This is a genomic window from Bradyrhizobium sp. dw_78, from assembly GCF_018449525.1.
Taxonomy (GTDB): Bacteria; Pseudomonadota; Alphaproteobacteria; order Rhizobiales; family Xanthobacteraceae; genus Bradyrhizobium.
Genome location: NZ_JAAVUS010000008.1, coordinates 228,979 through 286,393, shown reverse-complemented (window position 1 = coordinate 286,393; position 57,415 = coordinate 228,979). Strand labels below are relative to the sequence as shown.

51 protein-coding genes (1 of these 51 cut by a window edge) are annotated in these 57,415 nt (G+C 62.7%); 23 read left to right on the top strand and 28 right to left on the bottom strand.

All coding sequences use genetic code 11. From position 1 onward, the window contains the following. Nucleotides 1-170: 170 nt before the first annotated feature. Complete coding sequence (locus HB630_RS21235; protein WP_213774334.1) at nt 171-1,025, top strand: DUF1499 domain-containing protein; 855 nt, start codon at nt 171-173, stop codon at nt 1,023-1,025. A gap of 100 nt (nt 1,026-1,125) precedes the next feature. Here the strand turns inward: HB630_RS21235 and HB630_RS21230 are convergent, their stop codons facing one another. The 3 genes from HB630_RS21230 to ribB all read right to left on the bottom strand — a co-directional run bounded on the left by HB630_RS21230 (nt 1,126) and on the right by ribB (nt 4,665). Next, the gene (locus HB630_RS21230) at nt 1,126-2,049 is read right to left on the bottom strand and encodes an MBL fold metallo-hydrolase (RefSeq protein WP_213774333.1); all 924 of its coding nucleotides are present in this window, start codon (nt 2,047-2,049) and stop codon (nt 1,126-1,128) included. Between the two features lie 190 nt (nt 2,050-2,239). Continuing rightward, complete coding sequence (locus HB630_RS21225; RefSeq protein WP_213774331.1) at nt 2,240-3,454, bottom strand: acyl-CoA dehydrogenase; 1,215 nt, start codon at nt 3,452-3,454, stop codon at nt 2,240-2,242. Nucleotides 3,455-3,588: 134 nt separating this feature from the next. Further along, a complete protein-coding gene (gene ribB / locus HB630_RS21220) occupies nt 3,589-4,665 on the bottom strand; it encodes a 3,4-dihydroxy-2-butanone-4-phosphate synthase (protein WP_213774329.1) in 1,077 nt (358 codons plus the stop codon). A 215-nt stretch (nt 4,666-4,880) separates the two neighbouring features. On the opposite strand from ribB, the gene HB630_RS21215 reads away from it, so the two are divergent. The 3 genes from HB630_RS21215 to HB630_RS21205 all read left to right on the top strand — a co-directional run bounded on the left by HB630_RS21215 (nt 4,881) and on the right by HB630_RS21205 (nt 7,938). Continuing rightward, nucleotides 4,881-6,116, top strand: a complete 1,236-nt coding sequence (locus HB630_RS21215; RefSeq protein ID WP_213774328.1) for a PLP-dependent aminotransferase family protein — start codon at nt 4,881-4,883, stop codon at nt 6,114-6,116. A gap of 150 nt (nt 6,117-6,266) precedes the next feature. After that, nucleotides 6,267-7,541, top strand: coding sequence for a serine hydrolase domain-containing protein (locus tag HB630_RS21210; RefSeq protein WP_213774326.1), 1,275 nt, complete (start codon nt 6,267-6,269; stop codon nt 7,539-7,541). 238 nt (nt 7,542-7,779) lie between these two features. Further along, a complete protein-coding gene (locus tag HB630_RS21205) occupies nt 7,780-7,938 on the top strand; it encodes a hypothetical protein (RefSeq protein WP_213774324.1) in 159 nt (52 codons plus the stop codon). 79 nt (nt 7,939-8,017) lie between these two features. Here the strand turns inward: HB630_RS21205 and HB630_RS21200 are convergent, their stop codons facing one another. From HB630_RS21200 to HB630_RS21185, 4 genes are all read right to left on the bottom strand, one after another. After that, entirely contained in the window at nt 8,018-8,836 is an 819-nt protein-coding gene (locus tag HB630_RS21200) for an aldo/keto reductase (RefSeq protein ID WP_213774322.1), read from the bottom strand. Nucleotides 8,837-8,993: 157 nt separating this feature from the next. After that, on the bottom strand, nt 8,994-9,410 hold the full coding sequence (locus HB630_RS21195) for a hypothetical protein (RefSeq protein ID WP_213774320.1): 417 nt from the start codon (nt 9,408-9,410) through the stop codon (nt 8,994-8,996). 107 nt (nt 9,411-9,517) lie between these two features. Then, complete coding sequence (locus tag HB630_RS21190; RefSeq protein WP_213774317.1) at nt 9,518-10,372, bottom strand: SDR family oxidoreductase; 855 nt, start codon at nt 10,370-10,372, stop codon at nt 9,518-9,520. 147 nt (nt 10,373-10,519) lie between these two features. Further along, on the bottom strand, nt 10,520-12,058 hold the full coding sequence (locus tag HB630_RS21185) for a Do family serine endopeptidase (RefSeq protein WP_213774315.1): 1,539 nt from the start codon (nt 12,056-12,058) through the stop codon (nt 10,520-10,522). 267 nt (nt 12,059-12,325) lie between these two features. Between HB630_RS21185 and HB630_RS21180 the strand changes: the two genes are divergently transcribed. After that, the gene (locus HB630_RS21180; RefSeq protein WP_213774314.1) at nt 12,326-13,795 is read left to right on the top strand and encodes a GH1 family beta-glucosidase; all 1,470 of its coding nucleotides are present in this window, start codon (nt 12,326-12,328) and stop codon (nt 13,793-13,795) included. 50 nt (nt 13,796-13,845) lie between these two features. Here HB630_RS21180 and HB630_RS21175 read toward each other — a convergent pair whose 3' ends face one another. Further along, nucleotides 13,846-15,090, bottom strand: coding sequence for an allantoate amidohydrolase (locus HB630_RS21175; RefSeq protein ID WP_249780952.1), 1,245 nt, complete (start codon nt 15,088-15,090; stop codon nt 13,846-13,848). Between the two features lie 430 nt (nt 15,091-15,520). On the opposite strand from HB630_RS21175, the gene HB630_RS21170 reads away from it, so the two are divergent. From HB630_RS21170 to HB630_RS21145, 6 genes are read left to right on the top strand one after another with little or no spacing between them, the layout of a single operon-like run. Continuing rightward, complete coding sequence (locus tag HB630_RS21170) at nt 15,521-16,630, top strand: BMP family ABC transporter substrate-binding protein (RefSeq protein ID WP_213774311.1); 1,110 nt, start codon at nt 15,521-15,523, stop codon at nt 16,628-16,630. Continuing rightward, nucleotides 16,627-17,736, top strand: coding sequence for an ABC transporter permease (locus HB630_RS21165; protein WP_213774310.1), 1,110 nt, complete (start codon nt 16,627-16,629; stop codon nt 17,734-17,736). The genes HB630_RS21170 and HB630_RS21165 overlap by 4 nt, the downstream gene beginning before the upstream one ends. A gap of 1 nt (nt 17,737) precedes the next feature. Next, the gene (locus HB630_RS21160) at nt 17,738-18,664 is read left to right on the top strand and encodes an ABC transporter permease (RefSeq protein ID WP_213774308.1); all 927 of its coding nucleotides are present in this window, start codon (nt 17,738-17,740) and stop codon (nt 18,662-18,664) included. 30 nt (nt 18,665-18,694) lie between these two features. Continuing rightward, on the top strand, nt 18,695-19,378 hold the full coding sequence (locus HB630_RS21155) for an isochorismatase family cysteine hydrolase (RefSeq protein WP_213774307.1): 684 nt from the start codon (nt 18,695-18,697) through the stop codon (nt 19,376-19,378). Continuing rightward, nucleotides 19,375-20,907, top strand: coding sequence for an ABC transporter ATP-binding protein (locus HB630_RS21150; RefSeq protein ID WP_213774305.1), 1,533 nt, complete (start codon nt 19,375-19,377; stop codon nt 20,905-20,907). Before HB630_RS21155 ends, HB630_RS21150 begins: the two co-directional genes overlap by 4 nt. Further along, the gene (locus HB630_RS21145; protein WP_213774304.1) at nt 20,907-21,407 is read left to right on the top strand and encodes a nucleoside deaminase; all 501 of its coding nucleotides are present in this window, start codon (nt 20,907-20,909) and stop codon (nt 21,405-21,407) included. Before HB630_RS21150 ends, HB630_RS21145 begins: the two co-directional genes overlap by 1 nt. Before the next feature lie 206 nt (nt 21,408-21,613). On the opposite strand, the gene HB630_RS21140 is transcribed toward HB630_RS21145, so the two are convergent. After that, complete coding sequence (locus HB630_RS21140) at nt 21,614-22,732, bottom strand: hypothetical protein (protein WP_213774303.1); 1,119 nt, start codon at nt 22,730-22,732, stop codon at nt 21,614-21,616. A gap of 591 nt (nt 22,733-23,323) precedes the next feature. Here HB630_RS21140 and HB630_RS21135 point away from each other — a divergent pair. The 4 genes from HB630_RS21135 to HB630_RS21120 all read left to right on the top strand — a co-directional run bounded on the left by HB630_RS21135 (nt 23,324) and on the right by HB630_RS21120 (nt 28,050). Next, nucleotides 23,324-24,895 (top strand): ABC transporter ATP-binding protein, encoded by a 1,572-nt coding sequence (locus tag HB630_RS21135; protein ID WP_213774301.1) that lies wholly within the window; start codon nt 23,324-23,326, stop codon nt 24,893-24,895. Between the two features lie 2 nt (nt 24,896-24,897). Beyond that, nucleotides 24,898-25,989: an ABC transporter permease gene (locus HB630_RS21130; RefSeq protein ID WP_213774300.1), complete on the top strand. Its 1,092-nt coding sequence runs from the start codon at nt 24,898-24,900 to the stop codon at nt 25,987-25,989. After that, nucleotides 25,976-26,893, top strand: a complete 918-nt coding sequence (locus HB630_RS21125) for an ABC transporter permease (protein WP_213774298.1) — start codon at nt 25,976-25,978, stop codon at nt 26,891-26,893. The genes HB630_RS21130 and HB630_RS21125 overlap by 14 nt, the downstream gene beginning before the upstream one ends. A 74-nt stretch (nt 26,894-26,967) precedes the next feature. Then, the gene (locus HB630_RS21120; protein WP_213774297.1) at nt 26,968-28,050 is read left to right on the top strand and encodes a BMP family ABC transporter substrate-binding protein; all 1,083 of its coding nucleotides are present in this window, start codon (nt 26,968-26,970) and stop codon (nt 28,048-28,050) included. A 69-nt stretch (nt 28,051-28,119) separates the two neighbouring features. On the opposite strand, the gene HB630_RS21115 is transcribed toward HB630_RS21120, so the two are convergent. Further along, nucleotides 28,120-29,466: an 8-oxoguanine deaminase gene (locus HB630_RS21115; protein ID WP_213774295.1), complete on the bottom strand. Its 1,347-nt coding sequence runs from the start codon at nt 29,464-29,466 to the stop codon at nt 28,120-28,122. Nucleotides 29,467-29,630: 164 nt separating this feature from the next. On the opposite strand from HB630_RS21115, the gene HB630_RS21110 reads away from it, so the two are divergent. Further along, on the top strand, nt 29,631-30,458 hold the full coding sequence (locus HB630_RS21110; protein WP_213774294.1) for an FAD binding domain-containing protein: 828 nt from the start codon (nt 29,631-29,633) through the stop codon (nt 30,456-30,458). Then, nucleotides 30,455-33,184, top strand: a complete 2,730-nt coding sequence (locus HB630_RS21105) for a molybdopterin-dependent oxidoreductase (RefSeq protein ID WP_213774293.1) — start codon at nt 30,455-30,457, stop codon at nt 33,182-33,184. Before HB630_RS21110 ends, HB630_RS21105 begins: the two co-directional genes overlap by 4 nt. 95 nt (nt 33,185-33,279) lie before the next feature. Here the strand turns inward: HB630_RS21105 and pucL are convergent, their stop codons facing one another. The 5 genes from pucL to HB630_RS21080 form a co-directional block, all read right to left on the bottom strand. After that, complete coding sequence (pucL, locus tag HB630_RS21100; RefSeq protein WP_213774291.1) at nt 33,280-34,119, bottom strand: factor-independent urate hydroxylase; 840 nt, start codon at nt 34,117-34,119, stop codon at nt 33,280-33,282. Nucleotides 34,120-34,371: 252 nt separating this feature from the next. Continuing rightward, nucleotides 34,372-35,259, bottom strand: coding sequence for a 2-oxo-4-hydroxy-4-carboxy-5-ureidoimidazoline decarboxylase (gene uraD / locus HB630_RS21095; protein WP_213774289.1), 888 nt, complete (start codon nt 35,257-35,259; stop codon nt 34,372-34,374). A 12-nt stretch (nt 35,260-35,271) separates the two neighbouring features. Beyond that, complete coding sequence (gene puuE / locus HB630_RS21090; protein WP_213774288.1) at nt 35,272-36,207, bottom strand: allantoinase PuuE; 936 nt, start codon at nt 36,205-36,207, stop codon at nt 35,272-35,274. A 1-nt stretch (nt 36,208) separates the two neighbouring features. Then, nucleotides 36,209-36,622 (bottom strand): DUF3830 family protein, encoded by a 414-nt coding sequence (locus HB630_RS21085; RefSeq protein WP_213774286.1) that lies wholly within the window; start codon nt 36,620-36,622, stop codon nt 36,209-36,211. Nucleotides 36,623-36,737: 115 nt separating this feature from the next. Further along, complete coding sequence (locus HB630_RS21080) at nt 36,738-37,040, bottom strand: hypothetical protein (RefSeq protein ID WP_213774284.1); 303 nt, start codon at nt 37,038-37,040, stop codon at nt 36,738-36,740. Between the two features lie 219 nt (nt 37,041-37,259). Here HB630_RS21080 and HB630_RS21075 point away from each other — a divergent pair, with 219 nt between their 5' ends. Both HB630_RS21075 and upp read left to right on the top strand, forming a co-directional pair. After that, nucleotides 37,260-37,487: a hypothetical protein gene (locus HB630_RS21075; protein WP_213774282.1), complete on the top strand. Its 228-nt coding sequence runs from the start codon at nt 37,260-37,262 to the stop codon at nt 37,485-37,487. A gap of 148 nt (nt 37,488-37,635) precedes the next feature. Further along, nucleotides 37,636-38,271, top strand: a complete 636-nt coding sequence (gene upp / locus HB630_RS21070) for a uracil phosphoribosyltransferase (RefSeq protein ID WP_213774279.1) — start codon at nt 37,636-37,638, stop codon at nt 38,269-38,271. A gap of 1 nt (nt 38,272) precedes the next feature. Here upp and HB630_RS21065 read toward each other — a convergent pair whose 3' ends face one another. The 7 genes from HB630_RS21065 to HB630_RS21035 are packed head-to-tail and all read right to left on the bottom strand — an operon-like array spanning nt 38,273 to nt 46,237. Continuing rightward, on the bottom strand, nt 38,273-39,667 hold the full coding sequence (locus HB630_RS21065) for an amidase (protein WP_213774277.1): 1,395 nt from the start codon (nt 39,665-39,667) through the stop codon (nt 38,273-38,275). A 4-nt stretch (nt 39,668-39,671) separates the two neighbouring features. Then, complete coding sequence (locus HB630_RS21060; RefSeq protein ID WP_213774275.1) at nt 39,672-40,193, bottom strand: VOC family protein; 522 nt, start codon at nt 40,191-40,193, stop codon at nt 39,672-39,674. A 13-nt stretch (nt 40,194-40,206) separates the two neighbouring features. Next, nucleotides 40,207-41,373, bottom strand: coding sequence for an FAD-dependent monooxygenase (locus HB630_RS21055; RefSeq protein ID WP_213774273.1), 1,167 nt, complete (start codon nt 41,371-41,373; stop codon nt 40,207-40,209). Between the two features lie 41 nt (nt 41,374-41,414). Beyond that, the gene (locus HB630_RS21050; protein WP_213774271.1) at nt 41,415-42,533 is read right to left on the bottom strand and encodes a ring-opening amidohydrolase; all 1,119 of its coding nucleotides are present in this window, start codon (nt 42,531-42,533) and stop codon (nt 41,415-41,417) included. Continuing rightward, nucleotides 42,530-44,881 carry a xanthine dehydrogenase family protein molybdopterin-binding subunit gene (locus HB630_RS21045; protein ID WP_213774269.1) on the bottom strand — a complete coding sequence of 784 codons (2,352 nt, stop codon included), beginning with the start codon at nt 44,879-44,881 and terminating at the stop codon, nt 42,530-42,532. Before HB630_RS21045 ends, HB630_RS21050 begins: the two co-directional genes overlap by 4 nt. Further along, on the bottom strand, nt 44,878-45,369 hold the full coding sequence (locus HB630_RS21040; protein WP_213774267.1) for a (2Fe-2S)-binding protein: 492 nt from the start codon (nt 45,367-45,369) through the stop codon (nt 44,878-44,880). Before HB630_RS21040 ends, HB630_RS21045 begins: the two co-directional genes overlap by 4 nt. Further along, nucleotides 45,359-46,237, bottom strand: a complete 879-nt coding sequence (locus HB630_RS21035; RefSeq protein ID WP_213774265.1) for a xanthine dehydrogenase family protein subunit M — start codon at nt 46,235-46,237, stop codon at nt 45,359-45,361. Before HB630_RS21035 ends, HB630_RS21040 begins: the two co-directional genes overlap by 11 nt. 395 nt (nt 46,238-46,632) lie before the next feature. On the opposite strand from HB630_RS21035, the gene HB630_RS21030 reads away from it, so the two are divergent. From HB630_RS21030 to HB630_RS21020, 3 genes are all read left to right on the top strand, one after another. Then, nucleotides 46,633-46,977: a beta/gamma crystallin-related protein gene (locus tag HB630_RS21030; protein ID WP_213774264.1), complete on the top strand. Its 345-nt coding sequence runs from the start codon at nt 46,633-46,635 to the stop codon at nt 46,975-46,977. A gap of 182 nt (nt 46,978-47,159) precedes the next feature. After that, the gene (locus HB630_RS21025; RefSeq protein ID WP_213774262.1) at nt 47,160-47,480 is read left to right on the top strand and encodes a hypothetical protein; all 321 of its coding nucleotides are present in this window, start codon (nt 47,160-47,162) and stop codon (nt 47,478-47,480) included. Nucleotides 47,481-47,701: 221 nt separating this feature from the next. Continuing rightward, nucleotides 47,702-49,183 (top strand): amidohydrolase, encoded by a 1,482-nt coding sequence (locus tag HB630_RS21020; protein WP_213774261.1) that lies wholly within the window; start codon nt 47,702-47,704, stop codon nt 49,181-49,183. Between the two features lie 205 nt (nt 49,184-49,388). Here the strand turns inward: HB630_RS21020 and HB630_RS21015 are convergent, their stop codons facing one another. The 4 genes from HB630_RS21015 to HB630_RS21000 are packed head-to-tail and all read right to left on the bottom strand — an operon-like array spanning nt 49,389 to nt 53,778. Next, entirely contained in the window at nt 49,389-50,330 is a 942-nt protein-coding gene (locus HB630_RS21015) for a substrate-binding domain-containing protein (RefSeq protein WP_213774259.1), read from the bottom strand. Between the two features lie 45 nt (nt 50,331-50,375). Further along, nucleotides 50,376-51,380 (bottom strand): ABC transporter permease, encoded by a 1,005-nt coding sequence (locus HB630_RS21010; RefSeq protein WP_213774257.1) that lies wholly within the window; start codon nt 51,378-51,380, stop codon nt 50,376-50,378. Beyond that, nucleotides 51,377-52,951, bottom strand: a complete 1,575-nt coding sequence (locus HB630_RS21005) for a sugar ABC transporter ATP-binding protein (RefSeq protein WP_213774255.1) — start codon at nt 52,949-52,951, stop codon at nt 51,377-51,379. Before HB630_RS21005 ends, HB630_RS21010 begins: the two co-directional genes overlap by 4 nt. Then, a complete protein-coding gene (locus tag HB630_RS21000) occupies nt 52,948-53,778 on the bottom strand; it encodes an alpha/beta hydrolase (RefSeq protein ID WP_276571619.1) in 831 nt (276 codons plus the stop codon). The genes HB630_RS21005 and HB630_RS21000 overlap by 4 nt, the downstream gene beginning before the upstream one ends. 278 nt (nt 53,779-54,056) lie before the next feature. On the opposite strand from HB630_RS21000, the gene HB630_RS20995 reads away from it, so the two are divergent. Continuing rightward, the gene (locus HB630_RS20995; protein WP_213774251.1) at nt 54,057-54,782 is read left to right on the top strand and encodes a GntR family transcriptional regulator; all 726 of its coding nucleotides are present in this window, start codon (nt 54,057-54,059) and stop codon (nt 54,780-54,782) included. A gap of 307 nt (nt 54,783-55,089) precedes the next feature. On the opposite strand, the gene HB630_RS20990 is transcribed toward HB630_RS20995, so the two are convergent. Then, a complete protein-coding gene (locus HB630_RS20990; protein ID WP_213774249.1) occupies nt 55,090-57,135 on the bottom strand; it encodes a hydantoinase/oxoprolinase family protein in 2,046 nt (681 codons plus the stop codon). Nucleotides 57,136-57,137: 2 nt separating this feature from the next. Further along, nucleotides 57,138-57,415, bottom strand: partial view of a hydantoinase B/oxoprolinase family protein gene (locus HB630_RS20985; protein WP_213774247.1) — the 3' portion only. It continues 1,393 nt past the right edge of the window; only the last 278 of its 1,671 coding nucleotides appear in the window; its start codon lies off the right edge, out of view; the stop codon is at nt 57,138-57,140.

Sequence of the window (57,415 nt, the reverse complement as noted above, 5' to 3'; positions counted from 1 at the left end):
GGGAAACGAAAGGGCAAGCTCCGGCGTTCATCCTTTTTCCGCTATTCGCCACTCGCTATTCAGCCTCCCGCCCCTTGAATTCGCCGTGGGTCCGTGGTCTCAAGCGAACTCATTTTGCACCCGGCGCATATTTCGCCGGGCAAGGTTCCAACCCCGGCAGAACTGACGCGATGGCCCGCAGGTTTTTCGCTCCCTATCAGAAGGAGCCCGTGTCCGGCCTCGCCTCCTCGGCGCGCAATCTCGCGGTATTTTCGGCGGTCGCGGTGCTGGTCTCGGTCCTCATCGTCCGCTTCGGCTTCCTCGAAGTGAAGCCGGCGCTGGCGACGTTTTTTGGCGCGCTGGCCTGCGCCGGTCTTTCCATCCTGGTCGGCTTCGCCGCCTTTGCCGCGATCTGGCAGAACGGTTCGCGCGGTATGGGCCGCATCCTGCTGGCGTTCCTGATCGACGCCATGGTGCTCGCCTACCCGGCCTATCTTCTGTACCAATATCGCAGGCTGCCGCCGATCCACGACATCACCACCGATCCGATCGATCCGCCAAGCTTCGACGCTCTGGCGCGTTTGCGTACCGGCGACGGCACCAATCCCGCCGTCTATGCCGGGCTTTATTCCGCCGAACAGCAGCAGAAAGCCTATCCCGATATCGAGCCGGTGGATCTCGAGGCCTCGGCGCAGCGCGCCTACGAGGTCACGCTGCAACTGGTGAAGCGGCGCAAATGGCTGATTATCGACGAACGGCCTCCACAGCCGCCGCGCATGATCGGGCATATCGAGGCGGTGGCGCGAACCCCGATCATGGGATTCCGTGAGGATGTCGCGATCCGCGTCACGCCCGACGGCGAGGATTCCCGGGTCGATATCCGCTCCTCGTCGCGTTATTTCGAAAGCGATCTCGGCAGCAACGCCGCGAGGATCAGCAAGCTGATCGACGACCTCAACACCGCGGTCGATGCCGATAATCTCAGGCCCGCCAGGAAGCCGCCGGCGGTGCCGGTCAAGCCTCCGGCCAAGACGGGGAAGAAGTGACGGTTGTCATTCCGGGGCGCGCATCAGCGCGAACCCGGAATCTCGTGCCACAATTCTCCAGATTCCAGGCTCGATGCTCCGCATCGCCCCGGAATGACAACTAGGGGCTCGCCAGCCGATAGACTCCACCAATCACCGGATCGCCGTCGGTCGCCACCACACCGCGCGCGACCAGGTCTTCCAGATGCGCCAGCACGGAATAGCCCGCGGCTCCGGTCAGGCGAGGGTCGATGCCGATATAGATCGCGCGCACCATGGTCGGAATATCGGCCTCGCCCTTCGCCAGCCGATGCAGGATCGAGGCTTCGCGCGCGCGCCGGTGCCGGGTCAGGAAGCGCACATAGCGCGGCCCTTCCGGAATTTCCGGACCGTGGCCCGAGAAATACAAATCCTCTTCACGCTGCGCCAGCCGGTCCAGCGAGGCCATGTAATCGATCATCGATCCGTCCGGCGGCGCCACGATCGTCGTCGACCAGCCCATCACGTGATCGCCGACGAAATTGATCTTCCGTTCCGGCCACGCGAACGCCAGATGGTTGGCGGTGTGGCCCGGCGTCTCCACCGCCTGCAACGCCCAGCCATCGCCTTCGATGGTCTCGCCGCCGCGCACCCTGATGTCGGGACTGAACTCACGGTCGACGCCGGATTCCGGATTGTGCTTCTCGCTCTCGTAACGCGGCCGCGACGCCCGGTGCGGGCCCTCGGCATAGACGGTGGCGCCGGTCGCAGCCTTGATCCGCGCCGTGTTCGGCGAATGGTCGCGATGGGTGTGGGTGACCAGGATATGCGTCACGGTCTCGCCGCGCACCGCGTCCAGCAGCGCTCTGGCGTGCGCCTCATCGTCGGGTCCGGGATCGATGATCGCGACCTTGCCCTTGCCGACGATGTAGCTCAGCGTGCCGGTGAAGGTGAAGGGGCTCGGATTGTTGCAGAGAATCCGCCGCACGCCGGGGCGGACCTCGTCGACCACACCGGGCTTCAGGGGAAAGTCGCGGTTGAACGGAACATCGTCGTTATCGGCCATGAGCGATCTTGACTCCACGTCATTCCGGGATGGCCTGAAAGGCCAGACCCGGAATCTTAGAAAGAGCGAATGATACGGCTCGGGATTCCGGGTCCGCGATTCAGGTCGGCTGCTGCCGACCTGAAAAATAACATCGTCGAACTCGGGTAAACCCGAGTTCGATGCGCGCCCCGGAATGACGATGCGATCCTCACGAAAACGCCTGGATGCCCGTGATGGCGCGGCCGAGGATCAGGGCGTGAACGTCGTGGGCGCCCTCATAGGTGTTCACGGTTTCCAGATTCGCGGCGTGGCGCATGACATGGTATTCGATCTGGATGCCGTTGCCGCCATGCATGTCGCGGGCCATGCGCGCGATGTCGAGCGCCTTGCCACAATTGTTGCGCTTGACGATCGAGATCATCTCCGGCGCCATCTTGCCTTCGTCCATCAGCCGGCCGACGCGCAGGCTTGCCTGCAGGCCGAGCGCGATCTCGGTCTCCATGTCCGCAAGCTTTTTCTGCACCAGCTGGGTCGCCGCCAGGGGCCGGCCGAACTGCTTGCGGTCGAGCGTGTATTGCCGCGCGCGGTGCATGCAGTCTTCCGCGGCTCCCAGCGCGCCCCAGGAAATGCCGTAGCGGGCGCGGTTGAGGCAGCCGAACGGCCCCTTCAGGCCGGACACATTGGGCAACAGCGCGCTTTCCGGCACTTCGACGCCGTCCATCACGATCTCGCCGGTCACCGAGGCGCGCAGCGAAAGCTTGCCCTCGATCTTGGGCGCCGAAAGGCCCTTCATGCCCTTTTCGAGGATGAAGCCGCGAATCTGGTTGTCATGCGCGGCCGACTTCGCCCAGACCACGAACACGTCGGCGATCGGCGCGTTGGAAATCCACATCTTGGAACCGCTCAGCCGGTAGCCGTCGGAGATCTTCTCGGCACGGGTCTTCATGCCGCCGGGATCGGAGCCGGCGTCCGGCTCGGTCAGGCCGAAACAGCCGACCCATTCTCCGGTGGCAAGCTTCGGCAGATATTTCTTGCGCTGGTCCTCGTCGCCATAGGCGTAGATCGGGTGCATGACCAGCGACGACTGCACCGAATTCATCGAACGATAGCCGGAATCGACGCGCTCGATCTCGCGCGCGACCAGGCCATAAGCGACATAGCTGGCGCTGGCGCAGCCATATTCTTCCGGCAAGGTGATACCGATCAGGCCGAGCTCGCCCATTTCGTTAAAAATTTCGCGGTCGGTCTTTTCTTCGAGATAGGCCTTGGTGACGCGCGGCAGCAGCTTGTCCTGCGCATAGGCGCGGGCGGTGTCCCGGATCATGCGCTCGTCTTCGGTGAGCTGCTCGTCGAGCAGGAACGGATCGTCCCACTGGAAAGTCGCCGCTGCCGGCTTGTCCTTGGTCTGAGGGCGCACGCTCATGACAATTCCTTTCGCATCATCCTCACGGAGCTGGTTTCTAAATTAAAGCGCCATCGGCAGAAGCGCAATTGGCTTGGACAGATACTTCATCGATGCCATTCCGGGACACGCAAGAACGCCTGTCCCGGAACGCGCTAGCCGTCGAGACGTTCATTGGCGACGATTTCGATGCCGAATCCGGACAATCCCTTGTAGTCATGCACCGACGAGGTCAGATTGACGATCGAGGTGACACCGAGATCGCGCAGGATCTGCGCGCCGACGCCGACCTCGCGCCATTGCCGGTTGCGATCGGCTTCGGCCGATTGCGATTGACCGACCGGCTCGACGGGAACACCGGCGGCGCCGTCGCGCAGATACACCAGCACGCCGCGGCCGGCCTTCTTGAAATGCTGCAGAATAACCTGCATGCGCGCCTGGCCGGTGAAGAGATCCTTGACCATGTTCGGCTTGTGCAGCCGGGTCAGGACATTCCTGCCGTCACCGATGCCGTTATAGACAAAAGCGGCATGCGCGATCTCGTCGAACGGCGAGCGATAGGCGTAGCCTTGCAGCGGGCCGATCGGGCTCTCCGTCGTAAAGGTCGCGACCCGCTCGATCAGCTTCTCGCGCGCCTGGCGATAGGCGATCATGTCGGCGATGGTGACATGCTTGAGCTTGTGGGCAGCGGCGAACCGCGCCACCTGCTCGCCCTTCATCACGGTGCCGTCATCGTTCATCAATTCGCTGATGACGCCGACCGGCGGCAGGCCGCTGAGCTTGCAGAGGTCGACCGCGGCCTCGGTATGGCCGGAGCGCAGCAGCACGCCGCCGTCGCGGGCGATCAGCGGAAAGATATGTCCGGGACGGGCGAAGTCGTTGGCCCCCGCATTGGGGTTGGCTAGCGCGCGGCAGCAGGATGCGCGCTCCTCCGCCGAAATCCCGGTGCCGCCGTCAGGCTTGTAATCGATCGAGACGGTGAAGGCGGTGGTGTGGTTGGATTCATTGTGCGCGACCATCGGATCGAGCCGCAGCCGCCGCGCATCGTCGGTGGTGATCGGGGCGCAGACGATGCCCGAGGTATGTCGGATGATGAACGCCATCTTATCGGCGCTGCACAGCGACGCGGCGACGATCAAATCGCCCTCGCCTTCGCGATCGTCGTCGTCGGTCACGACGACGATCTCGCCGCGGGCAAAGGCGTTCAGAACTTCCTGGATCGGATCGGCCATTGAATATCTCGCGTGATCGGAAGGCATGATCTCCGGGCAAACACGTCGCGCCTGCCCCGAGGGAAAACCGCCTCCCACTTTTCCGGACCATGCTCTAGCCGGACTTGCCAGCCCGCACCAGCATGTTTACGCAAGGCAGCATGGCCAGGATGACGCGACAAGCCTCAAAGACTTGTCTAAGATCGCCGCCAACAAAAACAAGGGAGACGCCATTCATGGCCTCGGCACCATTCGACTTCGCGCCCCTGCTTCCGGCAGGACTGCCTGCCCCCGCAGCCAAATGGACGGGACTGGCCAAATACAGCTTCGTCGGCGGCAACAACGATCCCGATCAGGTCCCGGTTGACGGCCTGGTCGACGCGGTCAACGCCGTGCTCAAGCGCGAGGGCCAGGCGCTCGCCACCTACGGGCTCGCCAGCGGCCCACAGGGCTACCGGCCGCTGCGCGACTTCATCGCGGCCAAATTGAAGCGCGACGCCGGTATCCGTTGCACGGCCGACGACATCCTGATCGTCTCCGGCTCGCTACAGGCGCTCGATCTCGTTAACCAGTCGCTGCTGGCGCGCGGCGACACCGTCATCATCGAGCAGGAGACCTATCAGGGCTCGCTGAACCGGCTGACACGGCTCGGCGTCAACGTGATCGGTATCCCGCTGGACCAGGACGGCATGCGGATGGATGCGCTGGCTGCGGCGCTGGCCGACCTCAAGCGCCGCGGCATCACGCCGAAATACATCTACACCATCCCGACCGTGCAGAACCCGACCGGCACCATCCTGCCCGAGGCACGCCGCGCCGAGCTTCTCGAACTGTCACAAGCCTACGGCGTGCCGGTGTTCGAGGACGATTGCTACGCCGACCTGATCTGGGACGGCAAGCGGCCGCCGGCAATCCATGCGATGAGCCAGATCAGCAACGTGATCCATATCGGCTCGTTCTCGAAGTCGATCGCGCCGGCGCTGCGGGTCGGTTACATCGTCGCGCCCTGGGAAATGCTGTCGCGGATGCTGGCGCTGAAAACCGATGCCGGCTCCGGCGCGCTGGAGCAGATGGTGCTGGCGGAATATTGCGCGCCGCATTTTGCGACCCATGTGCCGAAACTGACGCGCGGGTTGCGCGCCAAGCTCGATACGCTGATGGAAGCGCTCAACGAGCAATTCGGCACCGCGGCCGAATTCGAAGACCCCAAGGGCGGCATCTTCCTGTGGGTAAAACTGCCCGACCATGTCGATACGCTGAAGCTCTACCAGGCCGCGCTCGCTGCCGGCGTCGCGATCAATCCGGGGCCGGAATGGTCCACCGACAAGACCTATGCCGGCAGCCGGTTGCGGCTCTGTTTTGCCAGCCCCACTCACGAACAGATCCGCGAAGGCGTCGCGGTGCTGGCCGAGGTGTGCCGCCGCGAATTCGGCGTGCCGACGCGAAGCGCCAATGTGGAGAAGAGCGCCTGACTCCGGCGCGGCTTTAACGGCGACGTGACTTTACTTCGACGTGACTTGCCGTCGGCTGCAATGACATATAGGCGTCGCGGACTGCCACGAAAATCCTCCCTTCATTGCTGATGTCAATGGGGCCGGAAGAGCCCGAACCGGAGATAATCCATGACTTCCTTACGAACCGTTGTTGCCGCGCTTTGCCTGCTGGCGTCGAGCGCCGCCTTCGCCAAAGATCCCCTGCCCCGCGCAAAGCCCGAAGACGTCGGCATGTCCTCGGAGCGGCTGGCGCGGATCGGCACGACGCTAAAGGCCGATATCGAGGCCGGGCGTATTCCCGGCGCGGTCATCGCCGTCGCCCGGCACGGCAAGCTGGTGATGCTCGACGCCTATGGCTGGCGCGACAAGGCCGCCAATGTCCCGATGACCACCGACACCATCTTCAACATCGCCTCGATGACCAAGCCGATGACGACGGTGGGCGCCCTGATGCTCTACGAGCGGGGCAAGATCCTGATCGACGATCCCCTGAGCCAGTATTTTCCGAAATTCGCCAATATGCGCGTCGCCACCCGCGACGCGAGCGGCGAACCGACCACCGACACCGTGCCGGCCAATCGCCCGATCACGATCCAGGATTTGCTGCGCCACACCTCCGGCCTGATTTATGGCGGTCGCGGCGCCACACCGGTACACAGGATGTATCCAGCCAGCAGCGCCGAGGCTTCGCGCAATTACGACGGCCCAGCCTTCCTCGATAAATTGTCATCGGCGACGCTGCTCTATCAACCGGCGACGGTGTGGGACTATGGCTTCGGTCTCGACATCACCGGCCTTATCATCGAGAAGATCAGCAACCAGACGCTGGGCCAATATCTGCAGGCCAATCTGTTCGCGCCGCTCGGCATGACCGATACCGGGTTCTCGATTTCCGCGGACAAGGCGGCGCGCTACGCCAGGCCGTTGCCGGTCGATCCCGACACCGGCAAGCCGCAGGTACGCAGCCCTGAACTGACGCAGCCGCTCAAATTCGAATGCGGCGGCGGCTGCGCGGCCACGACCGCGACGGATTATCTGCGCTTTGCCCAGATGCTGATGAATCATGGTCGTTCCGGCAAAGCGCAACTGCTGGGCCGCAAGACCGTCGACTACATGCTGTCCGACCAGCTCGGCCCGAACATCAAGAATCTCATCGGCAATACCGATCCCACCCGCGCCGATTACGGCTTCGGTCTCGGGCTTGCCGTGCGTAACACGCCCGGCGTGGTGCGGATGATGGGATCGGTCGGACAATTCTCCTGGCCCGGCGTCAGCGGCACCGACTGGTGGGTCGATCCGAAGGAAGAACTCGCGGTGGTCTATCTCTCCGCAGTGCCGGGGCCTGCGCGCTGGCACTACCGTCAGCTGATCAATGCGCTGGTGTATCAGTCGATCATCGAGTGATGCATCACAGCGGGAATGAACGAGCACTCTCGAGCGCGGCGACCGCCAGAGCTTCGGTTCTGATTGAATCAGAACCGAAGCTCTGGATTGTAGTTTTGACGCGTTTTCTTCACGCGAACCGGTTTCCACTTCGATCGAAAACGCTTTAGCTGAACAACCATTCAGAATTCTCTCCGGATTCTGCGGGAACGTAGCGTCCGATATGACGTTAGCTCCCCGTTCAACGGAGGAGAACAGCATGAAGAAGTTTGCTTACATGATTGCCGCACTGGCTGCGATCGCCGTCGCTGCGCCCTCGATTGCAAGCGCCGAGACGCTCGTCGTCAAGCACGGCCACGGATGGCATCCCCATCACCACGACAAGGTGCTGGTCGTCAAACATCGCCATCACGACTAAGAATAGACGCCGGGCGGATACCGCGGCCGGCGCAAATAACACGAATAAAATGGCCCCTTGCGGGGCCATTTTTCTTGCATCAATCCCACGCCGGCGCAAAGCCGGGATTCACAAAACGCTGATCCTTCGGCAGCGCCGCGATCGCCTTCCGATCCTCATCGTCGAGCTTGACGTTGAGCGCGCCGAGATTGGCCTGCTGGCTTTCCGCGCGCGAGGCCTTGGGGATCGCGGCGACGCCGTCCTGGTCGAGCAACCATTTCAGCGCCACTTGCGCCGCGCTGGCATCGTGCTTGCGGCCGATCGCGGCCAGCGTTTCGTTGCTCGCGGCGCGGCCCTGCGCCAGCGGACAATAGGCCACCAGCGGGATCGATTTCGCCGCAAGATAGCTGGCGACCTTGGTCTGATCGAGCAGCACGTGATATTCGATCTGGTTGCAGGCGATCGGCGCCTTGATCTCCTCGACCACGGTCTTGAGCAGCGCCACGTTGAAATTGGCGACGCCAATGGCGCGGGTGCGGCCCTCCTGCTTCAGCTTCATCAGCGCCTCGAACACCGTCGGCAGGTTCATGTTTTTCGACGGCCAATGCACCAGATAGAGATCGACGTGATCGAGCTTCAGCTTGTTGAGGCTGGTGTCGAATGCCTTGCGGATCGCATCTGGCGCCAGGTTTTCATGCCAGACTTTGGTGGTGACGTGCAGATCCTTGCGCGCGATGCCCGATGCGGCGATCGCCGGACCGATGGCCTCCTCATTGCCGTACATCTCGGCGGTGTCGATGTGCCGATAACCGAGGCCGAGCGCACTCTCCACGGCCGCGCGGCAGACATCGCCCTGCATGCGAAACGTGCCGAGCCCGAGCCGCGGCATCTCGATGCCCTGCGTGTGCAGATAATCCATGATCGCTCCTGAAGACTGAGAACTCCCGGACCAAAAGCCGGCAGCGCGCGCGAACGGCGCTTTATTGAGGGAATGAAAGACCGGCCGCTTGATAGCCTGCCCCGCGCCTCAAGTCCAAATCAAGACAGCGTTGGCCGGTCATTCGCGCCTGATCGCTTCATTGGCGCTGCCAGTTGCAGATGCCGCCCGACTTGCACGGCCAGACCTGGATGCGGGTATCGAACGCCTCGGCATCGAGCGGATTGCCGCGATGCCGGCGCGCCAGCCTGATTCGAACCGCGCCCCGCTTGCCGGGCTGCGATCTCGCGGAGCGCATAGGTGCCGTTCCGGTTTTGGCAACGGCGATCTGGGCAGCGGGCTTCGCAGGTGCCTGCGCGGCGGGCGGGCCGGAATTGGCTTCGACGCGCACCGGCGCGAATTGGGTCCGGGGTCCGAGCGGCGTGGGCGAGAGCAGCGCCGTGGAAAGATCGAGGCCGAAATATTCGCCGGGCCGATACGGGTCCGCGATCGCCGGGCCGATCCCTGCCAACAACGCCGCGCCAGCCAAAATATTCAAAACATTTTTCGGGCCCATGCGAGGCCTCCTGAAACGCAATCATCCAACAGGCCCTATCTATGCGGCAGCCGGCGCGATTCCAGCCGATCCCACCCATAAGGTTACCGCGCATTTTAGCGAAGGCCTTAACCGCCGGTGGCGAAGCCCGGATAGAGCGTCATGCCGCCGTCGACGAACAGCGTGGTGCCGACGACATAGTCGGAATGATCCGAGGCCAGCCAGACCGCCGCGCGCGCGATGTCTTCGGGCTCGCCGATCCGCCCGTAAGGAATCAGCGTCATCAGCGCGGCATAGGCTTCCTTGGTTTGCCAGGCCGAAGTGTTGATCGGCGTCCGGATCGCGCCAGGCGCGATGGCGTTGACGCGGATGCGTTGCGGCGCGAGTTCCTGCGCCATGCTCTCCATCAAGAGCTTAATGCCGCCCTTGGACGCGGCGTAGTTGACATGCCCGCCCCACGGAATCTGCTGATGCACCGAGCTCATGCAGATGATCTTGCCGGCGGCGCTCGATACCGAGGGCACTACGCCGCGGCGCAGGAATTCGCGTACCGCCTCGCGGGCGCACAGGAACTGTCCGGTCAGATTGACGCTCAGCACCTTGTTCCATTGCGCCAGCGTCATGTCAGGAAAAGCCGAGTCCTGCTGCAGGCCGGCATTGCTGACGAGGATGTCGATAGTGCCGAAATCCTGCATCATCTTCGTGAACATCGCCGCGACCTCTTCTTCCGAGGAGACGTCGGCCTGATGCGCATAGGCCTTGGCGCCGGACTTCCTGATGTCCTCGACCACGGCGTCCGCGGCAGCAGCGTTACCGACGTAATTGACCACGACATCGGCGCCGGCCTGCCCCAGTGCGGTCGCCACCGCCTTGCCGATCCCGGAGCTGGCGCCGGTCACCAGCGCCTTCTGGCCGCTGAGTAGTTTTGGGAGCGTGACCGGCGGCGCGGCCGATTCAATTGCCGAAATGGTCGTTGCAGTCATCGGAAACCTCCGGTTTCAAGGGACGCCGCCGGAAGCTGGCACCGGCTTCGGCGAGGCTGGGAAGAAAGAAGCCTGTCGAGAATACAGAAAGGCCGGGCTTTGGGCCCGGCCTTTCCAACCGGCATCGATCAAGACAAGTTCACCCGATCATCCCTCCTTGGTGAAGGGAACCGCAACGAACCTGGTCGCATCCGCTGTTTTCACCCGCATCAGGACGCTGTGCTTGCCGCTTTCCTTGGCTGCGTTCAGCGCCGCCCGCACGTCGGCGGCGTTGGAAACGATATTGCCGCCGACATTGAGGATGACGTCGCCGGTCCGGAAGCCATGCTCCGCCGCGGGGCCTGCCGGATCGACCGACGTCACCACGACGCCCTTGTCGCCGGAACCCGCGACCTCACCGGCGGGCGCAAGTTGCAAGCCGAGATGCGGCGTGCCGGCCAGATCCGCCGCATGATCGCCGCCGGCATTGGCCTGATGGTCATCCGGCATTTCGCCGAGCGCCACCGACACCGTCCTGGCGGTACCCTTGTGCAGGATGTCGAGCTTCACCGAAGCGCCGGGCGCCATCGTGCTGATGTTGCGGGCAAGGTCGCGCGCGTCCTTGACGTCCGCGCCGTTGACCGCGGTGATGACGTCGCCGGCTTCGATGCCGGCCTTGGCCGCCGGACTGCCGTCCTGCGGATTATCGACCATCGCCCCCCTCGCCTGCTTCATGCCGAGGCTGTCGGCGATGTCGGCCGTGACCGGCTGCACCTGGACGCCGAGCCAGCCGCGGGTGACATAGCCCTTGTCCTTGAGTTCGGCGACGACGAGCTTCGCGGTCGCGGCAGGAATGTCGAAGCCGATCCCGACCGAGCCGCCCGACGGCGAGAAGATCGCGGTGTTGACGCCGATGACGTTGCCGCTGGTGTCGAACGCCGGACCGCCGGAATTGCCCTTGTTGATCGGCGCATCGATCTGGACGTAGTCGTCATACGGTCCGGCCCCGATGTCGCGTCCGCGCGCCGAGACAATGCCGGCCGTCACCGTGCCGCCGAGACCGAAGGGATTACCGACCGCGACCACCCAGTCGCCGACCCGCGGCTGCGCGTCCGAGAATTTGACGTAAGTGAAGTCCTTCTTGCCTTCGACCTTGATCAGCGCCAGATCGGTCTTCTTGTCGGTGCCGATGACCTTGGCGGTGTAGATCGTGCCGTCATCCGTGGTCACCTGAACCGACTGGGCGTGATCGACCACGTGGTTGTTGGTCACGGCATAGCCGTCCGGCGAAATGAAGAAGCCCGAGCCTTCGCCGGTGATGACCTGGTGACGCTGCGGCATGCCGTCGGGAGCGCGGAAGCCGAATTGCCTTGAAAACTGGTCCAACGGATTATCGGACTGGTCCGAATTCATCCCTTCGTTCTGGACCATTGCGCCATGTTCGGCATCGCCGTCGATCTTGACGCGCACTGAGATGACCGCGGGTTTGACCTTGGCGACAAGGTCGGCGAAGCCCGCCGTGTTCTGCGCGGGTTCGGCCGCCTGCGCCGGCGACGTCAGCGCCGCAATGCCGAACGGCAGATAACCGCCGGGACCGGTGGCGAGAACCGCCATGCTGAGGCCTGCGACGGACGCCAGCAGCGCCAGCCGGCGCGGCTTCAATATCTTTCGTGGTGTCGAATGGGAGGTATTCGATTGATCGTTCATCTTGGCAGCTCCAATGTTGGACGGGACAGATCGTTGGCAGGACAAATCCTGGCTCCCAACATGGCGAGGCCACATTACGTGGTCCTGTTCGGACGATTAATCTTTCGCAAGAACTATGCGGCGAACCACCGCACGCTTTGGTCTCAGGCATCGCGCCCGATCGCCCGCGCCAATCGCGCCCCGCTGAATTGAAGCCGGCACTATTCAATTCAATAATGCGCAGGCGTCGGCTATCCTCGCGGTCGACAATTCATATCAGGAGCCATGGTGTTCAGCAGATTTTCCCGGCGGCATTTTGCAAAGATGGCCGGCCTTTCCACGCTCGGGATCGCGGCAGCCACCGCGAGGACGGCGAGCAAGCCAAAACCCGTCACCGACCGGCACGCCCCCGCCCGTTTTCCCGATGACTTTCTCTGGGGCACGGCCACTTCCGCCTATCAGATCGAAGGCGCCGTCAACGAAGACGGCCGCGGGCCGTCGATCTGGGATCGTTTCAGCCACACGCCGGGCAAGATCGCCGATCACAGCACCGCGGACCGCGCCAACGACCATTACCACCGCTACAAGGAAGATGTTGGGCTCATCAGGGATCTCGGCGCGAAAGCCTATCGATTCTCGATCGCCTGGCCACGGGTGTTTCCGGAAGGAACCGGCGCACCGAACCCCAGGGGGCTCGATTTCTACGACCGGCTGCTGGACGAGCTTCTCGCCAACGGCATCGAGCCGTTCGCGACGCTCTATCACTGGGACCTGCCGCAATCGCTGCAGGACCGTTTTGGCGGATGGCAATCCGCCGACACCGCGAAAGCCTTCGCGGATTACGCGGGCCATGTCGCCGGGCGCTTGAGCGATCGCATCAGGAACTTCTTCACCATCAACGAAACCGGACGCTTCGTCTATTTCGGCTACGGCTCCGGCATCGACGCGCCCGGCCTGCAATTGCCCCAGGGGGCGCTGAATCAGGTGCATCACAACGTCGCGCTGGCGCACGGTCTTGCGGTGCAGACGATCCGCGCCAAGGGGCGAGCAGGCACCCGGGTCGGCCCCGCCGAAAACATCGCGGCCTGCCTGCCGGCGATCGATACGCCCGACAACATCCGCGCCGCCGAAATCGCGACCCGCGAATTGAACGCCGGATTTTTGAACGTGATCCTGGAAGGAAAATACACCGAGGCGTTTCTCGCCTATGCCGGCAAGGACGCGCCGAAATACACCGCCGAGGAATTGAAGATCATCGGCTCCCCGATCGATTTCCTCGGCCTGAACATTTATGCGCCGCAATCTTACGTGGTGGCGTCAGACCGCGCGCCGGGTTTCGAGGTGCTGCCGATCCCCGCCTCGTTTCCCCATATGAGTTCCGAATGGCTCCGGATCGGCCCGGAGGCGGCTTACTGGGTGCCGCGGCTCGCCGCCAAGGTCTGGAACGTCGATACGATCTACATCAGCGAGAACGGCACGTCGTCGATCGATCAATTGACCCCCGACGGCAAGGTGTACGATCTCGACCGCATCATGTACCTGCGCAACTACCTTGCGCAGCTGCAGCGCGCCACCGCCGAGGGCGTGCCGGTGCGCGGCTATTTCCTGTGGAGCCTGATGGATAATTTCGAATGGATCTTCGGTTTCGAAAAGCGCTTCGGGCTGTATCACGTCGATTTCGACACGCAGGTCCGGACCGCGAAGCTCAGCGCCTCATTCTATCGTGATGTCGTGGCCCGGAACGCGATCGGCGCCTGAGCGAGAGCCTTATCGAACCGGAACCTTGGCGCGGGCCTGGCTCGAAACCGCTACAGCGGGCGAAAATTCTCGATCATCCGCAGCAGCACGCGCGCGCCGGCATCGGCGTCGGCCGCATCGACATGCTCGTCGGGATGATGGCTGATGCCGCCGCGGCAGCGCACGAAGATCATGGCGACGTCGGCGATGTCGATCATCGCCATGCCGTCATGCCCGGCGCCGCTCGGTAATTCGTACACACGATAGCCCCCGGCGGCGATGGCTTCCGACACCTGCGCCTTCAGCCACGGCGCACAGGGCACCGTGCGGTTTTCGTGCGTCACGTCGATCTGCAACGCCAATTGCCGCTCTCTTGCGATCGCCTCGATGCGCCGGACGATATCGGCGACCGCGAGCTTGCGATGCGGATCGGTCGGCGCGCGGATATCGATGGTGAAGGAGACTTGCCCCGGAATCACATTGGTGGCGCCGGGCATGGCGTGGATGTAGCCGACGGTCCCGACCAATCCGTCAGGATCGGTCCGGCAGAATTCCTCGATCGCGGTGATGCACGCCGCCGCTCCCGTCAGCGCGTCGCGGCGCAACGCCATCGGCACCGTTCCGGCATGGCCAGCCATGCCGGTCAGCCGAACCGCAAGCCGCGTCGCGCCGGCGATCGCCGTCACCGCGCCGACCGCGAGATGTTCGGCTTCCAGCACCGGCCCCTGCTCGATGTGAAGCTCGACATAGGCAAGCAGCTCGCGGCGGACGCGCGCCGCGGCGCCGATGTGCTGCGGATCGAGACCGAATTTCACCAGCGCGTCGCGCATCGATAGGCCGTTGCGGTCTTTTGCGCCGAGCACGCTTTCGTCGAAAGTCCCGGCTACCGCGCGGCTGCCGAGCAGGGTCGAGGCAAAGCGAACGCCTTCCTCATCGGCAAAACCGACGACTTCGACAGCGAAAGGCAGACGACGTCCCCGCCGGTGCAGATCGGCGACGCAGCAGATCGCGGTGATCAGTCCGAGCGGGCCGTCCCATTTTCCGGCGTCGCGCACCGTGTCGAAATGCGATCCCAGCATCAGGCAAGGCAAGCCGGGACGATCGCCTTCATAGCGGCCGCAGACATTTCCGATGGCATCGAGATGGGCGCTCATCCCGGCCTCGCGCATCCAGGCCAGCAGAAGGTCGGCGGCCGCGCGATGTTCGGGCGTCAGGAAAATCCGCGCCAGATGCTCCGGCGTCTCGGAAATTTCCGCCAGCCGGTCGATGCGCGCGACGATCCCGTCGCCGAGCGAAGATGTTCCAGACCCGGCCATTCCCACGCCCATTGCGCCCAACGCTTCCAGTAACGATGCAGGCTAGAGCATGATCCGGAAAAGTGGAAATGCCGGTCTGGATAATGCAAGCTGGACGCCAGCGCGGCCGACCGAAGCATGCATGGCGCCCGCTCCTTCTGGTCTTGGCGATTCACGTCCCCAAGGATCGTCCACTCACCCCTCAAAAGGTAAATCTTGCTTAACTCTATTGCATACAATAGTTATATAATGCCTATTTTATGGACAAAAAACCGTCTGCACAAATTTAGAACAGCGCCATTTTTCTGGAATATATAAATTATATCATCCTCTTATTTGATTTTGAATAAGATCTAGGCGTTGGCATGAAGATTGCGATTCTGGTTCCGGCTTCGCCGAACCGGACGAAGCCGCGACATAAGCGGCGGACCGTCCGCCAGAGGAGCAACCTATGGATTTCGGCAGAATTTCACGACGGCATCTCTTGCAAGGAAGCGCCGCGCTGACGCTTGGTTCGGCTTTGGGCGTCCGGTCGGCAGCGGCGGCTGACATGACCATCGGCTTTATCTATGTCGGATCGCGCGACGACTACGGCTACAACCAGGCTCACGCGCAGGGCGCTGCGGTGCTCAAGAAATTGCCGGGCATCAAGGTGGTCGAGGAAGAAAAGGTACCCGAGACTGACGCCGTCGAAAAAACGATGGAGTCGATGATCAATCTCGACGGCGCGACGCTGCTGTTCCCGACCTCTTTCGGCTATTACAATCCGCACATGGTCAAGGTGGCGGCCAAATATCCCAAGCTGCATTTCGAGCACTGCGGCGGGTTGTGGAGCGACAAGGACCCGAAGAACGCCGGCAGCTATTTCGGCTATATCGACGAAGCGCAATATATCTCGGGCATCGTGGCCGGCTACTCGACCAAGTCCGGCAAGCTCGGCTTTGTCGCGGCCAAGCCGATCCCGCAGGTGCTGCGCAACATCAACGCCTTCACGCTCGGCGCCAAGCTCGCCAATCCGAAAGCCACCACGCAGGTCATCTTTACCGGTGACTGGTCGATGCCGGTGAAGGAAGCCGAGGCAACCAACAGCCTGATCGACCAGGGCGTCGATGTCCTGACCTGTCACGTCGACGGACCGAAGACGATGGTCGAGAACGCCGCGCGCCGCGGCGCGATGGTTTGCGGCTATCACGTCGACCAGTCGCCGCTGGCGCCGAAGGCCTATCTGACCGGCGCCGAATGGAATTGGGAAGCGCTCTATCCGAAGTTCGTGAAGATGATCCAGGCCGGCGAATCAATTCCGAATTTCTATCGCGGCGGCCTGAAGGAAGAGATCGTCAAATGCTCGCCCTATGGCGAGGCGGTGTCGGCGGAGGCGCGCAAACATGCCGACGATATCAAGGCCCAGCTGATCGCCGGCACCTACACCATCTTCAAAGGCCCGATCATGGACAACAAGGGCAAGACCGTGATCGCCGCCGGCACCGAGCGCGGCCAGAAGGATCCCGAACTGGAAAAGATGGACTATCTGGTTGAAGGCGTGATCGGAGCGACTTCATGACGACCGACGTGGCGGAGCCGGTTGAGGCGGTCGCAATAGCGCCGGCCGCCGATCCCGGATTCCTCCAACGCTACGGCGGCACGATCGAATACATCCTCATTCCGGGCGCGGCGCTGGTCGGCGCGCTCGGAGTCTTTGGCATCTTCGTCGCCATGTTCGGCAAAAATCCGCTCGATCTTTATTTCTACATGTACCAGGGCGCGTTCGGGACCTGGTTCTCCTGGCAAAACACCCTGACCCGCGCCGCGCCCCTGATCCTGACAGCGCTGTGTACGGCGCTGCCCGCGCAGCTCGGCATGGTCATCATCGGCGGCGAAGGCGCGCTCTTGATCGGGGCGCTTTCCGCCACCAGCGCCGCATTGATGCTGCAATGGGCGTCCCCGCTCGCCGTACAACTGGCGATGGCCTGCGCCGGCATGGCGGGCGGCGGTCTCTGGATCATGCTGTCGGGCGGGCTTCGGCAATATCGCGGTGTCAACGAGACGATCTCAAGCCTGCTGCTCGTCTACATCGCGCTGGCGATCCTCAATCACCTGGTCGAGGGTCCGATGCGCGATCCCGCCAGCCTCAACAAACCTTCGACCCGCGAAATCGGCGCCGCCAACATGATCGGCTCGATCCCCGGCACCGACATCCATTGGGGACTGGTGTTCGGAATCATCGCCGCCATCGCATCCTACATTCTGATCTACCATACCGTGTTCGGCTTTGCGGCCCGCGTCGCCGGCGGCAATATCCGCGCGGCCAAGATCGTCGGCCTTGGCGTCGGCAAGCTGATCCTGACGATCTGCTTCCTGGCCGGCGCGTCGGCCGGTCTCGCCGGAATGGTCGAGGTGGCGGCGGTTCAGGGCCGCACCAACGCCAATCTGGCCGCGGGATACGGCTTCACCGGCATCCTCGTCGCCTTCCTGGCGCGGCAAAACCCGCTGGCGGTCATTCCGGTCGCGATCCTGCTCGGCGGCATCAGCGCCAGCGGCGGCCTGTTGCAGCGCCGGCTCGACCTGCCCGACGCCTCCGTGCTGGTGCTGCAAGGCATCATCTTCCTCTTCGTTCTCGCCAGCGATGCGCTTTACGGGCGGATCGGCTTCCTGAAAGGGAAATCCTGACATGGCCGACGGATCGATCGGACTCTGGACCGTGCCGCTCGCCGTGTTTGGCGGCGCCATTCGTGTTTCCACGCCCTTCCTCTTCGTCAGCCTTGGCGAGTGCATCACCGAACGCTCGGGGCGCATCAATCTCGGCCTCGAAGGCACGCTGGTGATGGGCGCGATGAGCGCGTACGGCATTTCCTACCTGACCGGATCACCCTGGCTCGGCGTCCTCGCCGCCGGCGTCACCGGCGCGCTGCTGGGCGCACTTCACGCCGGCATCTGTTCGCTGCCGCGCGTCAACGACGTCGCGGTCGGCATCGCGCTGATGCTGTTCGGTACCGGCCTCGCATTCTTTCTCGGCAAGCCGCTGATCGAGCCGACCGCCGCGCGGTTGCCGGCGATCGACTTCGGATGGTGGAGCGATATCCCGCAGCTCCGCGCAGCCTTGCAGATCAACGTGCTGTTCCTGATCGGCGTCGTGCTGGCGCCGATCCTTTACTGGGCGTTCCGCACCACACGCTGGGGCCTGTTGATCCGCACCGCCGGTGAAAGCTCCGACGCCGCCCGCGCCATGGGCCATTCGGTGCTGCTGATCCGGCTGCGCGCGACCATGGTCGGCGGCTTCCTTGCCGGAATCGGCGGCTCGTTCCTGTCGCTGTTCTATCCCGGAAGCTGGAACGAAGGCCTTTCCAGCGGCCAGGGCATTACGGCGGTGGCGCTGGTGATCTTCGCGCGCTGGGATCCAATGCTGTGCCTGTGGGCGTCGCTCGCCTTCGGCGGCGCGGCCGCGCTCGGACCGGCGCTGCAATCGGTCGGCGTCACCTCCGGCTATCATCTGTTCAACGCCGCGCCCTACATCCTGACGCTGGCGATCATGATCATCACCTGCTCGCCGAAGCGCACGCTGACCGGCGCGCCGGCCGAACTCTCGATCACCAGATAATCAAACGCATAAAGCGCGGGGCGCAGAATCATGGCTGAGCGTTACCTGAAATCCGAACCCTATGCCTGGCCGTATAACGGCGATCTGCGCCCGCAAAACACCGCGCTGATCGTCATCGACATGCAGACCGATTTCTGCGGCGTCGGCGGCTATGTCGACAAGATGGGCTACGATCTGTCGCTGACGCGGGCGCCGATCGAACCGATCAAGCGGCTGCTCGCGGCGATGCGCGACAAGGGCTATCACATCATCCATACCCGTGAAGGCCATCGCCCCGACCTCACCGACCTGCCCGCGAACAAGCGCTGGCGGTCGCGCCAGATCGGCGCCGGGATCGGCGATCCTGGACCCTGCGGCCGGGTGCTGGTGCGCGGCGAACCCGGCTGGGAGATCATTCCCGACCTCGCGCCGCTGCCGGGCGAGCCGATCATCGACAAGCCGGGCAAGGGATCGTTCTGCGCCACCGATCTCGAATTGATGCTGCGGCTGCGCGGCATCGAGAACATCGTGCTCACCGGCATCACCACCGACGTCTGCGTACACACCACCATGCGGGAGGCCAACGACCGCGGCTTCGAATGCGTACTGATCGAGGATTGCTGCGCCGCCACCGACAAGGACAATCATGACCACGCGCTGAAGATGATCAAGATGCAGGGCGGCGTGTTCGGCGCGGTTGCGACTTCCGGCGCGATGATCGAGGCACTGGCATGATTATCGGCGAGCCGCCGCTTCCCGAAGGAACGCCTGGCATCGACGCCATCGCCATGACCATGCGCTTCGGTGAATTCGTCGCGCTCGACAATGTCGAACTGAAGGTGCGGCCGGGCTCGTTCCATGCGCTGCTCGGCGAAAACGGCGCCGGCAAGAGCACGCTGGTCAAATGCATCATGGGTTATTACCACCCGACCGCGGGCAGTATCCTGGTCGGCGGACGCGAACAGGCGATCGCCAATCCGAAAGACGCCCATGCGCTCGGGCTGGGCATGGTCTACCAGCATTTCACGCTGGTGCCGGCGATGACGGTGGCCGAAAATCTCGTGCTGGCGCGCGACGACGTGCCTGCCATCGTCAACTGGCCCAGGGAAAAGAAAGAACTGGAGGCGTTCCTGGCGCGGATGCCGTTCAAGGTGCCGCTGAACGCGCGGGTTTCCGACATTTCCGCCGGCGAGCGGCAGAAATGCGAGATTCTCAAGCAGCTTTACCTCAAGCGTCGGTTCCTGATCCTCGACGAACCGACCTCGGTGCTGACCCCGGCCGAGGCCGACGAAGTCCTTGGCATGCTGCGCAACATGGTCGTGGCCGGTGAACTGACCATTCTGATGATCACGCATAAATTCCGCGAGGTGATGGCGTTCGCCGACGACGTGACCATTCTGCGCCGCGGCAAGCTGGCCGGCCACGGCCGCGTTGCCGACCTCACGCCGGACGACATGGCGCGCACCATGATCGGCGCCGAAGAACTCACGGTGCAGCCGGCGCGCATCGGCGAGGTGACCGCCACCCGTCTCGAACTGAGCAAGCTGAATGCGCTGGACGACGCCGGCGCGGTCGCCGTCCATGATATTTCGCTCACGGTTCGCGGCGGCGAAATCGTCGGCATCGCAGGCGTCTCCGGCAACGGCCAGCGGCAGCTGGTCGAGGTGCTGTCGGGCCAGCGCGAGGCCGAGAGCGGCGAAATCCGCGTCGCCGGCGATCTCTACCACGCCAGCCGCGAGGAGATGCGTCAGCACAAGATGTCGCTATTGCCGGAAGAGCCGCTGAAGAACGCCTGCGTCGGCGGCATGAGCGTCGCCGACAATATCGCCTTCCGCGAATTCGACCGCGCGCCGTTCGCGAGCGGCGGCTGGTGGCTCAACCGCGCGGCGTTCCGCACCGAGGCCGAGCGGAAAATCGGGCTCTACAAGATCAAGACCCGCACCCCCGATACGCCGATCGCGGCGCTGTCCGGCGGCAACGTGCAGCGCGCCGTGCTGGCGCGCGAGCTCGGCGGCGACGTCGAAGTCCTGATCGCCGCCAATCCGTGCTTCGGCCTCGATTTTGCGGCGGTGGCGCAAATCCACGCCGAGATCATGGCCGCGCGAAACCGCGGCGCCGCCGTGCTTCTGGTCAGCGAGGATCTCGACGAATTGCTTGAACTCTCCGATCGGCTGATGGTTATCTTCCACGGCGAATTGGTCTATGAAGCGCGCGCGGGTGAAACCAACCTCACGGAAATCGGACGGCACATGGCCGGGCATTGATGAACGACATCGCAGATCTCGATCCAGTCGAACTCGATGAGCATTTCCTGCGCCGCGCGTTCGACGTGGCCCGCCGTGCGACAAGCCACGGCAACCATCCCTTCGGCGCGATCCTGGTCGACCAGAACCGCAACGTGCTGATCGAGACCGAGAACGGCTATATGCCGTCGCATGACGGCACCGCGCATGCCGAGCGCCTGCTCGCGACCCGGGCCTGCACGGGTTTGAGCCCGGCGGTCCTGAGTAAAGCCACGCTCTATTCCTCCGCCGAACCCTGCGCCATGTGCGCCGGCGCCATCTACTGGGCCGGCATCGGCCGGCTGGTCTATGGCCTGAGCGAAGAGCGTCTGCGCGCCATCACCGGAAACCATCCGGAGAACCCGACGCTGAACCTGCCTTGCCGGACCGTGCTCGAAAGCGGTCAGCGCCCGACCGAAATTGTCGGGCCGCTGCTGCAAGACGAAGCCGCGGCGCTGCACGAAAATATCTGGAACAAATAGAGCGTTTTCGAGCGAAGCGGATACCGGTTCGCGTGAAGAAAACGCGTCAAAACAAGAATCCGGGGCTTCGGTTCTGATTCGATCAGAACCGATCACGCTTTATTTCTTCGATATTCCTTCACGCGATATTTCCTCCCCTCACAGAAACGAAAAATGGCGCCGCGAAATCATCGCGACGCCATTTCCGGAGGGGTAGCCTTGAACGGTCAGAACTTGACTGTCACGCCAGCCGAGACCGACTTTTCAGTACAACTGTGGTTGTTGGCTCCGTTGGTATAGCAAACCGGATTTTGGCTTTTTTCGCTATCATCAAGACCGAACTTGTTCTCCCAATAACGATAGGCGACCCAGGTATCGACTTCGTGGGAGTACTTCGCACCCCAGATTGCCTTGCCCATGTCGAAGGTCAGGCGGATCGGCTCGCTGTTGATTTCGGTCTTGGTGGCGTTGGAGGCCTGGATCGCGGTTCCGATCGGAGCGCCTCCGCCCTTCGGTCCATAGAAGCCAGCGCGGCCGCTGATGGCGAAGTATTGCATGTTCTCAGGCAGGAAGCCCAGATCCATGTAATAGTTGATTTCCAACGCCCATGTGGCGTCGAATCGGGTGTTGCCGTCGGCGATACCGGTGCAGGCGCCGGTGGGCGTGAGGCAGCCTGATCCGACAAGCCCTGGAGCCAGGAACGCGTTGTGGTTCCACTCCTGATAATACAACGGCGCGATGTCGATATAACCCTTGTAGGGCAGGTCGAATGCGAATTGCAGACCGGCGACGATGTCCTTTTTGTTCGGCGCCAGGAAGGAGTTCTCGGTTTCGCCGTCGGCGCCGACCTCGAACGAAATGTTGTGCAGCGGCCCCATCGTGAACTGATTGGTGCTGAACAGCTGGTTCCAGCCGAAGGTGCTGCGGATCAGGCCGTAAAACTCGGCCGCGCCGGCGCAGGTTTCGGAGTCACCGACGATTGTCGCGCCGACATTCGTGCAGGGGCTGGCGGGATCGTTATGATCCGACTTGAGCAGATCGAGGTTGATAAAGTTGGTGCCGTAAGCCCACACATCGAAATGGGTGAAGCTGTAGACCTGCTTGGCGGTGTGTCCATCAAGCGACCCGTTCGGCTTGACGGAAAACGCACCGGGGTCGGTCGCGGTGAACTGGTAGGAATAGGTAAAGCGGTTGTCGTTGACGAAGAAGAAAGGAACGTCGGCCACCGGCTTTGCCTTGACCTTGACCGGCAGATCGGCCGCGGCGGCGGAGCCCATCGACGCCAATGTTGCAAGCGGGGCAAGTGCCAATGCCACGGCTGCAAGTGCTTTAGTACGATAGAACATTCTAATTACCCCCTGTGAAGACGAACAACGCTAGGCCCTCGCAGCGACCCTTGCCCCACTTCACAAAAACCTTGAAGCCTCAAGTTTTTCCACGGCTTGCTGCAAGTTTCATCATGGGTTGGCGGCGCCCAGCCGGACCGGCCGGATTCGCGCGCCGATCTCCGAACTAAGAAAGCAGGCGCAACAACCGCTGCCGCAATGCGGCTATGCCTATTTTTATAGGGTTTTTCCATCGCGGCCGGCCATGTGGATCGCGCATGGGACGGTATCCGCCAGCGGTGATCCGGGTCATTTTCCGCGACGATATGGCGCTGCTTATATTTGCGTCAGGGCTGACTCCACCATTTCGATTTGTATCAACCGTCACAATTCTGCAACAGCGATCCGCCCGTGGTGGGCTGCCCCGATAGGCTACGGCGATAGAACTAATTAGTTGGAGGCCCGAAAATCGGCAGGACCGGGAGGAATTGAAAGAATCAGCAGCCCGAGACCTGCTGAAGGGTTGGGCAAAGGCTGACGCTTTTTCGCTACTTACACGGCGGTGAAATGAGCACAGTATTGAGGCAGATCCTTCTCGCAGCGTGACCGCGAATGCTTGATTCGACGCCTGCCGGCTTGCTTCCTGACGAAACGCCGTTGCTCCAGACGGTGGGCCTGACCAAGCGCTATGGCAGTTTCCTGGCCAATGATGCGATCGATATCGACATCTGGCCGCAGCAAATTCATGCCCTGCTCGGCGAGAACGGCGCCGGAAAATCGACGTTGGTCAAGGCGATCTACGGCTTGATCCAGCCGAGCGAAGGCGAGATGCGCTGGCAGGGCGAGCCGATGGTGCTTTCAGGGCCGTCGGAAGCCCGTGCCCACGGCATCGGCATGGTGTTTCAGCACTTTTCCCTGTTCGACAATCTCACCGTCGCCGAGAACGTGGCCCTGGGCCTCGACGGCAAGGAATCCTTCAAGGACATGTCGGCGCGACTGAAGGAGGTATCCAACGTCTATGGCCTTCCGCTCGAGCCGCGGCGCGAGGTCTGGCAGCTCTCGGTGGGCGAGCGTCAGCGCATCGAAATCGTCCGGGCGCTGATGCAGAATCCCAAATTCCTGATCCTCGACGAGCCGACCGCGGTGCTCACGCCGCAGGAGGCGGACCAGCTCTTCATCGTGCTCAACCGGCTGAAGTCCGAGGGGCGCGCGATTCTCTACATCAGCCACAAGCTGGAAGAGGTGAAACGGCTTTGCGACACCGCGACCATCCTGCGCGGCGGCAGGAAGGTTGCGACCTGCAATCCGAAAGCCGAGACGGCGGCCTCGCTGGCCAGGATGATGGTCGGCGCCGACATCAAGGAAGTGAAGATTGCCGCCGGCCGGCGGACCACGGTGCCGCGCCTCGTCGTCAACGATCTCAGCCTCGCGCCCGATGACGCTCACGGCGTCAGGCTCCAGCACATTTCGCTGGAGCTCAAAGGTGGTGAAATCCTGGGCATCGCCGGCGTCGCCGGCAACGGCCAGGACGAGTTTTTCGCAGCGCTTTCAGGAGAGCGGCTGGCCAAGGATCCCGGTACGGTGGTGATCGACGGCATCGCCGCCGGCCACCTTTCGATCACGCAGCGGCGCAAGCTCGGCGCGGCGTTCGTGCCGGAGGAGCGCCTCGGTCATGGCACCGCGCCGCGCATGAAGCTTTCCGAGAACGCCTTGCTCACCGGCCACGCGGCGAGCGGCATGGTCCAGCACGGCTTCGTCAATACCGCCGCGACGCTTTCGACGGTCGACCGCGCAACTGAATCGTTCGACGTGCGCAAGGCCAAGCGCGATCCGGAAGCAGCAAGCCTGTCGGGCGGAAACCTGCAGAAATTCATCGTCGGCCGCGAAATTCTCCGCAACCCGACCGTCCTTGTCGTCAGCCAGCCGACCTGGGGCGTCGACGCCGGCGCCGCCGCCGTCATCCGGCAGGCGTTGCTCGACCTCGCCGCCAGCGGCGCCGCCGTGCTGGTGACGAGCCAGGACCTGGACGAACTCACCGAAATCACCGACCGGATCGCCGTGATGTTCCACGGTCACCTCTCGGAGCCGTTGGCGACCGCAGAAGCCAGCCGCGAAAAGCTCGGCCTGCTGATGGGCGGGAGCAGTCTGGAACAAAAGGAAGCCGCCGATGTATCCGGGGGTTGAGCATGTATCTCGTCCTTGAGAAACGGGCCGAGCGCTCGCACACGATCGCCCTGGTCTCGCCACTGGTCGCGATCGGCCTGACGATCGTGACCATGAGCATCCTGTTCGCCATCATCGGCAAGAATCCGGTCGCCGCGCTGGACGCCTACTTCATCGCACCGCTGACCGACAGCTATTCGCTGCAGGAGATTGCCGTGAAGGCGACGCCGCTGGTCCTGATCGCGATCGGCCTGTCGCTCTGCTACCTCGCCAACGCCTGGAATATCGGGGCCGAAGGACAATTCCTGATCGGTGCCGTCGCCGGAAGCTGGATCGCGGTGAAGACCCAAGGCACCGACGCCGGATATTGGGTACTGCCGGCGATGCTGCTGCTCGGCGCCGCGGCCGGCGCGCTGTACGGGCTGATTCCCGCGATCTGCAAAGTCAGGTTCGGCGCCAGCGAAATCCTGACCAGCCTGATGCTGGTCTATGTCGCGGACCTGTTCCTCGACTATCTCGTGCGCGGGCCGTGGCGTGATCCGGCCGGGTTCAATTTCCCGACCACGGCCGATTTCGATCCGGTCGCGACCGTGCCGGTCCTGATCGAGGGCAGCCGGCTGCATCTCGGCGCGGTCATCGCGCTCGTCGTCGTCGCCGCGGCCAGCGTACTGCTCGGACGCACGATCAAAGGTTTCGAAATCCGCGTCGTCGGCGCCGCACCGCGCGCCGCACGTTTCGGAGGTTTCAATTCCAACCATTTGATTCTTCTGACCTTCGCCATCTCCGGCGGCCTCGCCGGGCTGGCCGGGATCATCGAGGTCGCAGGCCCGGTGGGACACCTGCAACCGGGCATTTCACCCGGCTACGGCTTCACCGCGATCATCGTTGCGTTTCTCGGCCGGCTGAATCCAATTGGAATATTAATTGCAGGCCTCTTCCTCGCACTTACGTTTATCGGCGGCGAACAGGCGCAGATCACAATGAAAATCCCGCTGGACGTCACCAAGGTCTTCCAGGGCCTTTTGCTGTTCTACGTCCTCGCCTGCGATTCTCTCATTCTCTACCGCTTCCGTCTGATTTTCCCGTCGCGGCAGGTGCCCCGTGGAACTGGCTGAGGCGATCATCCTGTCGGTGCTTGCAGCATCGACGCCGCTGTTGATCGCCGCCACCGGCGAATTGGTGGCCGAGCGCTCCGGCGTGCTCAACCTTGGCGTCGAGGGCATGATGATCGTCGGCGCCGCCTGCGGCTTCGGCGCGGCCTGGCTCAGCGGTTCCATCTTTGTCGGCGCACTCTGCGGCATCGCCGCGGGCACATTGATGTCCCTCATCTTCGCCATCATGGCGCTGGGGCTTGCGGTCAACCAGGTCGCGTCCGGCCTGGCGCTGACGATCTTCGGAATCGGACTGTCCGGGCTGATCGGCGCGGGCTTCGTCGGCGAGCGCATAACCTCGGCTCCGCATCTCTACATTCCGGGCCTGACCGACCTTCCGGTGATCGGGCGGATCGTTTTCGGCGAAGATGCCTTCGTCTATTTCTCGCTCGCTTTGATCGTCGGCGTCTGGTTCTTCCTGTACCGGACGCGGTCCGGACTGATCCTGCGGGCCTGCGGCGACAATCACGTCTCGGCGCATGCGCTCGGATATCCGGTGCTCCGGATCAGGCTGTTCGCAGTGATGTTCGGCGGCGCCTGCGCCGGGCTTGCCGGGGCCTATCTGCCGCTCGCCTATACGCCCTTCTTCATTCCGGGAATGACCGCGGGCCGCGGCTGGATCGCACTGGCGCTGACGGTGTTCGCGTCGTGGCGGCCGGGCCGGCTGGTGATCGGCGCCTATCTGTTCGGCGCCGTGACCATCCTGCAACTGCATGCGCAGGGCGCGGGCATCGGCATTCCATCGCAGTTCATGTCGTCGCTGCCCTATCTCGCGACCGTCATCGTTCTGGTGGCGTTGTCGCGCGCCAGGACCGGCGGCTCGACCGCGCCAGCCGCGCTGGGCACCGTGTTCGTGCCCGATCGCTGATTTCGTATTCCGGGCGTGCGCGATGGGGCGCGGCGTCCGGGACTGTGGCTCTCCCCCACGTTTGGAGATTGACGATGAGGAAACGAACATTTCTTGCGGCAGCGACTGCGCTTTTTCTGGCGGGCAGTATCGGCAGTACCGCCTGGGCCGCTGACAAGTTGAAGGTCGGGTTCATCTATCTCGGCCCGGTCGGCGACCTCGGCTGGACCTACCAGCACGAGCTGGCGCGCCAGGCCCTGGTCAAGGAATTCGGCGACAAGATCGAGACCACCTATCTGGAGAACGTACCCGAAGGTCCCGACGCCGAACGCGCCATCGAGCAGCTGGTGCGCGCCGGCAACAAGCTGATCTTCACCACCTCGTTCGGTTACATGGATCCGACGCTCAAGGTCGCGAAGAAATACCCGAACGTGCATTTCGAACATTGCTCGGGCTACAAGCGCGACAAGAACATGGCGACCTATTCGTCGCGCTGGTACCAGGGCCGATTCATCCAGGGCCAGATCGCGGCCAAGATGTCGAAGGACGGCGTGCTCGGCTATATCGGTTCGTTCCCGATCCCGGAAGTGATCTCGGGCATCAACGCCACGATGCTGGGGGCGCAGACCGTCAACCCCAACATCAAGGTCAAGATCATCTGGGCGAACACCTGGTTCGACCCGGGCAAGGAAGCCGATGCCGCCAAGGCGCTGCTCGATCAGGGCGCCGACGTGATCATGCAGCACACCGACAGCCCGGCGGCGATGCAGATCGCCAGCGAGCGCGGCAAACCGGCGTTCGGACAGGATTCCGAAATGATCAAGTTCGGGCCCAAGGTGCAGCTGACGTCGGTCATGGACACCTGGGCGCCCTATTACATCTCCCGCGTCAAGGCCGAACTCGACGGCACCTGGAAATCCGAGGACACCTGGGGCGGCCTCGACACCAAGATGTTCCAGATGGCGCCCTACACCAACATGCCTGACGATGTGAAGAAAATGGCCGAAGAAACCCAGGCCGCCATCACCGGAGGCAAGTTGCAGCCGTTCAAATGTCCGGTCGTCGACCAGGACGGCAAGACGGTGCCGTGCGAAGGCGGCGACCATCTGTCCGACAAGCAGATCCTCAGCATGAACTTCTACGTCAAAGGTGTCGACGACAAGATGCCGGGCAAATAACGCGGATCAGTTTGCTGAATCATCCGGTCCGGGCGGCGACGCCCGGACCTTTTTGTTTCAGAGGTGGAATTAGCCGCGCTGCATCGTCCGCGCCGCGGCGCTGTGGCGTCGGATCAGGTCGGGCACATCCAATCCGGGGATGGTCCCATCGGTCACCACCCATTTGCCGCCGACCATGACGCGGTCGGCGCGGTGCGCGCCGCACAGAACCAGCGCCGCCAGCGGATCGCCATGCCCTGAGAAACGCAACTCATCGAGCTTGAACAGCGCAAGATCGGCGGCCTTTCCGACGGCGATCTCACCGAGTTCGGGCCGGCCGACGCAGGCCGCCGACCCCTTGGTGGCCCATCGCAACGCATCCTTGTGGCTGATACGATTGACGCCGTAGCGCGCCCTCTGCAACAGGAACGCGGCGCGCACTTCCTGCATCAAATTGGATCCGTCGTTCGACGCCGAACCGTCGACCCCAAGGCCGATCCCGACCCCCGCTTCTTCCATCTCGCAGACCGGGCAGCAGCCCGACGCCAATAGCTGGTTGCTGCAGGCACAATGGCTGATCGTCGTCCCGGCCTTGCCCAGCCGCTTCATCTCGCCGGCGTTGAAATGAACGCCGTGTGCGAGCCAGGTTCGCGCATTGAGCCAACCGCATTGTTCGAGATAATCGAGCGGCCGGCAATTGTGGATCTGCTCGCAGAACTTGTTCTCGTCCTCGGTCTCGGCCAGATGGGTATGCAGGCGCACGTCGAGCTTCTCGGCAAGCGCCGCAGTGGCGAGCATCAGCGAGGTCGTGACCGAAAACGGCGAGCATGGCGCCAACGCGATCTGCACCATCGCGTCAGGCCCGCGCTCGTGGTGCTTCGCCACCACCCGTTCGCTGTCGGCGAGAATCGTATCCTCGTCCTGCACCACGCTGTCGGGCGGCAACCCGCCGTCGCGCTGCGACCGGTTCATGGAACCGCGCGTCAGCAACGCCCGCATCCCCAGCCGTCTGGTGACCCCGACTTCGATATCGACCGCCTCTTCGAGCCCAGCGGGAAAGACGTAGTGATGATCTGTCGTGGTGGTGCAGCCGGACAGCAGCAGCTCCGACATCGCCACCGTGACGCCGAGTTCGAGCGAGGCCGGCGTCAGCTTCGCCCAGACCGGATAAAGCGCCTCCAGCCACGGAAACAGCTCGCGATCCATCGCCGCCGGCAGCGCGCGGGTCAGCGTCTGGTAGAAATGGTGATGGGTGTTGATCAAGCCCGGCAGGACGACATGGTCGCCGGCTTCGAAGAACGCCGCGCTCGTCGCCGGCTGGCCGCCCTTCGGCACCAGCTCGACGATCCTGCCGTCCTTGATGACGATTCCGCGCTCGGCGCCTTCGGCGAGAATGGCCAGCGGGTCTTTGATCCAGATCGCATGCGCTTGGTTCATGGCCGGCAGCATCTCCCGGATATTGGGCGTGAAAACGGTCTCGACGACACAAGTTTAAAGCTGCCTTGCAATTCAAGGACCAGCCCGATCGGGGCAAGAGTTGGCGTCGGTTTTGCAAGAACTTTCATACAGGGAAGTATCTCATTGAAAGCTCTTGCCTATCCATGGATTTGAACACCATCAGGGAAGTCAGCCATCCGCAAAGCCGGGCGCAATTGCCCGTTTGGACAGCAGGCGATGCTTGGCTCGCAGGCGGAACATGGTTGTTCTCGGAGCCGCAGGTGCATCTGACGCGGCTCATCGACCTCACCGATCTGAAATGGCCGGCGCTGACGATCGGCGAGGCCGGGCTTACGATCGCCGCGACCTGCACCGTCGCGCAACTCGATGCCCTTGGCTGCCCGCCCGAATGGCTGGCCGCGCCCCTGATCAATTCATGCTGCCGCGCCTTTCTGGCCTCCTTCAAGATCTGGAAGACGGCAACCGTCGGCGGCAATCTGTGCATGTCGCTGCCGGCCGGTCCCATGATCTCGCTGACCTCGGCGCTCGACGGCGTCTGCACGATCTGGAAAGCCGGCGGCGGCGAGCAGACCGTCCGCGTCGCGGACTTCGTCACCGCCAGTCAGCGCAACGTTCTGGAGCCGGGCGATCTGTTGCGGCAGATCGATATTCCGCTCGCCGCGCTGAAAAGGCGTTCGGCCTTCCGGCAGATTTCCCTGACGCCGGTCGGCCGTTCCGCGGCGCTGCTGATCGGCAGTATCAGCAGCGAAGGCAGCTTCGCGCTGACGGTGACGGCGTCGACGGCGCGCCCCGTTCAGTTTTCCTTTGCGGGGATTCCGCAGGCGGATGAACTTCGCGAAGCCATCCTGCACCGCATCCCCGACACGCTTTACCACACCGACATCCACGGCAAGCCCGCATGGCGCAAGCACATGACGCTGCGGCTGGCCGATGAAATCCGGGCCGAGCTGCAAGGTCCGGCGCGGCCATGACCTACCAGATCAACGGCACGTCATTCTCGGAGACCCCTCACCCCGGACAGTGCCTGCGAACATTCCTGCGACAACTCGGACATTTCGGCGTCAAGAAAGGCTGCGACGCCGGCGATTGCGGCGCCTGCACCGTGCTGCTCGACGGCGAACCGGTTCACAGTTGCCTGATCCCAGCCTTCCGCGCCGAAGACCATGCCATCACCACCATCGAGGGTTTCGCGCCCGCCGGCGGCACGCATCCGATGCAGCAGGCCTTTCTCGACGCCCAGGCGTTTCAATGCGGCTTCTGCACCGCCGGCATGATCCTGACCTGCGCCTCGCTGAACCAGGGGCAGCGGCAGGATCTCGGCGCGTCGCTGAAAGGCAATATCTGCCGCTGTACCGGCTATCGCGCGATCGAGGATGCGCTGCAAGGCAGGAACAACATCGAGGATGCCGATGCCGGCGCCGCGTTCGGCCGCAGCCTGCCGGCCCCCGCCGGCCCGCAAGTGGTGCGGGGCGCGGCGCGCTATACGTTCGATATGGCCGTCGAGGGTCTGCTCCACATCAAGATGCTGCGCTCGCCGCATCCCCACGCCAGGATCGTCGCAATCGACAAGACCGCCACGCTGCAAGTCCCGGGCGTGCATATGGTCCTGACCTCGGAGGATGCGCCGGACCGGCTGTTCTCGACGGCGCGGCACGAGAAAGCTTGGATGGACCCCGACGATACGCGCGTGCTCGACAACGTGGTCCGCTTCATCGGGCAAAAAGTCGCCGCCGTGCTGGCGGACACCGAGGCCGCCGCCGAAGAAGGCTGCCGCCGTCTCAAGGTCGAATACGAGATTCTTGCGGCGGTGGTCGACCCCGCACAGGCGATCGCACCCGGCGCGCCGGCGATTCATCCTGACAAGACCGCCGCCGAACACCGCGTCGCCGATGCGCCGCGCAACATCGTCGCCGAAACCCACGGCGAATATGGCGATGTCGCCAGCGCCCTGGTGCAAGCCGCCGTCAGCTATGAGGGAACGTTCACGACCCAGCGGGTCCAGCATGCGGCGCTCGAAACCCATGGCGGTATCGCCTGGGTCGATGCCGCCGGCATCCTGAATGTGCGCGCGAGCACGCAAGTGCCGTTCCTCACCCGCCGCGCGCTGGCCGAGCTTTTCGATCTCCCCGCCGACAAGGTCCGGGTGTTCTGCGAACGCGTCGGCGGCGGCTTCGGCGGCAAGCAGGAGATGTTCGTCGAGGATATTCTCGCGCTCGCCGCGCTGAAGAGCGGACGCCCGGTCAAGTTCGAACTCACCCGCGAGGAACAGTTCATCTCGACATCGACGCGGCATCCGATGCGGGTCACGGTCAGGGCCGGCGCCGACAGGGACGGCCGGTTGACGGCGTTGCAGCTCGACGTGCTCTCCAACACCGGCGCTTACGGCAACCATGCCGGCCCGGTGCTGTTCCACGCCTGCGGCGAATGCATCGGCGTCTACAATTGCCCGAACAAGAAGGTCGACGCCGTCGTCGCCTACACCAACACGGTGCCGGCCGGCGCGTTTCGCGGCTATGGCCTGCCGCAAACGATATTCGCGGTGGAAGCCGCGATCGACGAACTGGCGAAACAGCTCGGCCTCTCGCCGTTCGAAATACGCCGCCGCAATATCGTGAAGCCGGGCGACCCGATGCTGTCGCCGCCCGAGTCCGAATATCACGACGTGTTTTATGGCAGCTACGGGCTCGACCAATGTCTCGATCTGGTCGAGCGCGCGATGCAGGATGGCGGACCTAAAACCGAACTCTCCGCCGAGTGGCTGGTCGGCGACGGCATCGCGCTGACCATGATCGATACCGTGCCGCCAGCCGGACATATCGCCGACGCCAGGATTTCGTTGCGCGACGATGGCGGATTTGAACTCGTCGTCGGAACCGCGGAATTCGGCAACGGCACCAGCACCGTGCATCGGCAGATCGCCGCCACCGCGCTGGCGACCACGGTCAACCGGGTTCGTCTCTTGCAATCCGACACCGCGCATGGCGGCCACGACACCGGCGCCTATGGCAGCGCCGGCACCTTCGTCGCCGGACGCGCGACACAGACGGCGGCGGAAAATCTCGCAAGCGAATTCAAGACGTTCGCTTCCGGGATCATGGGGGCCGCTGCGGATTCCTGCATCCTCGAAAACGATTCCGTCATCTGCGGCAAACAACGCCTGTCATTCGCGCAACTGGCGGAAGCCGCGCGCCGGCAGGGAAAGACGCTCGCCGCGAGTGGCGATTCGGCTGGCACGCCGCGCTCGGTCGCCTTCAACGTGCAGGGCTTCCGCGTTGCGGTACACAAGGGCACCGGCGAAATCAGGATATTGAAGAGCGTACATGCCGCGGATGCCGGCAAGGTCGCCAACCCGATGCAGTGCCGCGGCCAGGTCGAGGGCGGCGTTGCGCAATCGCTCGGCGCCACGCTTTACGAAGAGATGATCATCGACGACGGCGGCCGCGTGATCAATCCGAAATTCCGCGATTATCACCTGCCGTCCTTCGCCGACGTTCCGCGAACCGAAGTGTTCTTTGCCGATACCACGGATACGATCGGGCCGATGGGCGCCAAATCGATGAGCGAAAGCCCTTACAACCCGGTCGCCGCCGCACTCGGTAACGCCCTTGCCGATGCAACCGGCATCCGCTTCACCTCGGTGCCGTTCAAGCCGGACCGGCTGTGGCCGCTGTTGCAGGAGAAATTCGGTTCAAAGTAAACCGTTCGTCATGCGCGGGCTTGACCCGCGCATCCATCAAATTCGAATCTTTCCTGCGGTGGACTGCCGGACCGACCCCTCAATGAAAAGCCGGCTCAACCGCGTCCCACGGTGCATTCGATCTGCCCGTGCGGCTCGTCGGTCGGCAGGAACACGTCGTTGTTGTTGTCGAGCCCGAACGGCGCAAGATTCATCGGGATATAATGCATGTTCGGGCAGGCCATGCTGATTTCGGAAATCTCCGGCACCGCCGCCAGCGCCGCCTCGCCCATCCGGTACAGGCTGTCCTGAACGCTCGCGCTGTAGGTCGTGCTGAACACTTCCAGCACGGTTGCGAGGATTTTGGCGTTCGTCTCGGCATAGCTCGCCGGCTTGCCCGACCATTTCCAGGACGCCAACATGCTGGTGGCGCAGATACGGTCGTTGGTCTCCTTGATGGTGGTATAGCGATCCTTGACGTAGTTCTCCCAGCCCGATTGGGTCGCCTTCATGAAGGTAAAGCCGTCAACGCCGGAGACGAGCGTCGATTTTTGGCGCGTCGCGGTCAGTTCGACGAACGGCTTGCCATTGCCATCGAGCACGAAACTATGGGGATGCGGCTTGCCGCCAAAGCTCAGCCTGTTCCATTTCGTCTCATGCGCCGTGATGGAGACCGCGCTGACCTGCGGATAGGTGTCGAAATATTTCTTCGCCAGCGCCTGACAGAACTCCTCGGTGCCGAGCCCGGTATTCTCGCGGGCCACGACATTGACCACGTTCTTGATGGTGTCGGTCGAGATTGTCTTGGAATTATCCGCATGGGTATAGGTGCCGGCGAAATCGCCTTCGAGCATGGCCTTGATGTTGAGCTGGCTGACCTCGTGCCGCTCGCCATCGCGGTGAAGCCGCATGACGCGGACCCGGCCTTTTCCATATCTGTTCTTGATCAGCGGCACGGCAAACTCCTCCGGTTTTGCGGGCGAACGGCCGCGATGCGGGTTCGGCGGCCCGATCTAATAATGAGCAACGTTCATGCCACGGGGCAAGTCGTTCTCACGGCAAGCCGCCGCGATGGCCGAAGATTTTGCGGCGTGGCATGGCGACGGCCACGCCGTCCGCATCAGCCGGGGACATCGATGCTCCGGCATCGCTGCCGGAATATTCGGCATGATTGCCGCGCCTTTCATCAAACCGGCACGCGGGAGGAATTAGCTACCGCGATAGGTCGCGTAGCTCCAGGGCGTCACCAAAAGCGGCACATGGAGATGGCCTTCCGGCTCGCTCACCGAAAAGCGCAGCGGAATCTGATCGAGAAACGGCGGATCGGATAGCGCGACGCCACGGTCGGCAAAATACCTGCCGACGCTGAATTGCAACTCATAACGGCCGATCGGCACCGGACGGCCGCCGATCAGCGGCTGATCGGTGCGGCCGTCGGCATTCGTCACCGTGCGCGTGACCACGCGGCTCGTGCCCAGTTCGGACAGTTCGACGAGTTCGATCGCGATCCCCGGCGCCGGCCGGCCGCTATGGGTGTCCAGCACATGGGTCGACAAGCGCCCATGCACCTTCAGCCGGTCCTCGGATACGACGAGCAGATCGAGCCGCAGCGCCGCGATCCGGCAGACCTCCCCGATCGATTTCTGCATTTCGGCGCTCGCATCGTTGGTCAGACGCCGGTCGAAATCGCGCAGAACCGAATCCTTGGTCTGGCGGCGCGCGCAGACGATGTAAGGAAATCCAAACCTGGCGCGGTAAGCATTGTTGGCGCGCTCGAATGCTTCGTATTCGGCATCCGACAAACGATCGAGGCCCAGGCTGTTCTGCTCGTAGCTGGATTCCACGGTCAAGCCCGCGGCGCGCTGGGTCTTGTTGGCGAGATCGGGATGCGCCTTGATCAAGGCCAGACGAAGCTCGGGCGAGGCGCGATCGACGGCCGACTTCATCGCATCGAATAATTGCTGGACCCCGGCAAAGGGACGTGAGGCCGCCGCCTGTTCGGCGATCCACGGCGAGTATTCGAAAATATTCGCCAGCTCAGCGACGAACTCGTCCTTGCTGCACGCGTTCAGATCGGCAAGCGTCTTTTGCGACATGTCGTCTCCGCCCTATCCGATTTCTGGCGCATTAGCGGCAAGATGCACGAGGTTAGCGTGCCAATGCTGCGCGATTTGCAACCGCGTCGGCACCCACACCCCATCGTGCTTCATGATGTAATCGAGAAACCGGATCAGCGCCGCCGCGCGGCCGGGCCGGCCGACGACCCGGCAATGCAGGCCAACCGACATCATCCTGGGCGATGTTTCGCCTTCGGCGTAAAGAACGTCGAAGCTGTCCTTCAGATAGGTGAAGAACTGGTCGCCGCCGCCAAAACCCTGCGCGTTGACAAAACGCATGTCGTTGGCATCGAGGCTGTAGGGAATGATCAGATGCGGGCCCGCCGGCCCCTTGATCCAATACGGCAGATCGTCGGCATAGGAGTCGCAGGAATACAGAAATCCGCCGGCTTCCAGCACCAGTCTGACGGTGTTGATGGAGGTCCGTCCAGTGTACCAGCCGAGCGGGCGTTGCCCGGTGACCTCGGTATGAACGCGGATCGCGTCGGCGATCTCGACGCGCTCCTCGGCTTCCGACATGTCCTTGTGCTCGACCCATTTCAGGCTATGGCTGGCGATATCCCAATGCGCTTCCTTCATCGCAGCAACCACTTCGGGATTGCGCTTCAAGGCGGTCGCGACGCCGAAGACGGTCACCGGCAATTTGCGTCCGGTGAAAATCCGCCACAGGCGCCAGAAGCCGGCGCGCGAGCCGTATTCGAACATCGACTCGACATTGGCGTGGCGCTGCCCGGGCCAGGGCTGCGCGCCCAACACGTCGGACAGGAACGCTTCCGAGGCCCGGTCGCCATGCAGGATGTTGTTCTCGCCACCCTCTTCGAAGTTCACGACGAACTGTACGGCGACCCTGGCATTCCCAGGCCAGCGCGGATGCGGGGGGGTGCGGCCATAACCGCGCAGGTCGCGGGGATAACCGGCCTCGGCCACCTCAAACCTCCTCGAAGCGGATCTTCTGCGCGCCCTTCCACAGCACCGTCTTGCCGAACGTAGCCAGATTCTCAAGGCCGGAGGTCAGCGTGATGAAGTGATTGCCGGCAAGCTGGCCCATCTTGCTGGCGAAGTGTACGCCGCCATAGGCCAACAGGATCTCGGTTTCGCTGATCCCGCCCGGATAAAGAATGATCTGGCCCGGTGCCGGATAGCTGGTGTGGTTCTCATAGGAGACGCCGAAATCGAGATCACCGAGCGGCATCCAGACTCCCTCGCCGCTCCAGCGCACATGGATCGCCTGGCTCTCGAACGGCATCGCCTTGCGGAAGGCCGCGCAGGTCTTGGGCGCCAGCTGTTCTTCAAAACGCGCCCCGAATTTAAAGTCTCCGGCGTGGACAACAAGTTGGCTCATTAAAATCCTTCTCGCGATCGAAAGAGAATGTTCATGCCGACATGGCCGCGGATTCCCGCAAGCAAGAGGTATTCCAGCCCAGGCCGCCTGAAAGCGGCTTTGGAGCGGCCAACCCTTACTGGTCGGGCTGTTTGACCGTATAGGAGAGGCCGAAAAGGCCGCTGCGCTCCACCACGGGCTCTGGCGGCGCTGCCGGGGCCGGAGCGGCTTCCGCCTGCGGCGGGGGTGGCGGCGGCGCCGGCAGGTTCTCGCACTTCATCGAATAGACCAAGGTGCCGTTCGCGGTCTTGCCGATCGGGGTGCAGTTGTCGACGCGCGCGACGGTGTTCCTGGGTGTCAATTTTGTCTGGGCCCAAATCGGCGATGAAACCACCGAAGATGACACCAGAAGAAGACCTGCAAAAACCACCTTTTTCATCGGCTTTACCCGCACCGGACACCCCTTTTCACTGGATTAGATCGATTGCGGCCAGTCTATCAGGGGCGAGGCGGCAAAGCTGCTGAAATTTTAGTCGAAAAAAAATTTGACCAAGAAATTTGCTCGCCGCTTCGTGATTGAGTGCGTCATATCAATCAACTCCCGCGCCACATATGTGGAAGCCTCGCGACAACGATCGCGAATACTGGGAGAACTAAAATGCGAAAGACGATCTTAACAATCCTCGGCACGGTCCTGATCACCGCCTCGGCGGTCCAGATGGCTGCTGCCACCGAACGGCATCACGTACGTAAGCCGGTAAGTACAGCTGCGCAGGCCAACCAATCGTTCCGCGACTCCAACGCTGCGATCTGGACTCGTCCCCAAGCGGAATCCGATGGGGCCCGTTACCAGAACAGCGCCGGAGCCGGCGCCGTCGCCCACTAAGCTCTGGGTACGCCCAAGCCAACCAAAGCCGGCCGCAGCAGCGGCCGGCTTTGACTTTTATACAGCCTTCCATCCGGCTTTCCCCGCCATCCCCAGGTTATAGACCTGCTCTCTGGCGAAAATCCGCGGAAGCCTGTACAGCGAATATATGTCTGCCGAAACATTACATCTCGTCGGCCATCCCCTGGTCCAGCACAAGCTCTCGCTGATGCGGGAGCGCGATCGCTCCATCAAGAGTTTCCGGGAGCTTCTGAACGAAATCGGAATGCTGCTGTGTTACGAGGTCACGCGCGACCTGCCGCTGGAACTGGTCGATATCGAGACGCCGATCGCCGCCATGAAAGCGCCGATGATCGCGGGCAAGAAGCTGACCCTTGCACCGATCTTGCGCGCCGGCGTCGGCTTTCTCGATGGCATGCTGGCGCTGGTGCCGTCAGCGCGCGTCGCGCATATCGGCCTCTACCGCGATCCCAAGACTTTGCAAGCGGTCGAATATTTCTTCAAGGCGCCGCAAGACCTGTCGGACCGCATGGTGATCCTGATGGATCCGATGCTCGCCACCGGAAATTCCGCCTGTGCCGCAGCCGCGCTTCTCAAGACCCGCGGCGCGCGCGACATCCGCTTCGTCTGCCTGCTCGCCGCCCCCGAAGGCATCGCGCAATTCCAGAATGAGCATCCCGACATTCCGATCTGGACCGCCGCGGTCGACGAGAAGCTGAACGACCACAGCTATATCGTGCCCGGCCTCGGCGACGCCGGCGACAGGATGTTCGGCACGAAATAATTTATCCTTCCGGCCCGAACCGCGGCGGCCAGCGGTGGACGAAGAGCCGGCTTTCGAATTCGCGCGCGAATGACAACAAAGACCGGTCGCGATTCGCAGCAGTAACGATTTGAACGCCGACCGGCAATGCGCCGTCATCGATGCGGCACGGCAGCGAAATCGCCGGCAGGCCGAGCGCATTGGCAAAAGGCGTAAACACCGCGTGGCCGCGGGGACCGACCGGCTGGCCGTCGATCACGGGCGGATGGGATTCTTTCGCGGGCCACGGCATCGCCGCCGTCGCTGGCGTGATCAGAAAATCGTAACGCTCGAAAAACCGATCGAACGTTCGCTGCATCGCAGCAATGATATCGAGCGCGTTCAGATAATCCTTTGCCGCATAGCGATCGCCGGCCGCCGCCATATCGGCAATCACCGGAGAGACCTCGTCGATCCGATTCACCTGCCCTGCCATCAGCCAGGCCACGCCGGTCTGGCTGATGACCGGCCAGACCTCGGCAAGCGGATCGGCCAGTTCGAACGGCGCAACCCGTTCGATCTCGAGGCCGAGCGAGCGTCCGTCAGCCACCGTGCGATCGATGACTTCGCGGATATAGGGATCGACCGGCACGCCGCTGAAACCCGGAGCGTAGGCGATGCGCGGGCGCGCGCTCACGCCCTCGCCCACAGCCTGCGGCCAGACCGGACCCACAATGATTGCCATCGCGCCGATGACATCATCGACGCAGCGCGCGATCGGCCCGACGACCTCGAAATTATGCAGGATCGCGGGAAAGCCGTTGTTGCGGGGAACCATATCGCGCGACGGCTTGAATCCGACCAGGCCGGTATGGGCCGCCGGACGGCGGATCGAGCCGCCGCCGTCGGTGGCCAGCGCGACCGCGCCCATGCCCGAAGCCACGGCCGCGACGGCGCCGCCGCTGGAGCCGCCGGGCGTGAGCCGCGGGTCCCACGGATTTCCGGTGACACCGAACAGCGCGTTGTCGGTGTAGCCGTGCAGCGTCAATTCCGGCACGTTGGTCTTCCCGAGAATGACGGCGCCCGCTTCGCGCAGCCGCGCGACCGGCGTTTCATCCCGATCGGGCACGAAATCGCGATAGAGCCGGCTTCCCCAGGTCGCGCGCAAGCCGGCGGCCTGGATGTTGTCCTTGATCGTGACCGGCACGCCGTCGAACGAATTTCGCTGGCGCCCCTCCTTCCAGCGCCGGGCGCTGTCTTGCGCGGCCTTGACCGCGCCGGCTTCATCGAGCGTCACGATCGCATTGAGCTGCGAATTGATGTCCCGAATCCGTGCAAGCGTCGCCGCCGTTACGTCATTCGGCGACAATCCGTTTGCATAGGCTATCCCAAGTTCGCTCGCCGAAAGCGACCACAACGGGCGCTCGCGATCATCCATCGCATCACGCCAGTTTGGGATAGATCGCCTTGTCGAAGAAGCTCGAACCCGCGACGTATTTGCGCCCGGGCGACATGTCCGGCTTCTCCTCGCCTTCGATCCCGGCCTCGAACGTCAATTCGAGCTGGACCCCGCTCGGATCGTAGACGAACAACTGCCACAGCGACGTGCCAGGCACGATGAACTCGCGAAAAGCGAGACCCGCGGCCTTGAAGCGCGCAACATAAGAACGGTAGCCGGAGCACGAGAGCGAGAGATGATCGATCGCCGCGGTACCCGACTGCGCTTTGCCTTCCGGACCCAGTGCCGGGCCGCCGGCATAGACATGCACGATGGCGAGGCCGCCGGGTTGCGGGCAGCCCAGCCACGCGCCGGGATAACCGAAATCGGGACGGGGAAATTCGCGCAGCCCGATGATGTCGGTCCAGAACTTACGGGTGGCGGCAAGATCCTCGGTCTTGATCGCGATGTGAAAAAGTCCGTGAACGGTCGCGATCGGCAGTTTCGTCTCGGCGAGTGCGGTCATGGCGTTCGTCTCCTCAAGGTGCGGTTTCTTGCGACGGCAATCCAACGTCCCGATAAAGCGCCTTCAACCGGTTCTGAAACGGCGCTTCATTCTTGTGCCCGGTTCCCTCGACCGGGTCGGCGCCCGCCAGCATCGTATCGGTGGCGTCGAGCGAAAACTCCATGACGAAACGCATGCGATCCTGCCGCAAGGCCTCGAACTCCTTCAACCAGCCGCCGATGTCGCGGCTGCCGCTGTTGTAGCGCTTCGTGATCAGCGTCGCGGCGGTGGCGGCATCTTCGAGCGCCTGCGTCGCGCCTTGCCCAAGCGTCGGCACCATGCCATGCGCAGCATCGCCGAGATAGAGCACATTGCAATCGGCGGCGCGGTACTGCACGTCGTGCTCCTGCATGCGCGCCCAATGGGTTTCGGTGCTGTTCCGGCAAATCACATCGATCATCCAGCGCGCCTGGTCGCTGGGCGGCGCGCCGGGCGGCGTATAGGCCGCGCGCAAGACGCCGGGCGCTTTCATGCCGTCCGTGATCGGCGCTTCCGGCGCGATCGGAAAACTCCCGGCGATGTAGACATGGCCGGGCGGCACGCGAAAGGCTAGCAGCCGATTGGGTCCGTTGAACCATTGTTCGTAATCGTCGATCAGTCCGCCCGACGTATCGGGGACCAGCACCCGGAAAATCGCGACGCCGGCGTGCCGCACGCCCGGTTCGCCGGAAATCGTGCGCCGCACGCTGGAATAACGCCCGTCGCCCGCGATCAGGAGATCGATCCCGTCAAGCCGGCGCTCGAGTCCGTTCTGCGTCCAGGCGATCGAGGTTTTGCGCGGATCGGCACTGTCGCGGCCGACATGGGTGATTTCGCAACCATAGGAAATGTGCGGCTCAGCCGCGTCGCGCAGGATGCGATAGAGCTCCGACCAGCGGATCCGCCATCCGGGACCTTCCGCCACCCTGGTCAGCGGCAGATCGAACAGCACCGTGCCGTCGGTGAGCGAGATGCGCCAGTTGCGCCAGAAAAAACTTCCCTCGGTGATGCGATCGGTCAGATCGGGATCGATGAGGCTCAGCGCCTTGACGGCGTTCGGACCGACATTGAGACCGGTGCCCGCCTCGGAATGATCGTCGCGCGACACCCGCTCGAGGCATGTCACCTCCACGCCCCCCAGCAGCGCAAGCCGACGCGCCATCACACAGCCTGCAACCCCGGCGCCTATGATCACGATCCGCATCAGACGTTGCCCCGATCCTGTGAAGCGACCACCGCGATCAGGCCGCCGCCGTCGGGCCCCTGATGCTCGGCGCCGCCAGAAACGAAAATCCGGCCGTCGCCGATCACGCCGGCCACCAGTCCCGCGACCGCGCCGCGAATATGGCGCTGTGCGTTGATATCGGTATCGTCAAGCATGGTATGCCTCTGCCCGCGGATCCTGCCGCGGCGGTCGGGTTCGCATTTCACCAGCACGCTCGCGATTCTGGTCGCGGCGGCCGCGGCGACTTGCGGATTGGCCGATATCCCGAGATCGGCGAGCACATCGACGACGGCGCCGATATCCAGCGCGTCGATCATCGGACGGTGCGCGATCCGGAGCCGACCTGCCCAATGCGGGCTGTTGCCGAGCACGACGACCTCATTGCTCTCGACCTCGACGCCGGAAGAGATGCTGGCGCGCGGCGACTGGAGGGTGAAATCGCCGAGCAGCGATGCGTCGTCAAAATCATCCGGCTTGATTTCACCCAGCGCCAGCGCGACGCCGAACGCGCCCGCCGCGCGGGCATAGGCCATCGACTTGCCGGGATCGCTGGTCAGCGGCGCCTTGCCCGCGGCGATCGCCGCCGCCGCGCGGGCCACCGTGACGCAGGGGCATTTGACCTGGACGAAATGGACGTCCTCCAGCCGTTCGATCCCGGCATTGGCGACCGCCTGGCGCACCGCTGCCGCGACGCTGTCGACATGCGCGCGCCGCCCGACGATTTCCGCCGCGACCGGCGCGCTGAAGGCGGTGCCGACGGCGAGCGCTAAATCATGGACCGGCGCGGCTTCGCTCTCGGAGACACAAAACACGCTGTAATGCGGGCTCATGACGCCTTCGGTGCCGCCGGACAGCACGCAGGGGATTTCGTGCAGCAATTGCGCCGCCGGTCTGTTCAAATGCGTCGACAGCAGCGCCATCAAGGTCTGGGTGAAATAGCCGCGGGTAAAATCGTTGACGCCGCCATTGCCCTCGGTCTTGCCAATGATGGCGGCGATTTCGGCGGCGCGGACGGTTCCGTCCGCGATCAGGCCTTCGAGTTCGGACAGGTCGCCGGGATGCGCCATCGACAATCTGAAAACGCGCGCCGTCCTCATGGCTCCTCCCTCGCTCCCCGCGTCAGCTCGAACACGCGACTCGGGCTCAGCGGAATTTCCAGAAGCTCGACCTTCCTTTGCTTGAGCTGCAAGGCGTCCTCGATCGCCTGCGCGAACAACGGGCCGACCGGGATCGCGCCCGCCTCGCCGGCGCCCTTGATCCCTAGCGGGTTGAGCGGCGACGGCGTCGTGGTATGCGCAAGTTCCATGCGCGGCACTTCGAGCGCGGTCGGCAGCAGATAATCCGCCAGCGAGGCGTTCAGGAGCTGCCCCTGATCGTCGAACGATAATTTTTCGTAGAACGCGTTGCCGATCCCCTGCGCGACGCCGCCGTGGATCTGGCCTTCCAGGATCATCGGATTGATGACCGTGCCGCAATCATGCACCACGACATATTTGAGGATCTTCACGTCGAAGGTCAGGGGATCGACCTCGACCATGATGGCGTGAACGCCGTTCGCCGTCGCCCCGCTCGGCGGTCCGAAATATTGCGTCGATTCCAGCCCTGGCTCGGTGCCGGGCTTGACCGCGCCGCGCATCGGGTTGGCGCGCTGGGCGAGTTCGCCGAGGCGGATGAATTTCTCGGGGATGCCGACGATCGAGACCTTGCCGTCGGCGATCACCAGATCATCCTCCGAACATTCGAAGGCGTCGCTGGCGAGCTTCAGGGCTTTCTGCCGCACCACGCGCGAGGCTTCGTTGACGGCGTTGCCAGCGACGACCGCGCCGCGGCTGGCAAAGGTGCCGGCGCCCCAATAGAACTGATCGGTATCGCCGGTGACGACGTCGACGTCGGTGACATCGACACCGAGCTGGTCAGCGGCGATCTGGGCGAAGCTCGTGAAATGGCCCTGGCCCTGCGTGCCGATGCCGGTCGCCACGCTCACCTTGCCGTTGGCCTGAACCTGGACCTTGGCGCCTTCGTAAGGCCCGATGCCGGTGCCCTCGACATAGCAGGCGACACCGATGCCGACGCAGCGGCCCAATGCGCGTGCCTCCGCCTGCCCGCCGCCGACGAAGTCGGCATAGCCGATCACCTCCAGCGCCTTGTCGAGCACCGGCTCGTAATTGCCGCTGTCATATTCGAGCGGCTGAAAATCCTGGTAGATGATCTCGTTCTTGTACGGAAACGCATCGGCCGGAATCAGGTTGCGGCGCCTGATCTCCGCGGGATCGATCTGCAATTCATGCGCGGCCAGATCGAGCAAGCGCTCGATCACGAACACCCCGTGCTGGCGGCCCGCACCGCGATAGGGCGTCACGATCGGCAGATTGGTGAACACCGCCGTGAAGGTGGAATCATAGGCTGGCACGACGTAAGGGCCGAGCAGCGTACACTGGCTGTTGATCGGGACGGTAAGGCCATAGGGATCGTAGGCGCCGCCGTCATGCAGGAAAACATCCTTGATGCCGAGGATGCGGCCATCGCCGGTGATCGCCATTTCCGCGTCGTGAATCTGGCCGCGTTCATGGGTGGTTGCGAAGAAATGCTCAAGCCGGTCCTCGATCCATTTCACCGGGCGGTTGAGCCGCATCGAGATCCACGGCAGCGCCACTTCTTCGGGATAGAACATCATGATCTTCGGCCCGAAGCCGCCGCCGACAAAGGGCGCGATGACACGGACCTGGCGCTCGCTCAGACCGAGCACGCCGGCGAGCCCGTTGCGAACGAATACCGGCGCTTGGGTCGTGTCCCAGATCGTCATCTGACTGGCGCGCGCGTCCCATTGCGCCACCACGCCGCGGGTTTCGATCGTCGACGATATGCCATGCTCGTAGCGGAAGCGGCGCTTGAGAATCCGGTCGGCGCGGGCCGCGGCGACGCGATAATCGCCCCGGCTCTGATGCACATGCGCCGAAACATTGGAGTCGAGATCGTCGTGTACGAGGACCGACGCTTGGCTCAACGCCTGCTCGATATCGACCACCGCGGGCAGCACTTCCATGTCCACCACCACGTCGTCGAGCGCGTCTTCAGCGAGATAGCGGCTTTCGGCGACGATGATCGCCAGCGGCTCACCGACATGGCGGATCTTGTCCTTGGCGAGCGGCACCTGGGTTCGCAGGTTGAAGACGATTCCGGCAATCGGCGGCGGGGGAACCAGCAGCGGCCCCGGCTGCCAATAGGCGCCGAGGTCGTGAGCGGTGTAGGCCGCCACGACGCCGGGGCGTTTCAGGGCCGCCGAGACGTCCACGCTTTTGAGGCGGGCGTGGGCCACCTGGCTGCGCAGGAACGCGACATGCAGCATTCCCGGCAGTTCGACATCATCGATGAACAACGCCTGCCCGGTCAGCAATCGGCGGTCTTCGTTACGTTTGACCGGAGCGCCGAAATACCGCGTCGTCATGGCGCCACACCCCGCATGGCCGCGGCCGCCGCCAGCACGGCGTCGACGATATTCTGATAGCCGGTGCAGCGGCAGAGATTGCCCGACAGCGCCTCCCGCACATCGTCTTCCGACGGTGATTTGTTTTCCTCCAGAAACGCCGTCACCGTCATCAGGATGCCGGGCGTACAGTAGCCGCATTGCAGGCCGTGATGGTCGTGCATCGCCGTTTGCAGCGGGCTCAGCGCGCCATCATCGGTTGCGAGGCCCTCGATGGTCGTGAGTTCATGCCCATCGGCCTGAACCGCAAGCATCAGGCAGGAGCGAACCGCAATCCCGTCGAGCAGAACCGTGCAGGCGCCGCACACGCCATGTTCGCAGCCGACATGCGTGCCGGCCAGCCGCAATTCGTGACGCAGGAAATCACTCAGCAGCAGGCGGGCGTCGGCCGTGCTACGGTAGGCCATGCCGTTGACCGTGACCGCGATCTCGTGTCGGTCAGGCGTCATGGCCGGTCCGCCGATGCGCTGTCATCAGAGCGCGCTTGGCCAGCACGCCGGCGATATGCCGCTGATAATCCGGGCTGGCGTGGACATTGCCGGCCGGCTCGATCACCTCCTGGACACCCGCGATCACGTCATCGATCGCCGCGCCGGTGCAGCGTTCTCCAACCAGAGCGCTGACGGCCTGACTGGCGTCGACCGGCGTCTCGCCGACGCCGCACAGCGCAAGCCGGACCGCCGCACAGCGCCCCTCTTGATCCAGCGTGACCATCGCCGCCACGCCGGCCAATGCGAAATCGCCGCGCCGCCGCGCGACCTCCATGAACGAGGTCCCGGTACGCGGCGCCAGCGGAGGAAATGTAACGCCGACCAGCATCTCGTCGGCCTCGATATCGGTCGTCAGCAATCCCTGGAAAAATTGCGCAGCCACCACCTCACGTTCACGCGCTGAAGATTTGATCCGCATTCGCGCCTGCATCGCCACCGCCAGCGCCGGGAGTTCGGAAGCCGGGTCGGCATGCGAAAGATTGCCGCCGATCGTTCCGCGATTGCGGATTTGCGGATGCGCGATATGCGGCAACGCGTCGGCGAACAGCGGACAGGCCGCCAGGAAGTCGCGGTTGCGCTCGAGATTGCGGTAACGGGTCAGTGCGCCGACGCGGATGTCGTTACCTTCCGGCCAGTCGACGCCGGCCAGATCTGAAAGGCGGTTGATGTCGATTAGCACCGAAGGCCGCGACAGCCGGAAATTCATCGCCGGAATCAGGCTCTGCCCGCCCGCGAGGAAGCGGGCGTCGTCGCCATATTCTGCTTTCAGGGAAAGCGCATGATCGAGTGACGAAGCTGCGATGTATTTGAAAGGAGCAGGCTTCATAAATGCTCGGTTCGAAGGGACAGCGCCCACGCTTTTGCGGCAACGACATTGAAAGTATCTGTCGCCGAACACGGCAAGTCAAAAGCAGGCGGGCAAATTGAACGGGCGAACTGCATGGAAATACAGCGAATCCCTGCTCATAATTCTGTCGGCGTGCGCAAACATTGAGCGAGGCAGAACTAACAACCTTTGCCGCAATCCCATCATGGCATCGCCGATGCTGGACATGTCGGCCCGCTATCCGGGGCTGAAAGCCGGGAACGACGGTCCCTCTCCGCAACAGGCCCGTTTAAGTCCCGGACCGACGCGGCGGGACATGTGAGCTGGCGCACAGTCATGTCGGCCATCCCGGTCTATGTTCCAAGCGGGATGGGCACAACCCAAGGAGAAGCGAAATGGCTCACGTCATATTATTTGAAAAGCCCTTCTTTCATGGCAATCACAAGCATGTCTTCCGGGCCGAAGCCAACCTCAATGCCTCCGACGACGACTCCATGAACGACAAGACGCAGTCGATCGTCGTCCTTGAAGGCGAGTGGCAATTCTTCAGGGACTGGAATTTCGAGCAGCCATCCTATCTCGGTACGCTCGGCCCCGGACTCTATACGCAGCTCGGGCAGTATCTGGGCGGTAACGCGATCAACAGCATTTCGTCGCTGCAACCCATCGACACCGCCTTAGCGAAACCTGCGGGTCACGTTTCGACCGCGCCAGGCAGGCTGGTCTCATCGAAGCTGTAACGGACGCTAGACGATCCGATTACGCCGCGTATAGTCGCGCGACCACGGCAACATGTCCCGCCACGAACGTATCCCGTTACGAAAGCGGCGGGACATGTTGCCCACCTGCCGCACATCAATGACCACATCAGCGGACTCGCGACCGGCCGTTCGACAGTTCGACAATTGTATGTTCTATTTCCATGATGCGCCGCAGCCATCGAATGCATATCACGTTGACGGTCGCCGTTTCGGCGACGCTGTTTGCTGTTTCGAACGCTTGCGCCCGCATCGATCAGGCCTGCCTCTCCAAGGCTGCGGGCGCGCTGCCGCACATCACCGGCCTCGCGGTCAAGGGATCCCGGACTCGTCCCGTCCCGGCAGCGGTCCTGGCGACGTGGAAGGGCCAGGCGCGACCGATCATCGTGGACATCGATGTCGTGACGGAAGGTGAACAAGAAACCTATTCGTACCTGTGCGTGATGACGCAAGGATCGGCGTTCGTGCAGAGAACAATGAACTAGGTACAGGCCAGCCGCTGGTTACGGCCGCCTTGTGCCGGCCGCGCGAACGAACCACCGCACTCCTCATCCGTAGCATCGCCCATCCATGGTTTTCAAACGGACTCTTGGAGACTTTTCGCTATTCGGAGCATAATCCAGCCGACTGAATGTCGCCTAACGCCATTCGATCGCTATAATATGTGCGATACGGTAGCTTTAACGAAAAGAAAACGGGTGAAATAATGCGGCAGCATATTGTTGGCGGACTGGTGCTGCAACCGGATGACGGACCGGGTCGGTCTTGCGACCTCGTTGTCGAAGACGGCCGGATCAAGGATATCGTTCCGCCCCAAACGCCGGTCGCGGACGCATGCCGGGTCGATGCGACAGAGCGCCTGATCATGCCGGGCCTGGTTAACGCGCATACCCACGGACAGATGAGTTTATCCAGGGGAATGAACGAGAACTGGAATTTGGAGCTTCTGCTAAACGCGTTTCCTTGGCTCGGCGGACGGCGCAACCCCGAGATTCATTATGTCGCGGCGCTACTGAGTGCAGCCGAACTCGTACGCAAGGGTTGTACGGCGGCCTACGATCTCTTCAGCGAATTCCCGGCTCCCACCCGCGAAGGCGTTGAAGCGGTCGCGCGAGCCTACAACGATATCGGAATGAGGGCTGTGATCGCGCCGATGATGGCCGATCGTTCATTCTATCAATCGATACCGGGTCTACTTGAAGTAATGCCAGAACCGGTTCGAAAGGAGGCGGACGGCATCCGCTTTGCCTCACATCAAGAATCGATCGCACGCTGCCGCAGCATCCTACAGAACTGGGCTTTCGATCGAACTTTGATCAGGCCCGCGCTTGCGCCAACGATACCCCACCACTGCACGGACGAATTCCTGATCGCTTGCCGCGATCTTGCCAACGACTATGAGATCGGCCTGCAAATGCATGTTGCCGAATCGCGGATGCAGTCCATCGTTGCGCCGCGGGTCCACAATTCAACAGCGGTATCGCATCTGGCCAAACTTGGACTTCTATCCCCGAAATTTACCGCCGCTCACGGTGTATGGCTGGATGACAATGATATGAGCCTTCTCGCCGAACATGGCTGCTCCGTGTCGCATAATCCGACCAGCAATTTACGGCTTGGCTCCGGTGTCGCGCGGGTCCGACGCATGCTCACAGCGGGCATCAATGTTGCGATCGGTACCGATGCGGCCGTGACCTCCGATACGTTGAATCTGTTTGAGGCGATTCGGCTCGCGGCCTTGGTCTCGCGACTGTCGGAACGGAGCAACCAGCTTTGGCTGTCAGCCCGAGAGGCTCTGCATGCCGGCACTGTCGGGGGCGCCAAGGCGCTTGGCTTTGGCAGCGACATCGGCGCCATCAAGGTTGGCGCCATGGCTGACCTGGTTTTCCTCGATCTCAGCTCAGGTCCGCTCGTGCCCCTGGGCAATCCGGTCAACCAAATCGTTTACGGGGAAGACGGCAGCGCGATTAAAGGTGTGATGGTTGCCGGGAAGATGCTCTACGAGAATGGAAAGCATCTTACCATCGACTATCCCAATCTGGTTCAGCGCGCGCGATCGCTGGCTGAAGATTTGATTGGAACAACAGCCTCCTTGAAGACAATGATCGAACGCTTTCAGCCGATCGTTGGCCAGTATTGCAGCGGATTGGTTGCGGACGCGCCAGCGTTCGAACCTCACGTTCACTAATCAAGCTCTATCCTTGCACATCATCCCAGAGATTCGGCTCTGATTGAGCTAAGAGCCGAATCTCTGGATTCTTGTTTTGGCGCATCTTCTTCACGCGAACCGGTATCCACTTCGCTCAAAATGCTCCAAGCGCAACCGGAGTCGTGCTTAGGCGTAGAACCTCGCGGCGATGAGCGTCCGGAAGTCACGCAGCGCCGCCGCCCGATCAATGGGAAGGAGGACGTATCGTCGAAAGATCGACGCTACCCAGGTTCTTCGGGGTCACCGCAACGACAGGGATCACGAGATCTTTTGTATCGAGCTTCTGCGCCTTGATGAGCTTGTCCGCCATGTCGACGGACTTTCGTCCGACTTCCACCACTTGCAGCGCGACCACGTAATCCATGCAGCCCGCCTTCATAAGTTCTTCGGTTGTATCGCCTAACACGGCGGTCAACACTTTCACTTTACCGCAAGAGCCGTTCGCTTGAACCGCCTTTGCGGCTCCAACGCCAACGGTATCGTCGGCTCCATAAAGAACCTGCACCGCCGGAAAGCGTTGCAGGATATCGGTGGCAATCGAAAGACCGACTGCCGCGTCTGGTTCACTGGCTTGCTCGGCCACAATCTGGATCTTGGTACCTGCGATTTGCTCCTTAAAGCAGCGCCAGCGCTCCGTGGCCCAGAATCCGGCGGCGGGCCCGACCAGCGCGGCGAGTTGACCGCCGTTCGGCAGCAGCGCCTTGGCTCCCTCAGCCAGCGCCTTACCGATTTCGCAGTGACTTGGCGAGACCGACCCGTCGGTGCCGGCAAAAGGCATGCCCGCGCCGACCACGGGGACGTGGTCTGCTTTTGCCTCGGCTAAAACGCCTGCGAATGAAGTGGGATCAGCGGGATTGAGCAAAATCGCCTTCACCTTCTGAGCCATCAGATTTTCAACATCGCTGACTTGCTTGTCGACCTTGCCGTAACCGCCAGCGTCGAGAACGACCAAGTCATAGCCCAGCTTCTTTGCCTCATCCGTCATTCCGTAGATTTGCGCCGTGAAGAAAGGCCCCTGAGCCAGAGGCAGGCTGGCGCCAAGCTTGTCGGCGGCCAAGGTCGGGGACGCTCCGATGAACAGTGCAATTGCCATTGCTGCAGCCGTTCGCAAAACCTTTGGTGTCATTGATTAACTCCTTCCTGGTGCATACGTAAAAACGAGTCGAATTCCCTAGACCCTTGCGACAAACCGCTGATCGAAGGTTACGGCAACGATCAGCGTGGCTCCCACGACCATCATTTGCGTGTACGAGCTCACGTTCAACAGGTTCAGTCCGTTTGACAGAATGCTGACGAACGCAACACCAACGGCAACCTGGAAAACCGAGCCGCGACCTCCAAACAGCGACACGCCGCCGAGAACGACGGCCGCAACCGACTCGAGCGGCAACGAACCGCCAAGCGAAGGTTGGCCGGACCCCACGCGCGCACTTAGAATGATTGCCCCAACCGCAGCGCAAGCGGAACACATTGCATATGCCGTAATGATAACGGCAGAAACGTTAAGGCCGGAAAGGATCGCTGCCAGCCGGTTGCCGCCGACAGCATACATGTAACGGCCAAGCCGCAAGTAGCGCAGAAAGAGAAAGGCTAGAACGAGAACCGTTACTGATACGATCAAGGGTATCGGCACGCCGCCGATCCTGGAATAGGCGAGTAACGTAAACTCCGGCGGCAAGCCTGTAACGGGAGTTCCTCCGCTGAGCGACAATGCCAGGCCAGAGAGCACCGACATCATTGCCAATGTCGCGATGAAGGGGAAGACGCGAAACCACGTAATCAAAATGCCATTGATGACGCCGATCGCAACGCCGGTCGCTATTCCGCAAAGGATACCGGCCGCGACACCGAAATGATTGATCGCGAGAGCCGTGATGACGCTGACCAGCGCCACTGTTGCGCCCACCGACAGATCCAGTCCCGAAGTCAAAATGACGATCATTTGGCCGCAGGAGACGGCAGCCAGCGCTGCAGCCTGCAGACCGACATTCCGAAGATTTTGCGCGGTCAAAAACAGGTCGGATTTGATTGAAAAAAAGAGGACAAGGGCAACGAGCGCGATGGGAAGGCCGGCGCTCTGAAGCCACGGAAGCAACCGCCCGGACAACGTCCTTTCTTGAGGGGTCTGTGCGGCAGCGCCGGATTGCGGCATATCAATACGACCTTCGGCGCTCATGCCACTTCCGCCGCTTCATTCGTCGTCAAGCTGGAAAGGTGAGCCGCAAACGCCGCCTTCAACAGCTTCCGTTCATCGAACTCGTCAGCGGTCATTTCGGCCGTCATCCGTCCCCCGGATATCACGATGATGCGATGCGCGACATGCATCACCTCGGACAATTCCGACGATACCAGGAGTACGGCCGCGCCATCCTGGGCGGCCTGCTGGATGGTTCTGTAGACCTCGGCCTTGGCCCCAATGTCGATGCCACGCGTTGGCTCATCGAAGATTATGATGCGCGGATTTCCGAGCAGCCATTTGCCGATCACTACCTTCTGCTGATTGCCACCGGACAGGCCGACGACCGGTATGTCGAGCGATCCCCGGATCTGAAGCTTTTGCCGAACCCTGTCCGATAGCGCGCGAATTCGGGCGCGGCGGACGAAGATGCTCGACCTCCCCTCGGAGGCGGCGGTCATCACGAGGTTCTCGCGCCCGCTCAATTGCCCGATAAGACCTTCGCCTTTGCGATCTTCCGAGACAAACGCCATACCCGCTCGAACGGCTTCTCTCGGCGATCGGAACGCCACCGGCTTGCCGTCGATCTCGATCGTGCCACCGAGCGGCCTGTCCAAGCCAAAAATCGCACGCATGATCTCGGTACGGCCTGCACCAACGAGGCCCGCGAAGCCCAGGATCTCACCGCGGCGTAAATCGAAGGAAATACCCTCGAAGGAGGGAGGCCGGCTCAAATTTTTGACGCAAAGAACAGTTGGCCCGGACGACGGAATGCGCGGCGGATAGAATGTATCCATCGAACGGCCGATCATGAGTTCGATAAGACGTTCGCTTGTGACATCTTGCGCGGGCAACGTCGTTATTCCACGACCGCCCCTCAGGACAGTGACACGATCGGAAATCTGAAGCACTTCCTCCAGATGGTGAGACACGAAAAGGATTGCTTTTCCTTCGGTCCGAAGCTGCCGAATAACATCCAGTAGCGCGCTCGTCTCCCGTGGAGACAAGGAAGCTGTTGGTTCATCCATGATGAAGAATTGTGCGTCCAGAGCTATGGCGCGCGCGATCTCGACGAGTTGGCGCTCAGCGATAGACAGACTTCCGGCGCGACGTTGCGGAGCGATCGCGCCGCCTCCCAATCTTCGAAGAACACGAACAGCGATCTGATTTGCGCGCTGCCGGGAAAGAGTGAGCCGAAACGGATCAAAGCCGGGTTCTGCGCCGAGCACGATGTTCTCGGCCACGGTCAGTTCGGGAACGATGGCCAGTTCCTGAAAAATGGTAACTACACCATCTTTTCGTGAATCGGCCGGCGAGGAGTAGCTGCGTAGCGCGCCGTCAAAATGCACACTACCGCGATCCGGCTTGAGTCCGCCTGAAAGAATTCTGATCAGCGTGGATTTGCCGGCGCCGTTTTCTCCGACCAGCCCATGCACTTCACCTCGCCGAATGACCAGATCTACGTCAGCCAGCGCGTCGACTCCGCCGAAGCGCTTTGAAATCCCAATGGCCGAAAGGCCTGTCGCAGGCGGCGGAACTCTCCCATTTTCGCGCGAGGGACCGCTGGTCATGGCAGCTTCTGCAGCCACTTCGTGACCACAGCGGTGACGGCATCGCTACGACCCCTGTAATAGTGGTCGCAATCGGGAATGATGCGGATGTCGCATGGGCCAGCCGCGGCCGCTTTGAACTCCTCCGCAGGATACTGGCTCGGCACTTCCTCGTCGCCGCGCACATAAAGGACCGGACAAGTGATGCGGCTTGCATTGGCGATGACATCCGGCATGTTGCTGATGCGGTCCAGGTAAGTCTCCGCCGTAATCACATGCCACCAGCCGGGCATGACCATGAGCGTATTTCCACGCCCTTCGTTGACAAGCCTTAGGGCCTCCGCCTTGAACGCAAGGTGCCCATCCTCGGTCATCATGCCATTGCCACGCGTACCGGCGCGTAACGCTTCGTCGATCTTTCCGCCGCGGTGCGCTGAAAGCAGAACCAGCGCGGGAGTTTCCGGATGATCGCAGACGTGCTGCGTCGCCAACATGCCGCCATTGCTGTGTCCAATCACGATCGGATTGGGATGACCACGCTGGGCCAGCCATGCTGCAGCTATGCGATTATCCTCGATATCGCGCGCAACCAATTGGAACGCGCCACCGACTGCAGCCCGGCTGTCATAGGTAGCTAGAATATCGTGCGAGCGCCGGTTGAAGGCCAGGCAGACGAAGCCAAGGGAAGTCAGCGCGGGCGGCAAGAATCGCAGCATGCCGCTGTAGAAATTCATGACGTTGCCGTGAAACAGCAGAACGGCGCCCCGTACCGGCTGATTGTCTGGCTGGTACAGAGCTCCATCAAGGGGCGCTGTGTCAGTCTCAATTGATATCAGTTCGGTTCGCATAGAACTCGTGACAACGCCATTTGGGCCGCGGCTAAGTACAGTTCAAATTGCGGAAGGATCTTCGCCGATAGCGCGACACTGGAATACGCAGCGAGGTGAGTCAAACCATAATGTATACAAATTTGCGTATTGCCCAGGCAGACTACGCGCAAAGAGAAGGCAAGGAGAGTATTGCATCGGCATATTTTATGATTTTTCTTGCGTCGCGGCGGCCGAGCGGTTGCTGGTGCAGGCTATAATGTATACACCTTTTGCCACAACCCTCGGATGGCCGGTGAATGAACCAACGACTCGCGAATACGTCGCTCGCTCAATCGACTCGATCAGATTCAATTTTCGAAAAGCTCCGTGATGCGGTCCTGAACGGGCAGTTCGCGCCAGGTGAACGACTTCAGGAGGTCCGGCTAACGGAGCAGCTCGGAGCTTCTCGCACCCCGGTTCGCGCCGCCCTCCAGAAACTCGCCTCGGACGGATTGCTCGATTATGTTCCTAACCACGGATACCGAATGCGGGAGTTCTCGGTAGCCGAGATCGTTTACGCCTTTGAAGTTCGGGCCGTTCTGGAAGGACTTGCTGCACGGCTGGCTGCGGAACGTGGCTTGTCCGCGGAGCATCAGACTGCCCTGGAGCAGTCGCTTTGTGACGGCGACCGACTTTTGGCTGCCGGCGTGTTGGTGCAACAGGACCGGGTTCTCTATAGCGCGATCAATGCCGCCTTCCACGAAACCATTCATGCTGCAGCCGGCTCTCGCATGCTGCGGGATATGGTGCGCCTGTGCCGGCAAGTACCGATCTCCTCGCCGCGCATCATTGTGGAGTTTGAACACCGCGACGTGCGGCGGCGCCATGATGACCATCAGCGGGTGTTCGAGGCGATTGTCGGCCGGGAGCCGTGGCGCGCTGAAATGCTCATGCGCGATCACGTCATCTACTTGAAATCGGCAATGATCCGATCGCTTCCTTTGCGAGGTCTCACCAGGACGCTCGAGGCGTCGGCTGGGTGAGGTGTAATTCCGGACAGAGCCGATTCTAACAAGGCTCACATCCGCGACGGCTCACAAGCACCGACGGATCGGTTTAATTGTATCCAGCGACGTCTTCACTCGTCTGAAAGCTGACATTGTTTCATAAACCTGCCGGATCGAGGTCGATAACGGCCCGCCTGCCCGACTGAAGAGCTTACCATGGACAGAAGTCCCAAGCATCGCCGGAGCAACTCCCAAGCGCATCCTCCTAAACGCATCCCTGGAACAGATCACTTCGCCCATAACTTATTCCACGTCCCAGACGCGGCGACGTCGACGACGAAAATCAAGCCAGTTCGATATCAAGCCAACCAAGATCGTTTACTGTGATGCGATCGCCCGAATTGATCACCACCGTCGTGGTCTCGGCTTCCACGATGGCAGGGCCGTCGAACGAATGACCTACCTGCAAGGCGTCTACCGAATAAACCGGCACGTCCAGCCATTCGCCGAAGAAAGCCTTTCGGGTCTTGGCAGGACGGCAGACAGAGGCGGACGACGCAGCCTTGGCGGCGTGTACGCTGCCCTGCGGCACGGCGCCGATCGCGGCGACACGCGCATTGACAAACACGACTTCCTGATCGCGCGACTCGTAGGTGTAGAGGTCTTTATGGCGGCGATGAAAGCGGTCTTCGATCTGATCGACGATCGAATCCGCCGTCCAGTCGAGGTCGTTCAGCGACACGTCGATCTCGAAGATCTGTTCGCCGTAGCGCATCTCGGCGGACCGCTCGACCGTGACGGCGCCATCGAACCAGGCCTTCAACCGGCCGGTGGCCTGCTGCTCCAGCTCGGTGAAGATGGTTCGCACCTCTTCGGGCGAAATCCGGGGCGCTGCACCAAAATGAGTCCGGCTGACTTCGTAGCGCAGATCGCTGGTCAGCATGCCCCACGCGGAGAGAACCGATGCGGCGGTCGGCACGATGATGCGCTTGATCTCCAGCTCGCGCGCGACCTCGGCCGCATGCAGCCCCGCCGCGCCGCCGAAGCTCAGCAGCGCATATCGCCGCGGATCAACGCCGCGGCGTAGCGTCGTCAACCGGATGCCGTCCGCCATCCTCAGATTGACCATCCGGTAAATGCCGGCGGCGGCCTCTTGGCGCGGCAGACCGAGCGACAGCGCCAGTCGATCGATCACGGCTTCAGCCGCCGCGCGATCGAGCGGGCGCTGTCCGCCCATGAACGCCGCCGCGTCGAGATAGCCGAGAATGACATTGGCGTCGGTGACGGTAGCCGCTTCGCCGCCATTGCCGTAGCAAGCCGGCCCGGGCACGGAGCCCGCGCTCTCGGGACCGACGCGAAAAGTCCCGCCGGCGTCAACGCTGGCGATCGATCCGCCGCCGGCCGCGATACTGGCGATGTCGAGGCTGCGTAGCGCGATGCGCTGCTCGGCTAGTCCGCCATCCGCCGACAACGACGCACGGCCATCGGTGATCAGCGAGATGTCGGTGCTGGTGCCGCCCATGTCGAACGGCACCAGATCCGGGATGCCGAGAAGATCGGCGCAGCGCCGACATGCAGAGATACCGCCGGCAGGGCCGGACAACACCGTACCCGCCGCAAGCCGGGAGGCTTCCTCGACCGGCGCCATGCCGCCATGGGACAGGATGATGAACAGGCTGCTCTTCAACCCGGCGTCCTTGAGACGCGCCTCCAGGTTGGTGAGATAGAGTCGCACCGCCGGCCCGACATAGGCGTTGACGATGGTGGTCGAGACCCGCTCATATTCCTTGATCTGCGGCAGCACGTCGCTCGATCGCGACAGGCTGACGCCCGGCAGTTCACGCGCCAGACGCTCGACCGCGGCGATCTCATGGGCGGGATTGCGGTAGGAATGCAGGAAGCAGACCGCGACCGACGTTGCGCCGGAATTGCGAATGGCGGCGATGGCTTCGCCGAGCGAGTCCGCGTCGAGCGGAATCAGCACATCGCCATTCGGCCGGATGCGCTCACGCACGCCAAAGCGCAGTTCACGCGGCACCAGAGGCTCGGGCGGCGGCGAACGCAAATCGTAGCGGTCGCCCTTGAGCCCCTCGCGCATTTCGATGATGTCGCGGTGACCCTGCGTCGTCAGCAACGCCACCTTCGCGCCCTTGCGCTCCAGCAAGGCATTGGTCGCTACCGTGGTGCCGTGGACCAGCCGGTCGGTCAGGCCGAGCATCTCGGCGCGCGTCAGTTCAAGGCGGCGCGCCAGTTCGTCCAACCCGGCCATCACGCCGATCGACTGATCCGCGGGCGTCGATGGGGATTTCGCAAAAACCACACGTCCCGCCTGATCGATCGCGACCAGATCCGTGTAGGTCCCGCCGACATCAACTCCAATCGTAAACATCGTCAGGATACCCGCTCTGTCGTTAGGCTCTCTGTGACAAGCCCTTGTTTCAAGTCGCGCTGACGCGCCTGTTGCGATCGCAGCTCAGGTGGCCCCCACCCGCCGCCGCCGGACGAACGAACCTCGAAACAGTCGCCGGGCAGCACTTCGATGCCGACTTCCTTGGTGCGCAACACGCGCGGCGGCCGATTGGCGGAGATCAGGCGGTAGTGATGCGGCGCGCCGTCCTCGCCGCCGAGCATGCCGCAGGCGCCGTGGCGTGCGCCGTCGCCGGCGGTGT

What these genes read in the sequence shown, in the direction of transcription:
- HB630_RS21235 (WP_213774334.1), top strand. Translation starts at nt 171, where the DNA reads ATGGCCCGCAGGTTTTTCGCTCCCTATCAGAAGGAGCCCGTGTCCGGC.
- HB630_RS21230 (WP_213774333.1), bottom strand. Translation starts at nt 2,049, where the DNA reads ATGGCCGATAACGACGATGTTCCGTTCAACCGCGACTTTCCCCTGAAG.
- HB630_RS21225 (WP_213774331.1), bottom strand. Translation starts at nt 3,454, where the DNA reads ATGAGCGTGCGCCCTCAGACCAAGGACAAGCCGGCAGCGGCGACTTTC.
- ribB (WP_213774329.1), bottom strand. Translation starts at nt 4,665, where the DNA reads ATGGCCGATCCGATCCAGGAAGTTCTGAACGCCTTTGCCCGCGGCGAG.
- HB630_RS21215 (WP_213774328.1), top strand. Translation starts at nt 4,881, where the DNA reads ATGGCCTCGGCACCATTCGACTTCGCGCCCCTGCTTCCGGCAGGACTG.
- HB630_RS21210 (WP_213774326.1), top strand. Translation starts at nt 6,267, where the DNA reads ATGACTTCCTTACGAACCGTTGTTGCCGCGCTTTGCCTGCTGGCGTCG.
- HB630_RS21205 (WP_213774324.1), top strand. Translation starts at nt 7,780, where the DNA reads ATGAAGAAGTTTGCTTACATGATTGCCGCACTGGCTGCGATCGCCGTC.
- HB630_RS21200 (WP_213774322.1), bottom strand. Translation starts at nt 8,836, where the DNA reads ATGGATTATCTGCACACGCAGGGCATCGAGATGCCGCGGCTCGGGCTC.
- HB630_RS21195 (WP_213774320.1), bottom strand. Translation starts at nt 9,410, where the DNA reads ATGGGCCCGAAAAATGTTTTGAATATTTTGGCTGGCGCGGCGTTGTTG.
- HB630_RS21190 (WP_213774317.1), bottom strand. Translation starts at nt 10,372, where the DNA reads ATGACTGCAACGACCATTTCGGCAATTGAATCGGCCGCGCCGCCGGTC.
- HB630_RS21185 (WP_213774315.1), bottom strand. Translation starts at nt 12,058, where the DNA reads ATGAACGATCAATCGAATACCTCCCATTCGACACCACGAAAGATATTG.
- HB630_RS21175 (WP_249780952.1), bottom strand. Translation starts at nt 15,090, where the DNA reads ATGGCCGGGTCTGGAACATCTTCGCTCGGCGACGGGATCGTCGCGCGC.
- HB630_RS21170 (WP_213774311.1), top strand. Translation starts at nt 15,521, where the DNA reads ATGGATTTCGGCAGAATTTCACGACGGCATCTCTTGCAAGGAAGCGCC.
- HB630_RS21165 (WP_213774310.1), top strand. Translation starts at nt 16,627, where the DNA reads ATGACGACCGACGTGGCGGAGCCGGTTGAGGCGGTCGCAATAGCGCCG.
- HB630_RS21160 (WP_213774308.1), top strand. Translation starts at nt 17,738, where the DNA reads ATGGCCGACGGATCGATCGGACTCTGGACCGTGCCGCTCGCCGTGTTT.
- HB630_RS21155 (WP_213774307.1), top strand. Translation starts at nt 18,695, where the DNA reads ATGGCTGAGCGTTACCTGAAATCCGAACCCTATGCCTGGCCGTATAAC.
- HB630_RS21150 (WP_213774305.1), top strand. Translation starts at nt 19,375, where the DNA reads ATGATTATCGGCGAGCCGCCGCTTCCCGAAGGAACGCCTGGCATCGAC.
- HB630_RS21145 (WP_213774304.1), top strand. Translation starts at nt 20,907, where the DNA reads ATGAACGACATCGCAGATCTCGATCCAGTCGAACTCGATGAGCATTTC.
- HB630_RS21140 (WP_213774303.1), bottom strand. Translation starts at nt 22,732, where the DNA reads ATGTTCTATCGTACTAAAGCACTTGCAGCCGTGGCATTGGCACTTGCC.
- HB630_RS21135 (WP_213774301.1), top strand. Translation starts at nt 23,324, where the DNA reads ATGCTTGATTCGACGCCTGCCGGCTTGCTTCCTGACGAAACGCCGTTG.
- HB630_RS21130 (WP_213774300.1), top strand. Translation starts at nt 24,898, where the DNA reads ATGTATCTCGTCCTTGAGAAACGGGCCGAGCGCTCGCACACGATCGCC.
- HB630_RS21120 (WP_213774297.1), top strand. Translation starts at nt 26,968, where the DNA reads ATGAGGAAACGAACATTTCTTGCGGCAGCGACTGCGCTTTTTCTGGCG.
- HB630_RS21115 (WP_213774295.1), bottom strand. Translation starts at nt 29,466, where the DNA reads ATGAACCAAGCGCATGCGATCTGGATCAAAGACCCGCTGGCCATTCTC.
- HB630_RS21110 (WP_213774294.1), top strand. Translation starts at nt 29,631, where the DNA reads ATGGATTTGAACACCATCAGGGAAGTCAGCCATCCGCAAAGCCGGGCG.
- HB630_RS21105 (WP_213774293.1), top strand. Translation starts at nt 30,455, where the DNA reads ATGACCTACCAGATCAACGGCACGTCATTCTCGGAGACCCCTCACCCC.
- uraD (WP_213774289.1), bottom strand. Translation starts at nt 35,259, where the DNA reads ATGTCGCAAAAGACGCTTGCCGATCTGAACGCGTGCAGCAAGGACGAG.
- HB630_RS21085 (WP_213774286.1), bottom strand. Translation starts at nt 36,622, where the DNA reads ATGAGCCAACTTGTTGTCCACGCCGGAGACTTTAAATTCGGGGCGCGT.
- HB630_RS21080 (WP_213774284.1), bottom strand. Translation starts at nt 37,040, where the DNA reads ATGAAAAAGGTGGTTTTTGCAGGTCTTCTTCTGGTGTCATCTTCGGTG.
- HB630_RS21075 (WP_213774282.1), top strand. Translation starts at nt 37,260, where the DNA reads ATGCGAAAGACGATCTTAACAATCCTCGGCACGGTCCTGATCACCGCC.
- upp (WP_213774279.1), top strand. Translation starts at nt 37,636, where the DNA reads ATGTCTGCCGAAACATTACATCTCGTCGGCCATCCCCTGGTCCAGCAC.
- HB630_RS21065 (WP_213774277.1), bottom strand. Translation starts at nt 39,667, where the DNA reads ATGGATGATCGCGAGCGCCCGTTGTGGTCGCTTTCGGCGAGCGAACTT.
- HB630_RS21060 (WP_213774275.1), bottom strand. Translation starts at nt 40,193, where the DNA reads ATGACCGCACTCGCCGAGACGAAACTGCCGATCGCGACCGTTCACGGA.
- HB630_RS21055 (WP_213774273.1), bottom strand. Translation starts at nt 41,373, where the DNA reads ATGGCGCGTCGGCTTGCGCTGCTGGGGGGCGTGGAGGTGACATGCCTC.
- HB630_RS21050 (WP_213774271.1), bottom strand. Translation starts at nt 42,533, where the DNA reads ATGAGGACGGCGCGCGTTTTCAGATTGTCGATGGCGCATCCCGGCGAC.
- HB630_RS21045 (WP_213774269.1), bottom strand. Translation starts at nt 44,881, where the DNA reads ATGACGACGCGGTATTTCGGCGCTCCGGTCAAACGTAACGAAGACCGC.
- HB630_RS21040 (WP_213774267.1), bottom strand. Translation starts at nt 45,369, where the DNA reads ATGACGCCTGACCGACACGAGATCGCGGTCACGGTCAACGGCATGGCC.
- HB630_RS21035 (WP_213774265.1), bottom strand. Translation starts at nt 46,237, where the DNA reads ATGAAGCCTGCTCCTTTCAAATACATCGCAGCTTCGTCACTCGATCAT.
- HB630_RS21030 (WP_213774264.1), top strand. Translation starts at nt 46,633, where the DNA reads ATGGCTCACGTCATATTATTTGAAAAGCCCTTCTTTCATGGCAATCAC.
- HB630_RS21025 (WP_213774262.1), top strand. Translation starts at nt 47,160, where the DNA reads ATGATGCGCCGCAGCCATCGAATGCATATCACGTTGACGGTCGCCGTT.
- HB630_RS21020 (WP_213774261.1), top strand. Translation starts at nt 47,702, where the DNA reads ATGCGGCAGCATATTGTTGGCGGACTGGTGCTGCAACCGGATGACGGA.
- HB630_RS21015 (WP_213774259.1), bottom strand. Translation starts at nt 50,330, where the DNA reads ATGACACCAAAGGTTTTGCGAACGGCTGCAGCAATGGCAATTGCACTG.
- HB630_RS21010 (WP_213774257.1), bottom strand. Translation starts at nt 51,380, where the DNA reads ATGAGCGCCGAAGGTCGTATTGATATGCCGCAATCCGGCGCTGCCGCA.
- HB630_RS21005 (WP_213774255.1), bottom strand. Translation starts at nt 52,951, where the DNA reads ATGACCAGCGGTCCCTCGCGCGAAAATGGGAGAGTTCCGCCGCCTGCG.
- HB630_RS21000 (WP_276571619.1), bottom strand. Translation starts at nt 53,778, where the DNA reads ATGCGAACCGAACTGATATCAATTGAGACTGACACAGCGCCCCTTGAT.
- HB630_RS20995 (WP_213774251.1), top strand. Translation starts at nt 54,057, where the DNA reads ATGAACCAACGACTCGCGAATACGTCGCTCGCTCAATCGACTCGATCA.
- HB630_RS20990 (WP_213774249.1), bottom strand. Translation starts at nt 57,135, where the DNA reads ATGTTTACGATTGGAGTTGATGTCGGCGGGACCTACACGGATCTGGTC.